The organism is Bradyrhizobium sp. 154 (genome assembly GCF_023073875.1).
Taxonomy (GTDB): domain Bacteria; phylum Pseudomonadota; class Alphaproteobacteria; order Rhizobiales; family Xanthobacteraceae; genus Bradyrhizobium.
Window position 1 is genome coordinate 1 of sequence record NZ_JADPKG010000044.1, and the last position, 57,671, is coordinate 57,671.

Below are 57,671 nucleotides of genomic sequence, written 5' to 3' on the forward strand. Positions count from 1 at the left end.
GATCTGCTGGCTCAGGCTCTCGTTGTGGCAAATCCTGGCCATCCTCTTCGCCCGACCCCAAATCAATCCAGCCTGAATTCAGGGTTCTTCACGGACGACCAACTAGGCCAGGCGCTTCACCTCTGAGCGCCGAAGCCCATTCGACGCTCGCCGCGGAAGGGCTTTGACAGGCAGATGGCAAGCGGTTGGGACCATGTCACACCGCGAGCATGCGACTTCCCTGGATGCTCATCAGGGTGAGATTGCCGGTCGCATAGGCGCCGGTATCGATGTTGGCACGGTTATTTCGCACGTCGGCGTTCCGCACGGGCGTGTGACCGTGCACGATATATTTGCCGAAATTCTTTTTGCTCTCCAGGAACTCCTCGCGAATCCACAAAAGATCGTTCTCCTGCTGTTCGGATAACGCCACGCCCGGTCGAACGCCCGCATGCACGAAGAAGAAATCCCCGCACGTAAAGCTCAGCCGCAAATTGTCCAGGAATTCCAGATGCTCAGTCGGCATTGCGCGAATCAAATCGCGCAAGATCGATGTCGGCTCGTCGCGCTTCAGATCCGGCGGGGCGAGCCCGTAAGACATCAATGTCTGGGTCCCCCCGACGGCAATCCAATCCTCGAACAGCGAAGGATCTTCGAACACGCTCACCAGAAATGCCTCGTGATTACCCTTGAGGAAGACCGCATTGCCCCGGCGACTACGCTCGACCAGGATGTCGAGGGTGGCGCGCGTATCCGGGCCGCGATCGATGTAATCGCCCATGAAAACCTCGATCGCGTAGCGCGGGCGACTGCGAGCCACGTCGGCGTCGATCACCCGCAACATCGGCTGGAGCAGATGCGCACAACCATGAATATCCGAGATCGCATAGATGCGAACTCCCTCCGGCAGGTGCGGCTTATGGATTGGCCGACGTGGTCGGGCGAAAGATATCATGGCGCACAATCGATCAGGTGGTCGAGAAACTTCCCCAAGTCGCCGGCACCTGAGAACTCCCCATCTGATGCGAACAACGTGCGGTGGATGGAGTAGCGGTCCTCGTTCTCCGGCTTGATCACGCCAAAAGAAGGGCGGAATTTCTTGCCTCCTCTGTTTGCGACGGGTTCCACCGGTCCGGGGAAATTGCAACGCTGAGCTGGATACCGTGGCAAAGATGCATGGCTCATTGCAAATTTCGTGATGCATCCACAGATAGAAATTCATCCATGTTCCCGCAACTGACTCCTCGCGCTCTCGCGACAGGATGGGCGCCTGAAAGATGAGCGAAGACGCGCTCGCGTGACCGTTAAAGCATCGCGGAAGATATGGAACTTGATCCAAAATACGGCAGCGCCGTCGCTGATATGTCAGCACTATGACGAGAGCGTCAGCGCTTGTCGATGCGCATTTCGACGCGACACATCATGCGTGCAAAAGTTTTGCATGCAGCGCCACAATGTCGCTGCGATCACTTAACACCCTCCGTTTGGGAAGCGGTAAATCTTCAGCATCATAATGACCGCCAGGCACTCTCCACACGTAGAGGATCGAATGGCTGTTGCCACTTATAGCTCTGATAGCACCTATGCGATGTCCTCCGCACGGGGCACGGCTCTTCAGAAGCCTTTTCAGCTTCTCGTGATCGCGGCCGACCTCTTGCTGATCTTGCTCTGCTACGCGATGGCGTCGGAACTTTATAGCGTCGCCACGCCGTCCTCTGGAGACGGAGCGCCCATCGGCGCCGGACTGATCGTCAGCGCAGTGTTCGTTGCAATCGCCTATTTTCAGGGTGTCTATGCAACGCACCGTTTGCTGAGTCTGGTCTGGCAATTGCGCAAAGCGATGATCATTTGGCTGGTGTCATTGACAATCCTTGCGGTCGCGGCGTTTCTATTGAAATCGTCGGACAATCTGTCCCGCGGCACGTTCCTGATCTTCACCGGAGTTGGCGGCGTTGGGTTGCTCAGCCTGCGCTTTGCGTGGCAGTGGGCGCTCGGCACGAGCTTTGCCAAGGGCCGATTGGTCGATCGCAAGGTTGCCCTGCTCAGCCTGAAGCCGCTTGATCTCACCTCGAGCCGTTTCAAGGACCTGCGCAAGAACGGATTCGACGTGGTTCGCCATTTCGTGCTTCCCGCTAACAACCATGGGACCGGCTGGGAGAGGCAAATCCGGGATGTTATTCGCCAATCCCGTGCAGCAGATGTCGAGGAGTACCTGTTGGCGGTTGATTGGAACGAGCTGCCGTTGTTGCAGCAACTCGAACTGCACTTGCGCGCTGTACCTCAGCCGATCCGTCTCTTGCCGGATAATTCGATCGCTGATCTGGTATCGCGCCCGTTTTTGCCGGTCAGCGGCACGGTGGCAATTGAGATTCAGCGACCACCGCTCAGCGTGTTTGAACGTCTCCAGAAGCGCTGCCTCGACGTCGGTCTGGCGTTGTTTTCGCTAGTGGCCCTAGCGCCAGTGCTGATCACCGTCTCCATTCTGATCAAGCTGGATTCGCCTGGGAGCGTGATCTTTCGACAGTCGCGCCGCGGCTTCAACGGCAAGCCGTTCGACATCTGGAAATTTCGCAGCATGTATGTGTGCGAGAATGGTCACTCGATTACTCAGGCAACCAAGAGGGACGCACGCGTCACGAGGATCGGGCGCTTCCTCCGCATGACCAGCATTGACGAGTTGCCCCAGCTCTGGAACGTGCTGCGCGGCGACATGTCGTTGGTCGGACCACGCCCACATGCGCTTGCCCATGACAACTATTATGACGAGATCATCAGCAACTACGTATACCGCCACCACATGAAGCCGGGCCTCACGGGCTGGGCTCAAGTTAACGGTTTCCGGGGCGAAACGCCGACCATCGACCTGATGGAAAAGCGGGTAGAATATGACGTTTGGTATGTAAGGAATTGGAGCATTTGGCTCGACCTGAAAATCATGGCGCGCACGGCGGCTACCGTCATTTCCCAGGAGGCGTACTAGGTCAGTGCAGGCTGCCTTGGCGGCGCGGCGCGGACTCATAGGCGCTGAGCTAGATGCGGATTGAAGCGAGAGCTCCCTTTGGAGCCTTTGAATCAGGCGTCGCGCCAATCACCAAGCTTCAGGTCTTATGCCTACGCGTCCTGTTCCACAGCCGCACAATGGCCTCACGTATTGCGACCAGCCGGGCCATCAAGACGAAAAAGACTCCCGTTGCGAGTGATCCGAGAGCGTGGCGAAGGGAGAATTGTTCGTTGTGATCGAGCCGGTCTTGATGCTTTTCGATCGGGACCGGCACAAGGATTGTTCCTGACCTGTTCAGCCGCGATCGCGACCCGCGGGAAGGAACCACGATGAGCACGAATAAAACGTTGAGCAACAGCCAGATGCTTAATATGGCAAGTACCGTCATCCAGTCCCACCGAAATGCAAGATCAAGTATCGGGTTAAATTAACCGTCGGAACCTCAGAAGGAAAGGGTGCACGACGCGGTTGAGGCGTCGGCTGACTCCTTCCAGCCGACGAGTTCCAGAGATACTCTATCTCGATCATCTCAGCCCGCCTTCATCAATCCGTCCAAATCGGCTACGACAATGATCGTCGTTTGTGGACTCCGTACGATTACGGTCGGCGCTGGAACCATGGATCGCGCGAGCGCTAAGCCGCAGGAAGCGCTTTGCGTAGGATCCTTCGGCGTTCGGGGCGCAGCGGATGAGCCGGAACGATGTTCGAGCTGCTCGGAGCCCCTACGCACCGCGCTCAGCTTGCGCACAGCCGCGAACCCGTCTGGATCAAATGTGACAAGAAGCCGTTTCGGGCTGCGGTGGCAATCGCCATGTCTAGCGCACGAGAATTGATTGTAAAGGAAAACGCGCAGTGGTGCGCCAAGCACGACGATTTGCCTGAACGATCGAAGACCCGAATCCCGTGACGAAGCGGTAAACTCCGGCATCACCACGTATCGATCTGGTCAGGTTGAGAAGGCCTGGCTCAACTAGGCCCGGGCGACGGCAGCGAAGCGCGCCCACTAAACGCCACGAGGTCAACCGCGCAGTGTCGCCAGAAAGGACGGGTCAATCGATTCAACTGCATCTTCCAGGAAGGCCTTGCCCAGTTTTGATGCCCTGCGATAAGCGGACACGAGTGCCGATCTCGACCCAGGTCGGCGTATCAGGATGAGCCGAACGTCATTGCGTACGAGGTCCTTGACATCGGGAAGGGCAAGCGCATCGAAGCGGGTCGCAATGTCGATCCGCGCCGGCATCAATCGCGCGTCGTTTGGTGCGACGAAATATGCCATCTTCAAGGCCTCGACCACGACCGGATCGTGCGGGTCGCGCTGGACCTGAAGCAGCGCCAGCGCCAGCCATAGTTCAGGATTGTAAGGAGAGGTCGAGAGCGTCCGCCTGAGGCGGCCGAGAGCGTCGGTATGCGCTATTGATCGCAGGATCGTGGGCCTTTGCTGGCCAGACTCAATTGTCTGCAGCGCGGCGACCGATCCATGATTACCTTCCAGCTCTGATCCAAACGGCGAGCGCGTTCCCAACAATGTGGGCGCGTCTTCAGTCCACCGCGCCCCAATCTCGGCCGCATCTGCGGAAAATGTTGTCCGGCTCAGCGCCGGCACCTCCGCTATGGCCGACACAATCGCATAGGATCCGACCGCCAAGGCCAACGCCACCAGAAGAACGCGAAATCTGCTCGATGAACTCATTGTCGATGCATTAGTTCAACATACGGCGCGCGGAAGCCGCCGAGTGGTTGGCGCCACTGGTCCGTCCCACTGATTGTGCAAGTCCAACTCCGACCATCACCGCCACGATTGCTTGAATCGCGGGGTTTGAGAGGCTTGAGTCAAGAAAGCTCTCGCAGAGTACAACGACAACGGCGGCGGCCGCGGCGGCCGCGAAAAAGGAATCACGTCCTCGCCGAACGGCGCCGCGAAAGCTAACGAGGAAAAACTGGACGGCGAAGGCTGCTAGGATGGCGCTCGCCAATCGTCCCGCCTCGACAGCCATCAAGACTGCGGTGGAGGGAGGGGCTGCCAGCGCAGCGCCGAACTCCTGATAGGCTCTCGAAATCAGCCTAAAGGTTCCGAGACCATGCCCCCACGTCGGTGCATCAGAGAGCAGGTGCTTTGCCGGCGCAACTGCTTCCGGGGGGAGGCTGACGAATCCAAGGAGGCCCAAGCCTCCGGACCGAGAGTGCGACGCAGCCATCGCGCTGGCGATCGCTGCAAGGACCAAGAACAATAGCGCCGAAGGCCAAGACCGAAATCCCAAGCGCCGGACAGCGGCAATGAACACGAGGACCATCAATCCGCAGCCAGTAACCGCCGCCAATGCGCGTTGTTCGAGGGCGGCAAGTGCGGCGAATGCAACGACAATTCCTAACAGACCGCAGGAAACGCCGACCCACAGTAGGGGCGAGGCCAGATTGTGGATGTTCTGCTGGTGCAGGTGGCGTTCGAGTGCCCGGGCGACGAGCGCGCCATTTGTCAATATCGCAAGAGCGGCTGCTGCCGGAAACAGATTCGTAGCTACGCCGGACTGGGGAATGATTCCGGCGAATAAATCGAGCCGGCCGAGTAGGAACTCGACTGACATGAGGGTCGTCACTGCGCTCAATACGAACAGGATCGTTTCGGCCATACGGCGATCCCTGGTGATGACGACGGTCGACACCAGGAGCGACACGTCGACCAGATAGAGGAACAGGCTGTGCAACGTTGCGCTCGTATCAACGCTGATGCGGGCCGGCAGCGATGGCTGATTCAATGCGATCGAAGTCGCCGACCAGATCGGGTTCGCAAGCGAAGACATCGGAAAGATTTGCAACGTCATCCAGACGACCGGAAGCAAGAATATGAGGAGAAATTGCTTCAGCAACTGCGCGGCAGACGCGATTTGCGCCTCCGGACCTCTTGTTGCCATTGCCATCATCAACGCAGTAGCAAGTGAAATCACATGCTGTGCGAAGGAGCCGCTTGTGAGCGCCAAGATCGGAGTCGCGGCGAGCAATGTGATTAAAAGCCAGGAAGCGATGAGCACTCGGAGAACCGTGAGACGTGGAAGCGGGAATGGAATGCAGCATTGCACAAGTGGGACATTGATACGCGTCGCATAGCCGAGCTTGGGACGCCACCGTCGTCTCGGTGATGGATGGCCGGATAGAAGCCACCATGACGCATCATCACAACGCGGCCTGCCAACTGGTCACATGCATTCGGTTTGCGGAATTCGCTCTGCATGACAGTTCCGTGACCGGCTAAATTATCGAGCATGGCAGTACTGCGACAAGTAACGGAGAGCCGTCGCCAGTCCAGCCATCGGCACCGAACCGCGGATCCCGGTCGGTGTGGTCCCAATTTCAACCTCAAGCTCGTTTGCGGTTTGCCAGTCGCTAGCAGCAAGCTTCGAGGCGTCGGCGGGTAGTAGGAGCGCGACGCCGCCCTGGATCACAGATGCCTGGAACTCTGCGCGCTTCTCTCCCGCTATGAGGGCTACGTTCGGTCGCGCCGAGCGGGACAGTGGCTCGAGTACAATGAGTACAATTTCGATGCCACCTTTCCCGCATTGCAGGCTCAGGCCAGCAAGGCGCGTATCCGACTTGGCACTATCGACGACATGCATCACTGAAATGGCATCGGCGCCGCCGTCTGGATTTTTGCTCTTCACCAGTCGCCATCCGCCCTCAAGCTGTGTCGATTGGCTGCCGGACTCGATCTGCTTGAACGCCTCTTCGTCACAACGTCGACGCTGCTCGGCGCTGGTCCCAGACCCGCAGTTCAGAATGCCCGGACGCACCGCCTCGGCTCGACCGGGAGCCGTCGTCATCAAGAGACCAGCACCGAGCAGGACTGAGCGCACCATCAGAAGCGCCGACCTAACATGCGCTAGCGCCAAATCATTCATGTTGTATCCAAGGGCCCTGTCAAAAATCGGGCAAGCGCTGCCCGCCGCTCCGGATCAAGCATCTGACGTCAATCGACGTAACCATACCTCTTGTAGTATCGATTGCGATAGTAGGCTGCGCCATACGTATCGTATCGGCTCATCACCGACACGTTCACCTTGTTAAGAACCGCACCGAGCATCCGCTCGCGCACAACCGGCGTTTCGCCTAGCACGCGCTCGACGATATCGATTTTCGATTTCGCCCATTCGATGACAAGGATATAGGAATCAGCCAACCCCCCGGTCGCCCGAACGTCGACGACCGGCGCCAGCGGGCTAAGATCGAGAACGATGCGATCAAAGTGCTGCCGTAGTTGCTGGAACAGGTCGTCCATCTGTTGCGAGGCCAGCAGGTCGCTCGAATTCGAGAAGCGCGATGTGATGGCACAAGGAAGAAAATGTAGATTCGTCTGCGGGTCTATCCAGACCACGTCCCTCCAGTCGGCTTGGCCGATGACGACATGGATCAAGCCGTCCTGCGCAGCCGGAGTAAGCCTTGCGGTGAGGCTTGGGTTGCGGATGTCGCCATCGATCAGCAGCGTACGGCAGCCGCTTTGCGCCAAGGTCTGCGCCAGCGCTTCGCTGATGGTTGACTTTCCCTCGTTCGGAAGAGCGGAGGTAATCCCCAGGACCTTGTTGGACCCTGCACCGAAATTTGCGAAATCGCTGGCGAGCTTGATCGACCGAAATCCCTCCGCGAAGCGTGAAAACGGGGCATTGATCACGTGCCGCCCGACGCTCTCCTCGGTTGAAAGCAGACGGTCGCGATGCGACTGTTGGTGGCTGAACGCGGGCGCGGGCCCGTGGAGTGGCAAGGTCGTGCCGGATCCCCCGTGATTCGGTGATGCCTGCTGCGGTTTGGGCTTGTCGCGTTTGCCGAATCGCCAGGCCGCTTTGCCCGATTGAGCGGAATTCGCCTTGATGGCACCCTGCTCTATGACCGGAATCGAAGCGAGACATCGGGTATCCACGAACTTCTCGACCTGCGAAACGGTACGGAAGACGCGATCCATCATATCAAGCAGGATTGCCACGAGAGCTGCGAGAATCGACCCACCCACGATCGCCGCAAGCAGGATGAGTGTCGTTCTTGGCGACGTCTTGTTGGGAAGAGTCGACGCGGCCTGGCTGATCACCCTCGCTTCGGTAATGGGAAACGACTGCTGCTGAACCGAGACCATGTACAGTTGCAGGAAGTTGTCAGACAATGCGCGAGCGCTCTGAGCGTTGCTTTCCAGATCTCTCAGGATGATCTGGGCCTGGCTGGTATTATTCGAGACCGCGATCGTATCGTTCAAGCTCTTCTGGCTGGACTCTTCGCGCGCCTTGGCAATTTCAAGGTCACTCTTGTAGACCTCGGCCGTGCGTCGCAGTTCGTCAATGATCGAGCGTCGGATTTCACGCATCTGATTGCGTAAATTGACAACCGCCAGATGTGTCGATCCATACCGGTTCGACCAATCGGCCTGCTTGGCCGCGTACTCGAGATAGGTCTGGCGCAATTTGGTGATGACCGGGTTGGCCATCGTCTCGCTCACAGTCGCCAAATCATTCAGAATGACCTTCGAATCGTCGCCGTCTGCATTCAATATCGCGGTGATGCGTTCGAGCTTAGCTTGTGCCTCCGCACGCTGGCTACGCGCAGTCGTCAGCGAAGTATTGATTTCAGCGAGTTGCTGCTCGGTGAGCAGTCGCCCGCCGGCGTCGACGATGTTGTTCTTGGCCTTGAAATCCGCAACGGTGCGTTCGGCGGAAGACGCCTGCGAGCGCAATTCCTTCAATCGGTCCTGCAGCCAGACCGCCGCCCGTCTCGATGCCTGATATTTCGATTCCAACGAATCCACGATATAGCCGTCGGCGACTGCGTTGGCGATCCGCGCTGCCAACTCCTGCGACAATGCCTGAAAGGAGATCTCGATAACATAGCTCACGCCGACGCGCTTGATGCTGAGGCCGCTCGCAAAGCGAGCGAGTGCTGCGCGCAGTATTTGCTCTTCCGTGGGCGGGGTCGACTCGGAGAATATTCCGGTAATCGCGCTACTGATGCTGCTGAGCAATCCGCCGCCGTCGCTCATGAAGTCTGCCGACTCCGCAAGTTTCAGATCCTTGATGACTTTGGAGGCGATCGCTTCGGACTTGAGAAGTTCGACCTGACTGTCGACCATCGCCGAGTCGATCGGGTTGTCTGCGCCGCTCGCGGGCGCTTGCGTCTGCAGGCCCTGCATCTTGCGGCTGTCGATCATCAGGATCGCCGTTCCGGTATATCGCTTCGGTGCCGTGAACACGTAGACGCCGGCAAGACAGATGCACAGGAGCAGCGTGAAAATCATCACTGGATACTGGCGGCTCATCAACGCAAGCGCAGAGGAGATGGTCTGCTCCAGCGATGGGGCCTCCCGCGCCGTGTTTTCGATCTCGCGAGATGTGATCTTTGTTTGAAGCATCCGGCCCGCCCTACTTAGATCTCTGTGAATGCGGCATCAGGCTGGCCTTGCCGCGCTGAATTCGTGCAAAAAGTGCCGCGTAGAAGATCCCTGTTGGTCGAATTCGACATGACGGATGCGGTGATCGACGCGCGGCGCTCGAGAATTGGCTAGTGCCACCGAGGCTCTCTTGTCAAAGCACCTAGTCGGTTCGTGCGACACGTTATTGGTCAGAGAAGTTTCGGCAACGCTGCAGGGCCACCGTAGGTACCGCTTGCCGCAAAATCGTCATAATGCCCATCTCCGTCAACTTTGCCAAAAAAAGCGACTTTCAAGATCGAGACAATTCACGCCGCCTGAGAAGATCATGGTTCGCCCACGAATTGGGCAGGATTCCACGAATGCTACGTGCCGACCCGGTGGACAGCGTCCGACCGGTCTCGAATTCTGCGATGCAATATCGACCTGAGTGTGACGGACAAGCATGAGATCTTGCAACTGCCACAGGCAAGGCGAATCGGGTCTCGCGGTTACGACCGAGCACGCGACGCCGGAATCCGAACGGGTCTGGTTTCGGATCCGCTATGGTGGCGAGAATCGGCCTTGAAGTTCCACCGGCGAATCTCCGATCTCCGGACACTTGAAGGATCCAGCCAACAAAACCTCAATCAAAATCCTTGATGGAGGATTCCCGATTCCAATCCACAAGCGAGCTTGCCAGATCGTACTCGAATTTGAACCCGCTTGCGATCAGATGCTTCGGCAGAATGTTCGTAGAAAACCACAACTTCTTGATCCGGTCACGATTGATGCCGGTCTTGATGCCGACAGCCTGCAGCACCTCGAATGGAAGCACGGCGAGATTCATTAGCCATACCGGAATCGTTATCGTCGGCTTGGGGTAAGCGGCAGTTCGAGAGAAGGCGGAGCAAATCTCGCTGATGGTATAACGGTCCTCATAGCAGAAATTGTAGATCGACAGACCGTCGTTGCGAGACGCCATGAAGAACATCGACGAGACCAGGTCCTTCACGTAGCCGCACGACTTGATGGTGTCGGTTCGGCCGGGATAGATGAAGGTCCGCCTTTCGAGAAGCCTCGACAATCGCGTGAAATTGCCTCGCTCGTAGCGCCCATAGATGACGGCGGGGCGCACGATGGTCAGCCGCCTGTCCGGGTCCTCCGATTGCCATAGACGATGGATCGCTTCGGCCGAGAGTTTGGAGCGTCCATAGGCACTGACTGGGACCGGCGTCGCATCTTCGGTAAGTGGGGTCTCGGTCGGACCGTAGACCGATATCGAGCTGGTAAAGATGACATTCCGGCTGCCAGTGTCTCTCGCAAATCGGCAGACGTGCACCGCACCCAGCACGTTTGTATAATAATAGTCGCCGTCCGGATGACCTGGGGTGACATGGACTGCAGCCAGGTTGAAGATGTCGGCAGGCAGTCCGCCTGCGAGCTTCGGGTCGATTGGCTCACGGACATCATGATGGACATACTCGACGCCTTCGACGTGCGCCCTAGGCTTCCCGATATCCACTGAGACGATTCGGTCGTAGCGGCCGGAAGCGAGCATCCGCGTCATCAGATGTGTACCGATGAAGCCTGCGCCTCCGAATACAATAGCCTGGGTGGGATTGGACATGTGCGCGATGGTCAACTTGAGTGAAGGTGCTGAGTCAACGGCGACAAATTTCGGTCAAGGCTCCCTGACAATCGAGCGCACGCATTGGAAAGCGGCACGCCCTGCCGTTGCAAGGGTTGTGCCCAGAAAGAACAAGATTGCTTGATGTGCAGTGCGCCCGCTCGCGACCGCGAGCGCTTATGCTGCTCGACATCAGTGAAGCGGGCAATTTGGGGCAGCAATTGGTCAGTCATGCGTTTCTCATGTAGCGATAACAAGATCGTTACCGACAGCGCGTGTGACATGCTCGGAATCATCGGTTCCATCTGGGCGATCCCCAATGCGGTGGCGCTGACTCAAGCGGCAACGCGAATAGATGGGAGGACGGACTGCTCGTCTGAACAACGACTCAATAGAGCTCGCGATACTCAAATTGGAAGTTCGTTGATCCCGCCGCGATCCCCAATAATCTTTGCAGCTTCTGGTAACCTGCGAGCGGAACGACGATGCAATCGGAACTTCCCGCGTAGCAAACCCGAACCCGGATCGATTGACCGCAGATGTTTTGAACCAGCACAATCTGCTCGATGATCTTGGGGTTGTTGGCTTGAGGGTGCGTCACCGGATTGACTGATATGCAAAGCTTTCCGTCCACTGTCGTGTGATTTGGAGCGAAGGTACCTTCCATCGGTCGAATCGAACTCGAAGGCCGAGTGGAAATGCCGGAGCCGCCATACATCGGAGGAGATGTGCGACCGAAGCCGGAAATTTGAGCAACGGCCGTCGTTGTGAGGAGCGATGAAGCGATAGCTACACATACCGCCACATAACCGTCTGAGCGCCTAGATCGGTTATCATGCATCTTCACTGCTCTGCACATCCATGATGGTTGGGGCCAGCTCTCGAAAGAAGCCGCGGTTGTCGGCGGCAGGATAGAGTTGCAGTTGCGGCAACAGAATGACAGGTAAAATAGTTCCCGGGATTGCAGGCGGGAATCTTGCCTCTTCCTTGCGCTTGAAAACACGTGCTAGAGGCTGCACCTTCCTGGGGTAAGTGTCTGACGCCCGTCGACTGTGATGTTCTGTCGGCCGTCATGCGACGTACTTGCAACGCGAGTATTCTAGGCGGCGAATGTTGAAGGAGATACCAGGACACGCTGTGTTGCCGGAAGTCGAACCGGCGACCCTGCCGCGCCTCTCGGTCGTCATTCCGAACCACAATTACGCAGCTTATGTGGGATCCGCGATCCGCAGCGCGCTGGACATACGATGGCCAAACGTCGAAGTGATCGTCGTCGATGACGGGTCGACGGACCATTCACTCGACGTCATCAACGAATTTGCAGACGAAGTCACAATCATCAGCCAGTTGAACGCCGGGCAGATGATGTCATGTGTGAACGGCTTTCGCAGGTCTTCCGGCGATATCATCATATTTCTCGACTCGGACGATGCCTTGCATCCTGATGTCATGACGGAGATCGTATCCGTCTGGTCCAAAGCCGCGAGCAAATATCAGTTTCAGATGCGCGTGATCGATGCCGAGGGGCAGCCGACCGGAAACGTCCTGCCGCAGTACTTCTCCTGTCCGTCCTCGGAGGACGTCCGCAAGTGGATGGCAACCACCGGCGCCTATCCGACGCCGCCCGGGTCGGGAAATGCCTACCCGAAATGGTTTGTCGAGCGTGTCTTCGGCTTTGAATCCGACTTCGTTGATCGGGCTCCGGACAGTTATCTTTTGGCGGCCGCTCCTGCATGTGGCGAGATCGTAACGATCACCAAGCCGTTGGCAGACTACCGCGTGCACGGCCTCAATCACGGGGCTTTCCTTCAACTCGACGATACCCGCTTTGCGAGAGAAATCGACCTCACGCGGAGGCGATACAAATTCTTTTCCGAGATCGCGCGCGCGGAGAAGCTGCCGGTTGCGCCCGATGCGCTCAAGAGCAATTTGATATTTCTTTGTTTGCGGATAGCGTCGTTCAAGCTGCGGCCGGACCTTCATCCAATCGCGGCGGATAGTTCATTGAGCATCGCTGTCGATGCGCTTGGAGCGGCTGCGTCGCCGCAAGGTTTCTCAAGATCGCAGCGCATATCGCTGCTGGCTTGGATCTTCTGCACCCTGATCAGTCCGCAATACTTCCGTCGTGCCCTGGTGAGTTTGCGCTACGTGCCCGCCCAGCGGCCGAAATGGTTGCGCGCTTTGCTCGGTCGATTCCGCATCATTCGATGATCGGGCGCAGGGCTGGGACACTTCGGTCAGACGGCAGCTTTGGGACGGATCGACCTCAGGCCGGCGCCTGGCGGCTGCGACCATACGCACAGCATTGCCATCATGATCAGAAATGGAGCCATGGCGAGGTTGCCGCCGCCGAGCTGATAGCAGGCCAGCATTGTCAATGCGAGCATCGAGTTGTCTTTCCTGAATATCGAGAGGATGAGATAGAACAGGAAAATCAGTAGCCCGATAATTCCGTAATCCGCGACGAGCTTGAGAACGGGATTTCCGCTGCCGCCAAAGTAGGCAGGCGACCGTTCCAATCCGCCAGGCCCCGAGCCGATGAGCACTCTATCGGTCCGAAAGAGATAGTCCCAAGTCTGTAGTTGTGCGACGTAGCGAGCATAGCCGCTCGACTTGGTTGAACTGAATTCATCAAGTCTACTAACGATGGGATCAAAAGGTTCCGGTGCAACGAGGTACGTTGTGCCAATCGTCAAGGCAACGGCCGCCCCGATGGCGATTACCCGCAGTGATTTGAGCGGAGCAATCAGGGGATAGGCACCAAGGGACACGACGAGCACCAGGAGGCCCGATCCGGACCGAGTGAGCACGTACGAGATCGCGTACAACGGAAGATAGGCAAGTCGCCGCAAAATGAACACATCGACGACCACACCTATAGCGAGCAATTGGGACAGCGCTCCCGGCTCCATCGGGAAAAAACCGTTCGCGCGCCGATTCAACGACCCATAAAATTCCACCGCATTTTGATTGTAGGCGGACTCGACGAGGACCGGATCGAGCGCCGGGATTGCATCCTTGAACGAGAAGATGCGTATTCCGCCGAATTGAAGAACGATCTGGACGATTGCCAGAACGGCGCACAGCCGAACATAGAACAGGAAGACGGGAAGGACCGCCTCGTTCGAGAATTTCGTCGAGGGTCCGAACAGGAAGATCGAATTCGTGACAAGAACCATCGCAAGTGATGCCGGGCTGGTCTCGACACCGCGATCGGGAGATTCGGCTGCGGCGACCGCGCTGAAGAGAAACCAGACGACGACGAGTCCGAATGCGAGAGTCTGCGGCCCGCGAATGCTCACCAGACCAACCCACCATCCCCACGCCACGAGCGCGAAGAATCCGAACAGCGAAAAGAAGATCTGTCCGGTCCCGATGAGGAGCCCGAAGCGCTGCATGCAAATGCACAGAATGAAGGCGATATGCGCGAAAATGACGCTGTTGGTCTCGTCGCTTGACGCTGCTGCAGCGCGCTTGTTAGACGAGGTTCTGGCTGGGAATGTGTCGAGGCTCACCATGTTGGGACTCGTCGATTACTGTCTCTTGGCGCCTTGGTTGCGTCTGGGCACAGGGTAACGATCGCGATCGACCTTGGTCTCTCTCGTGAGGCTGTTCACCCTCTATACTCGAGCCTGTAGCGACTTCCCACATGGAACACAACGCGAGCGCAAGATTTAACCCTTACGTTCATGGTGCCAGAGGTTTGTTTTGCCTCATGGTATTCGTCTATCACGTCGTTCATTCCGGACTGCCCACGTTCGATCTGTTTGCCAGGGGGCCGTTGGGAGAAGCGCTGCAGACCGGGAAATTCGGTGTCGAGTTCTTCTTCGGCATCAGTGGAATCGTGATTCTGCCAAGCCTGTATCGGGCATCCTCGGTCGTGACCTTTATTCTTGATCGCTATGCGAGGATTCTTCCTGTGCTCTGGGCGACCGTGATCGCGATCGCGAGTTTTGGCTGGCTTTCAGGAAGGGGTCCAAGTCTGCTGCTGGTTGGTGCAAATCTGTTGGCGCCGCCTCCATTCATTGACATCATCCAGATCAATCCCGCCGCGTGGTCGCTCGGATACGAATTCCTGTTCTATGGAGTATGTGCCGCCGTCTTCCTGATCAGCGGCGTCAGTCGGCCGCTGGCCCTGGCATTAGCCGTCAGTTCGCTGATCTTGCTCGTGTACTATCCCCGCGCGCTCCTGATGATTGGTGGCGTGCTCATTGCGGAGAAGTACCTATCGTCGACCTTGTTGCAATCCTTGGCGAAGTACCCGGCGATCTTCTTTGTGCTATTCCTGGCTGTCTGGAGAGGCCTCGAGCTTGCCAGCGCAACAGACTACGTTGGCTTTGTGACGCCGGCACATTTGTCATTCCATGACTGGATCTCTGCTTTTCCATTTCTTGTTCTTGGTGGCGTCTTCGGGACTATTTTCCTGCTTGGCGTGTCCGGAGGAAACGGTCTGTTCGGAAGAATGCTGCGTTGGCAGGTGATGCAATGGCTGGGAACGATCAGCTTCAGTTTTTATCTCTGGCCGCCGATCGTCATGGCTGGGGTCAAGCTGATCATGTATCGAACGGGCATGGTCGATGCATTGGGGAGCGGATCGCAACTTTTTTTCCTCCTGGTCTCGCTTCCGCCGTCGCTTATCGTTGCGACGGTCAGCCATCGCTTCCTTGAAGTGATGGTGACGGGACAGATTCGAAAACGGCTCGATAGGGGCTCGGAAGAGAAACCGGCAGTCCGGCCGATCAATCAAGCACTCGACGGCACTCAAGGAGGGAACCTGATCGGGGAACAGTCAAATGTTCTTGATTGTTCGACAAGTCACCGCCCCAAAACGATCGCAAGTTAACTGTCTATTTGGGAAAAAGCCGCAGAGCCGTGCGCTCGATTGTGCCGGTTTGCGACGTGGCAGCGTTACCGCTGCCATCGTCTTTGCGCATTGGGCCGGCACAGCGTTTCCCAGCCGGACTAAGAGCCGAACCGAAAGGATCTCGTTGATGATCGCAGCCGTGCGCACGCAAGTCCTTTGTGTCGCCTCGATAGTCGTTGCACTCGGATCCGCGACGCCGGCCTGGTGCGCTGGCTGGGAGCTAGTTTTTTCGGATGAGTTCAACGGCGACAAGCTTGATCGGACCAAATGGGCCACCCGATACATCTACAACAACGAAACGATGGATCGTTTCAACGATGAAAAGCAGCGTTACCGCGACAACCACGTGATGTCCGAGGGTGCGCTGAATCTGATTGCAAACAAGAATGAAGGGGCGGACACGTTCGATTCCGCGATGATCCGGAGCCATCAGACATTCTACTACGGCTACTATGAAGCGCGGGTCTTTCTTCCGAATGCGCGGGGATCGTGGCCGGCATTCTGGCTCGAAGCCGACTACGACATCGATGGAAAGTTCTGGCATCCGCCGGAGATCGACATTTTCGAGTACGTCATCAATGGCGTGGAAGACAAGCCGAACATGCTGCACTCGAATGCCATGAGTAAAGATAAGTGGACGCCGCAGTCCTATACGTATGTGGACAGCTCGTTCGTGCTCAGGTTTCAGGACATGGTCAGCAAGGAGGATCTGAACAAGGACTGGCATATTGCCGGCTTCGTTTGGGCTCCTGACCGCATTTCGTTCTTCTGGGACGGTCGTCTCGTCTACACGCGCATGTACCAGTGGCTCAGGAAGGACGGCCAACTGGGGCCGCCGGCGCACATCGATCTCAATTTCGCTGTCGGCGGAGCAGCGTGGGCCGGTCGGCACGGGATCGATGATGCGGCTTTCCCGCAAACGTTCAAGATCGACTACGTTCGCGTCTGCCAGTTCACGTCCTCTGAGCGGGGAAGCCGAAAATGCGGTCCGAGCGACGTGACACCGGATCCGAATGATTTTGGATATAAGGCAGCGCTCAACGACATGCCCAAGCCGACATTTCTCAACGTTACGAATGTGGTGGCGGATAAGAAGCCGAATGCGGGGGTGTTGTCACTGAGCACAACCGACCCGCTCAAGATCGAAATTCCGGTCAAGATTCCGGACGACTATCCGACAAATCGAACGATTCATGCGTACGTCTTCGATGCAACAACCGGCGCGATGGTCGCATCGGCAAAGAAGCCGCTACAACAGGTCTCTCGCAAGGACGCGGAAGATGGCGTCAGTGTGATCGAATTTGCGCTGCCGGCCGTACCGCGTGAAGGGAACTATCTGCTGGGCAGCAAACTGACGGCTGAAGTCGCGGGCGAGGTCGGCCCCAAAGAAGTCCCAGTTGCTTGCGACACCACGGTGATCCAACCAAAAAAGGCCAGATCTTGCCGTCTATTGTCGCTGCATGTGCGCCGCTGATCGGAGGGGTGCATCCAGCGTGAGCACAACTCCGTGGATCTGGATCAAGCCGAGCACCACTGATTGCGATCGGCACGCTGTCCGAAGATCGGTCTGAATTTTGCTTTGGCTGTGGCAGGTGAGGCCTCATGCGGGCTTGCCTGTCACGATCAGTGTCTCTTGCATGGGTAGTCGTCCATGAACTCAAAGGTTCGCGCCGTCAGGCAAATCCTCCGTGGTGCATTGCGCGGCAGCCCGAGCCGGCTTTGTGATCATCGCACGTGGCGAAGTGAACATCCGCATACCTGGCTGACTGCCGTCGAGGAAGAGGTACTGGCGCGGAAGGCGCCGGTTCGATTCGGCAGCCGCGACGCAGGTTTCGGTGAAAGCGTTGACAACAGAATGCCCGAGCTGGGCATTCTCCGCCTGGACAAGGCCCGAATCCTCGGTCCCGACGGCTGGCTCGTGACGGAGGATGGATCGCTGCTCTACGAGAGCACCTGGTACGGATCGTCGTTCTCGCGCCATCCGCGATCAGTTGCCTACGGGACGCCGCTGCCGCTAAGTGGCACCTGTCTCTCGCTGGCGAGTGATTTCGCCGGAGGAAACTATGGGCACTTCCTGCTCGATTGCCTGGGACGCTTGGCGCTGTTTCAGAAAAGTGGCCTGTCGCTCGATGATGTCGATTATGTCTATTTGCCCAAGCCTGCGTCCGAAACGGCAGCCAAACTCGTTCGCCAGCTTGGAATTCCAATGCGCAAGTGCGTGTGGGCAGGCCAGGAGGATATCCAGGCCGATCTCGTGATTGGCACTTCGTTTCCAGGCTTGCGACGGAATTATGCGCCTTGGCTTACGGAGTTCTTCCGCTTGCAGCTAGCCAAGTCGCCGCTTCGTCACGACAGGCGCGTATACGTTCCGCGCAAAGGACAGAGGAAGGTTGCTAACGAAGAAGAGCTGATGCCTGCACTGAAAAAGTTCGGCTTCCAGATCTACGAATTTGACCACGTCGAGGATGAAGCGGCGTTTTTCGCGGAATGCTCGATTGTCGTTGGCCCACATGGTGCAGGGCTGACCAATCTCGTATTCTGCTCGCCTGGAACGCAAGTCCTGGAGCTGATTCCCTCAGACCACGTGCATCCCTACTACTACACGATCGCAACGTCCGCCGGCGCGGACTATTCCTACATCGTGGGAGACAGCAAGGGGACGCGCCCGCAGGGCGCGTTTGGGCCCAGTCCATTCGATTTCGAGGTTGCGCCTGACATCTTCGAGCGCGCACTGGAAACCATATGCCAATGAACGAGCATTGAAAATGGTCGCTCTTGGTGCGCGTACGCCGCTCCCTTTGTCGAAAAATTCAATCGCCATCGGAGCTGCCTGGATCGGCGTGAGCCGGCTGGTGGTTGCCAGTCTCGGCTTCCTGAACACGCTCGTATTGGCTAGAATGCTCACGCCGGAAGATTTCGGCCTGGTTGCTGTCGCGACGGCCATCATTGCTGTTCTGACATCTATGACTGAACTGTCCCTGGCATCGGCCCTCATTCACCACAAGGATCCAAGTGAAGATCAATTCCACGCCGCGTGGACGTTGGGCCTGGCTCGTGCCTGCTTGCTCGCACTCCTGCTGTCGTTGCTTGCTTATCCGGTGGCATTGTCCTACGGCGATGGCCGCTTGATTCCAATCCTGTTGGTCCTGAGCTGTTCGATTGTAATATCCGGCCTTCGAAACCCGATGCTAGCGATGATGCAGCGTCAACTCGTCTTCTGGCAGGAATTTGTGACGAGCAGTAGCCGGGCGCTCGCAACCATCCTCGTCTCCTCCGGGATCGCCATTTGCTTCAGTAGCTACTGGGCGCTGATCGCCGGGGCCGTCGTCGCCAACTTCATCGATGTGGTTGCCTCTTATTTGATCCAGCCGTTTCGGCCGAAATTCCGGATAAAGGGTAGCCGCTCCCTATTCTCGTTCTCTGTGTGGCTATCGCTCGGACAGGCCGTCAGCACGCTGAACTGGCGTTTCGACCAGATCATCATCGGATATTTTCTTGGGAAATCCACCCTGGGTGGATATGTGCTGGGCAGCGACCTGGCCGCCACGCCGACAAGAGAAGCAACAAATCCGCTCGCCGGGACGCTGTTTCCCGCGTTCGTGAGGCTGAGGGACGACAAAGCCGCCCTTCAACGAGCTTATCTGTCGGCGCAATCAATGCTGTGTGTGATCGCCTTTCCGGCCGGGTTCGGCTTCGCGTTGATCGCCGATCAATTCGTTCCGCTCGCGCTGGGTGAGGCCTGGGCAGGCGCGACAATCGTGATCCAGCTCCTCGGTGGTGCAATTGCGTTGCATACGCTCAGCGCGACCGTCCAACCCCTTGGTCTCGCGCTTGGGCAGACGCGCAGGTTATTTCATCGCGACGTTGCGATCCTAATCGTGAGGCTGCCTGTCATTGTTGCCGGCTTGTGGGTAGGGGGGTTACTTGGCCTGCTGGTCGCTCGCGTGGCGGTTACGCTCGGCGGTGTCGTCTACAACATGGTCCTGGTCCGGGAACTGATTGACGCTTCTGTCTCCCGGCAATTTCTCGTGAATCTGAGGACCGCTTTGTCCACCTGCACGATGATCATTGTCGGTCTTCTGACCAATTGGGCTTTCATTACATTTCTTGGCCATGAGTCTCACGTCTATGCTCGGTTGATTGCCGTTGTTCTCGTGAGCGCTCTTGCCTATGTCGGGTCACTTTTTGGAGTCTGGCGAGCGACAGGCTCGCCGGCCGGGCCCGAGCGTGAGATCCTGCGAATCCTGGGCGCAATCGCCGACAGGTTTGGAAAAACTGGGAAAGTCATCGATGAGAATCGAGTGGTCGGGTGAGCAATATGAATGAAAGATCGAAGCGCTGCGTCGCGCTGATTACGGGCGTCACGGGTCAGGACGGTGCCTATCTCGCCGAGTACCTGGTCGGCCTGGGCTACGCCGTTCACGGCATCAAGCGGCGATCGTCCTCATTCAACACCGCCCGTGTCGATCATCTTTATCAGGATCCGCATGCCGGCAATGTGCCGTTCCTGATGCATTACGGCGATATGACGGATTCGACAAACCTGATCCGTCTAATGCAGCAGATCCGGCCAACAGAGATCTATAATCTGGCTGCACAGAGCCATGTGGCGGTCAGTTTCGAGAGCCCGGAATATACCGCGAACGCGGATGCGATTGGAACGCTGCGGCTATTGGAAGCGATCCGCATTCTCGGCATGGAGAGGGAGACGCGGTTCTATCAGGCGTCCACCTCCGAGCTCTACGGCCTCGTGCAGGAAGTGCCGCAGAAGGAAACGACCCCCTTTTACCCGCGCTCCCCTTACGCGGTGGCGAAGCTCTATGCCTATTGGATCACGGTGAACTACCGCGAGGCCTACGGCATGTTTGCCTCGAACGGCATTCTCTTCAACCACGAGAGCCCGATCCGCGGCGAAACCTTCGTCACCCGCAAGATCACGCGTGCCGTTGCCCGCATCGAGACGGGTCTCGAAGAGACGCTGTATCTCGGAAATCTCGAGGCCAAGCGCGACTGGGGCCACGCCAGGGATTATGTCGAAGGCATGCACATGATCCTGCAGGCCGAGCGGCCTGACGATTTCGTGCTGGCAACCGGGGAGACACGCTCGGTGCGCGAATTCGTGGAACTCGCCTTTGCCGAAGTCGGCCGCAAAATCGAATGGCGGGGCAAGGGCGTCGAGGAATCCGGTATTGACATGAAGTCAGGCAGGATCGTCGTGCGGGTCGACCCGACCTATTTCCGTCCCACCGAGGTCGATCTCCTGATTGGCGATCCCAGCAAAGTGCGCGAGAAGCTCGGCTGGAAATCCAGGACCCCTTTCGCGCAACTGGTCAAGGAAATGGTGGCGTCCGATTTGCTCGAGGCCAAGCGAGAGGTTGCCAATGGCAAGCGCTCTATTTGAGCTGGCAGGCAAGACCGTCTTCGTCGCCGGCCATCGCGGCATGGTTGGCTCCGCGTTGGTGCGACGGCTCGCGGAGGAAAATGTCGAGTTGCTGACGGTGTCGCGGAGCGAGGTAGACCTGCGTGACCAGGCCGCCGTCGATAGATGGTTCGCTGCAAGGCGTCCGCAAGCAGTGTTCCTTGCTGCCGCCAAGGTCGGTGGCATCGTCGCCAACAATACGTTACGCGCCGAGTTCCTCTACGACAATCTCGCGATCGCGACCAACGTCATGCACGCCGCTCATGTTAATCGATGCGAGAAGCTGATGTTCTTTGGCTCCTCATGCATCTACCCCAAACTCGCAGTCCAGCCGCTGCGCGAAGAGTCGATGCTGACTGGTCCGCTGGAGCCGACCAACGAACCCTACGCGATCGCCAAGATCGCCGGCATCAAGATGGTCGAGGCCTATCGTAGCCAGTACGGTTCAAATTTCATCAGTGTGATGCCGACCAACCTCTATGGGCGCGGCGACAATTATCATCCAGAATACAGCCACGTCGTCGCGGCGTTGATCCGCCGCTTCCATGAGGCCAAGACGTCGGGAGCGAAGAACGTCGTGGTGTGGGGCACCGGCACGCCGCGGCGCGAATTCCTCTTTGTCGACGATCTGGCAGACGCCTGCATCCACCTGATGAAGACCTATTCGAGCGGCGAGCTCGTCAACATCGGCACCGGCGTGGACATTGAGATCGCCGAATTCGCCCGCCTGGTCGCGGAGACCGTCGGCTATTCCGGCGAGGTCAGCTTTGACACCTCGCGCCCCGACGGCACCCCGCGCAAATTGCTCGACGTCAACCGGTTGGCGAAACTGGGTTGGCGAGCCAAGACCCCGCTCGAGGATGGGCTCAAGCTGGCCTATCAGGCATATCTCGGCGAGAACCGGCAGGCGGGAGAGTAGGCAGCGCACTTCTGCCATTGCGAGCTAACGGTCGCGCATCCGCGCGCCCGTTGTCCGCAGCTGGCGCGATGCATCGGCGCGGCCACGGAGGCGATCACTCCGGAGCGAACCAGCATTTCGGCAGCACGACATCATCCCTGTTGGCGACGTTTCTCCTGTCGAGGTCGTGAGGAAATCTTCTCGCAGGCGTTCGGCGAGAGACGTGATCCTTGCGCAAGAACGAGAATTCCATGATCGGCGGGACCTTGAACTCCCTGTATTCGATGGGTTTGAAGTAATTATTCGGGTGAATGTGTACGACGTCGAAGTGCTTGGTGATCTTCTTGAAGACAGCGCCGATCAGCTTGAGACCGATGGGATTGAGAATTCTATTCATGGAATGGAATTCGATGATCATGATCCTGAAGCGCTTCAGGTCGTCGCAGCTCGTTTCGATGAGAACCTCGTATTCGCCGCCTTCAATATCCATCTGGAGGATGAGATCGCCGGTCCGAGGGCCCTTTCTCGACATCCAGTTCTCTAAAGTCATGAACTTGGCGTTGTTTTCGTTTCCGAGGAATTTCTTTTCGAAATCGAGTAGGTCATTGCGGATCGCGGGTGCATCCACCGAGAAGTCAGCGAGGAAACATGGGATGCCGCGTTCGGCAAGGCCGAGCTCGAAGTCAGAGACGTTGTAGACGCCCGGCGAAAAGCAACCGACGCAGCCATCGAGGTCGTCCGGAACCAAATAGCCGCCATCAGCCGATCCGCCCAGTCGAATCAATTTCTTGTCCGTCACGACAGGGAAAAGGTCCCGGAAGAATTCCCTGAGATCCTCCTCCTTTGAGGTGCCGGATATCATAAAGTCGTTATCAAGCAGGCGGGCCTTTACGTAGTCTTTCCACAAACCGATCATGCGGTTGACTCCGAGCTCGCTAGCGCATCTGGGTGCAGGCTTGCTGCAACAAGCGGCATTCCCGCAGGCTCGCTGCCTATGTTCGTTGCGATCAACACATTTGCCTGCCTTAAGACTTCAATAGATTCGATTCTTGTCATGAATATGTGCGGTGTTGTCGCTAATCGGCAGCGGTGCCGAGACTTGCCTTTTGGCTGCTAAGCCGATCTATTCCGTGCTCTGGAACCCGGTCAGCTTCCGCATCGGCGAGGGGACACCGAGAGAGGCACGAGAGCGTGAGCGCGAAAGATCGAATGACTGACCGGGGAAGCTCGCAGCGCAGCCGTCCGGCGTTCTCGCTGGCGGCACGCAGATGCGTCGTTCGCACAACCATAGCGGGTACCTGGCGCAATGGCAGAAGTGGATTAGTCGAATGGGAAGTTTTGCCGATGCATCTAAAGCCGTTCGATGCTGTGATGCGACCGACGGGACCGAACTCAGGACGATGGCCGAAATTCCCATGAAGGACTCCCGTACACTGATTGCAGAAATGCAGGATGAGATCGAAAAGGTCATCGGGCCTCATCTGGAGGGTGTCGAGGATTTTGCGCTGGTGGATTTCCCCAACCACTCGAATGTGGGCGACAGCGCCATATGGTTGGGTGAAGAGACCTATCTGCAGAGGAAGCTAGGCCGAGCCCCGTCCTACGTCTGCACCTATGACACCTGGTCAAAGGAAGAGTTTGAAAGAGCCGTTCCTGTCGGACCGATCCTTATCCATGGTGGAGGCAATTTCGGCGACCTGTGGCCCAGCCATCAGGAGTTTCGGCTCAGGCTTCTGTCGGAGTTTCCGGATCGCCAGATCATTCAGTTGCCGCAAACCATACACTTCTCCTCGAAGGCAAGTCTCAACCGCGCCGCGGAGATCATCAACTCGCATAAAAAATTCCGGATTCTGGTCCGCGACGTGCAAAGTTTGAATATCGCGACAACGGAATTTACTGCGCCCGCCGATCTCTGTCCGGACATGGCGTTCTGCCTGGGGGCGCAGAGTTCGCCAGCGGCAGTAACCAGGAAATTGTTGCTGCTGCTCCGAACAGATCACGAGAAGGTGGAGCAAAAGCGTTTTCCGCCGCTCCCGAATTTTGCGGTTGTCGAGGACTGGCTCATCGAACAACGAGGCTTGGGAAAGTGGTTGTTTGTCAAGGCGCTGCTCGAGACGGCGCTCCTCTTGCTCAAGGGCAGGACGCCGTCGGAGCTCGACGTGCGCATTCGGTGGTTTCACCTGCTCGCGTCGAACCGTGTAGCCCGTGGAATGAGGCAGGTTGGATCGTCGGCCTACGTGATCACGGACCGGCTTCACACGCACATCTTTTGCGTGTTGCTGAATGTGCCGCACTCGCTCCTTGACAACAATTATGGGAAAATCAGCACGTTCGTCGATGCGTGGAGCAAGCCCTTCGAAAAGTTGAGCCGGCCGCTGAGCACGAGTGTGGACGACGCCCTCGCAAACTTTCTGAATATCGGCCAGGGCAGTTCGGCCCCCACGGATCAAGGTTGACGGTCGAGCATCATCCTCCGTACGGGCGGTTCGCCGGATCGTGCGCGTGGACGGTGAAAGTTGTCGTTCTCTTTGTTGTCTGGCCCGCATTGTTTGCGCAGGAGATTGTCAGGTTGCTGACCCCCGTCGCCGTTGGAGCGCCATTGATCAGTCCGGTGGAACGGTCAAAGGCGAGCCCTTGCGGCAGTCCTTTGACGGACAAGGTCTTGGGCATCATGGCTCCGACATCGCACTCCGCATAGATATCGTGGCGGTAGCTGTCGCCTGCGGCGGCTGAAAGGGGGCGCGTCGTCACACGCGGGCCGCGATTGATCGAGAATCGCAGGGGCTCCATCGTTGAACCGTCAGGTTTGTAGCCATAAACGACGACATGAGACCGCCCGGCATTGCCTTCGGCCGTGAAGTCCGCCTTGATCGTGCGCGACGCCGGATCGTAGGAAATTCCTTCTGGGAATTGCGTAAACGTCGTCTGCTCCGTCATACCCGGTTCGGAGCTGTCATAGGGTACGACCTGGACGAATTCGGTAACGCTCGCATCGCCCCAAAGGGCCTTGGCGCTCGGCAGCACAATCTTGCCGTTGCCGTCGTAATCGACATTGAGATCTGCGACCGAAACCAGCGGCTTCCAATGCTTGACGCCTGTCGTCCGCCAGCCGCGGATCCAGTCGACATCGAGATAGGCGCCGGTCGCCGAGCTGGCCCACGCTGCGGCGTCATACGCCTCGCCCGCGAACGTGTTGTTGAATACGTGTGACGTCAACAGCACAAATGAGGGCATATTCTTGGTATTGGAATCCACGGCAAACTGGGATCGAAGGGCGCCATCGACGTAGAGTTGGGTGTTTGCGCCGTTTCGAAAGACAAAGCTGAAGACGTGGAACGCGCCGTCCATATAGTCGAAGGGTCCGGCGCTGTTGTCGGTCGAGATCGCCCCCGAGGTATGGACGATATTACTGAAGTGCATCCCTTGGGAGTTGCACTCCAGATCCCACTCGTTGCCGGTTGGATTGAGCACGGGTGCGACCGAATAGGTCCAGAACGCGGGGTGAAAGCCGGCCGGATTTGTAAGCCTGGGGCTGAACCGGCCACGTATCTCGACGATGACGGCGTTGGCGGTCGGGTAGTATGCAAACGCCCCGGCGGTATGGATCATCGCAGAGAGGTGCGGCCGCACGCCTCCATTGATGGACCGGTCGGTCGGCGTAAGGAATTCCTCCTCGCGCGCTGTTGCCTTGCGCGCTCCGAGGCGCAGCACCGAGCCGGAGATCAACATGTTGTCGAAGCCAACCGCGACGCCGCGGTTGCGGTCCTTGTAGCCTGTGGTCAGCGGGTCGGCATCAAAAGCTGTCCCGAGCGACGTGGTATTGCCGCGGATGCCTGGATGATAGGCGCCAGTCGGAAAGAACTTGCCGCGAGGGTTTGCCGGACCCACGATATCGAGAGTGTTGAATTCATCACCCCACGACAGGGTATAACCCGCATACAACCCACTGCCATTCTGGCCGACGACGGCGCCGCCGACGACCTGGCTGCGTTCCTTAAACAGCGGGATGAACTGCAGGCGCTGTCGCAAACCATCATTGATAGCGGCAAGATAAAGGACTGAGGCACTGACAACCAATGATGCGACGAACAATGCTGCAATGGTGCTGGTGAATCGATGCTTTGATGGCATTCGCGCCTCTTTGCCTGAGACCGTCGCGACTTTCGCGAGGTACATAGTCACACGTTTGTGAGGAGCCGTTGGTTCGATCCAAGGCCTCCGAATGCGGACCGCTTTAGGTATAGCCGCTCAACGTATAGCCGCGGATTTCGCCGTGCTTTTACGAAACAAAAATATGAAATGGCCACCAGCATGGCAGCGGCCGGGCAGGTGCCGCTCCTTGTCAGCACAGACAGGTTCGCGGTAATCGTTTGGAGATCACGTGCAAAACGGTTCCCAATCAAGATGTCGGACTGATCGATCAATGGGCAGCAATCTCAGAATTGTGGCGATTAGTTTGGCCGGTTCCGTGCGCCGCGAGCGCGCGCGTGCAAATCTGGAGTCGCTTGAGATTCCATGGACCTTCTTTGATGCACTGCGTGTGCCCGCCAAGGGGCTCCCGCAATATGATGAGGCGCTGGCCATCCGCTTTTGGGGCAGGGGCCTTTCACGTGCCGAGATCGGCTGCGCGGCGAGTCATATGAGCATCATGGCGCAACTCGCAGCGTCAGACACCGACAATTCATGGACACTTGTGATCGAAGACGACGTCATCCTCGATGCCGGCTTCAGCTTTCGATCGCTTCCTGACATCTGCAAGGCTGCCGAGATCGGCTATCTCCGGCTGTATGGGCGACACATGGCGCCGTGCAAGCACGTGGCCTGGCTGGATCAGCGGGAATTGGTGCGGTTTGAGCGTGCACCAATGGGAACGCAGGCTTATCTGATTTCCGGCCGTGCCGCGCGTCGATTTATCGACAGTGTGACAACGATCCATCGGCCAATCGACTGGGAGATGGACCGCTTCTGGGCAAATGGCCTCCACAATTATGCCTTGTTTCCTTTTCCGTGTCTTGAGCTGACGCTGACATCTTCGATCGTAAAGGCGGCGGAGTCGGTTCACGGGCCTACTGCGCTCGATAGAGCGGCTCGGTTTGCGTGGAAATCAAAGGAATATGTTCTGCGCCTGACGGAAAATCTCCGTCTTCGCCAGTCCGACAGGCGGATTCGCGCCCGCCTCGCTGGCGCATCCAGTCTTTCCGGACCAATGCCGGAGACAATTCGTACGATTGAAAGCGTGTGATCGACGAGGCGTGGGACGAGATCTGACGAGGCGGGTTGCCTTTGCGCCGTTGCCCACTCAGGCGGGCTTGCGCCGGATGACACTTCCGAACCTGACGAGCGGCCGCAGGAGTTCTGCCCTGTTGAAGCGGAGCATGATCAGCCGGTACGCAAGCCAGGAAGGGCTCAAGAACAGCCCTGTGAACCAGACGATATGAGAGGCGGCTGCGCGCCAATCTGTTGTCGTGGTCAGCGCAAGCCATATCCCACGGCGCAGAAGTGAACTCGACGTGTCCGCGTCCTGCCCAACATAGCGCAGTCCCAATTTACGCGACGCGAGGCGATAGTTGACAAAGACGATCTCGTTATCGATCGGCCTTGCCGCTTGCACGTGCATGGACTTCTTGTCGCAATGTGCTTTCAGGATATCGAACTCTGCGACGCGGAATCCGATCTGTCTAGGAAAATCCGGAAAGCGCTGCGCCCGCCCCTTCGCGTCATTTCGGCTGATATTTCTGCCATGGAGCCGATATTGCCCCAGGATTTCCTGCACCGTGACCACGTCTCCGTAAAGAGGCGCTATCGTATTGAGGGCGCCGTCATATCCCACGGGCGGATTGAGCGGGACGACCTGTCGAAGAAACGCTCGGGAGTACGCATTTCCTGACATGACTGGCCAGATGTACGTTCCCGATCGTGTAAATTCTGCGTGCACATCGTCTGGCGCGTAGGATTTAGGAAACGCACAAAACGAGCGCCCAAGTCGCCTGCCGGCCCCGTCGATGATGTCCAGATTGAACTGAACTTTCGAAACACCTTCACGCCAGTGAGCAGCGACGTTTTCGACCGCCGTCGGCATCAGGATGTCATCCGCATCAAGGAACAGCAATACATCGCCTGTCGCTGCGCGATACCCAACTTCGAATGCTGCGATGTTGCCCTGATTTGCCTGAAATATGGCTCGAATCCTGTCACCATAGCCGGCGATGATCTGGCGGGAACCGTCGATCGATCCGTCGTCGACGACGACGATCTCGTCCGCCGGACGGGTCTGATTCAACGCGCTGTCGATTGCCAATCCGACATACCGTTCGTAATTGTAGACTGTTATGACGATGCTGATCTTCAACGCGTGTCGCTCACAATTTTGCAAGTGGCAGAAGAAGCTATCAATCCATGCCTTGATGAGCCAGAAGTAATTTCACGGTCCGCAAATCATCGTTGGTGAGGCAATCGCATGAAAATCGCTCTGATCGATCCGTCACTGTTTACTTGGCCATATGATCTTAAATTAGCCAAAGGATTGACCGATATTGGGCATGCGGCCAGCATTGTCGGGCGCCAGATTGGGCAGAAGCCTTCCGTTGATGAGGACCTCTTTCTTGACCGGCATTTTTATCCGGGATTGCAGTCGCGCTTTTTCAAGAAACTTCCACGCAATGTGCAGCTGGGGCTGAAGGGCCTCAGTCACGCTGAATCAATGACACGGCTGATCAGGCGCTTCAGGAGGATGCCGCCTGATGTGATCCATTTCCAATGGGCACCGCTGGCGATCGTCGACAGCCAGTTCATTCCCATGTTCAGAAGGGTCGCGCCAACGGTTCTGACGGTTCATGATTCGAATCCGTTCAATAACAATCCGAGCTCGCGGATCCAGCGGATTGGCGCGTTCAGCATTCTGCACTGCTTCGACCATCTTATCGTTCATACGACCGTTGCACGCGATCGCCTGCTGCGCGTTGGTATCCCGGACGAGAAGATATCCGTTATCGCGCACGGATTGCTGACGGATCATATCACCCGACCGGCCGACGAGCCCTCGGCCGGAGATGGGCGCGTTCAAATACTCCTGTTCGGCAAGATAAAGCCCTACAAGGGAGTCGACGTCATGCTTCGCGCGCTTGCGCTGCTTCCCCGAGAGGTCAGGGCGAATTGCGTGGTGAAGGTCGTGGGCTGGCCGGAAATGGCGATGGAGCCGCTGTTTGCGATGGTGAAGGATTTGCAGCTCGAAGATAATGTCGAATTCGACCTGCGTTTCGTTCCGGAAGATGAAGTGACCTCTCTGGTCGCGCGCGCCGACATCCTGGCTTTTCCGTATCGGGATATCGACGCATCCGGCGTGCTGATGCTGGCGATCGCGGGGGGACGTCCGATTGTCGCGTCGAACCTTGGAACGTTTTCAGAATGGCTGAGCGATCGGGCAGAGGGGACGCTCGTTCCTCCAGGTGATCCCGCCGCATTGTCCCGGACGCTCGAGCGCTTGATCAGCGACCCTGATTATCGAAACCGCAAGAGTCAAGGAATGTTGGAGCTGCGAGACTCCGTGCCGACGTGGACCTCGATTGCACGCCTGACCGAGGCCGCCTACGCGAAGGCGGGCCGGCGTGTGGGCACGCCGGCCAGTGCCCAGGTTCTGCAGCGTTCAGGAAACTGAAGGGGTCATCTGCCAGGTGGTCTGGCGGATCCACAGGATACCCCAGAAAAAGCCAAGTGCCCACGCGAAGTGCATCACGACGGCGGCCGGCAGTGCAAGCAGCCCGCAAATTGAGCGATGTTTTACTGCAATCATCATTGCGGTCAGCGCCAGTATCGCCAGATAGACCGCCGGAAATGTCAACAGCAGCGGTGCAGCCGGCGCCAGCACGATGGCGCCCAGCATCAATGCAACATGAGTGGGCACCAGGAATTGACGCAGTCGCAACGATCCTGGATGCCGTCTCACCGTTCTCGATCGACCACGACCGTAGTTGAAGTACTGCTTCGCCAGGCTCAGAAAACTCGATCGCGGTCGATATGAAAGGCGGATGTCCGAATCCAGAAATATCCGGCCGCCGAGTGCACGCAGCCTGCAGTCAAACTCTGCGTCTTCATTATGAGCGAAGGTCTCGTCGTAACCACCAGCCCTGCGGAACGCGTCGATGGTCATCGCCGCATGATGCCCGTGATCGACAAAGCCGCTTTGCTTTCCGCCGCGATGTGCCGATCCGCCCGAACCGACCTTGGTGTCCGAGACCCATGCGACGGCCTTTTGCAGGCAGCCGTCACCACGCGAGTCCATGGGGACCACGACCGAGTCGGCTTGGCGCTCGTCCAAGGTCTTGAGGAGGCGCGAAACATAGTCGGCCGGATATTCGCAATGGGCGTCACACCGCACCAGGACCTGCGCCGCAGCACCATAGACCTGTACGGCTAAATTGACCCCGGCACTCTGCAGCCGCTGGGGATTGCGCAACAGATGGAGGCCGCCAATCTCGTTGGCGAGCTGGCGGACAATGTCAGGCGTCCCATCGGTGCTGCCGCCATCTGCAACCACTATTGTGCGATCTTCGTGGAGATTGTCCTGGGCCAGGTTACGGACAACGGTCTCGATATGGGAAGCCTCGTTCAAAACAGGTATGACGATCAGGACGTTTCTGGACACGGTTTAGCTGCCACTTGCCATTGTTTGCTTAATCCATTGGCAGGCGCGAGAATGTTCCTTGATGCACGCCAAAGGAGGCGTGGACGGTCCGCTAAAAGAATGGCCAACTCGTGACTGCTTCTTTGATGCATCGTCAGAAAGTGGGCTTACCGATGGTGCCTTAAAATGGGCGATCTATTCTGCGTGAATCGTGAATAGTGCGTGCCCGATCGCTCGAAGATCGGAAGCGAACCTGACCGGAGTGATATGTGAGAGTTGTTGTTGCTGCCCTCGCTTTGTTGCTGGCGTTGTGTCATCCTGCATCGGCCGATCCGATGACGTTGGATTTTTCATGGCGCGGGGCGCGCGGCTGTATCACGCTGTTCCCAAATCCGGAGATGCGTCTGCGTAACATTCCCGCTGGTGCCACTTCGATGACGCTCACACTTGCGCAAGGTACTCGCGAAATGGGAGGCCAGGACGTTCCGGTTCCCGGAAATGGCCTTGTGCCGTCGGGGACGATACGGACATTTGGTCCTTGCAAGCCGGGTCTGTATGAATGGACCGCCCTCGTGAAGTCATCGACGGGACAGGTTCTATCGGAAGCGCATCAGGCGCGATTCTATCCCGCGGACGAGACCGCAGCGAAGCAATAATTTCGCAACGTCAATCCTCGTGTTGCACCGTTTCGGGTCTTTGCAACTGCGCGTGGCAGCTCCACGCGTCTGCGCGCAGCCGATTGATCGTACGAATGAAGCCACAATCCATCTAGATAAGAATTGACTGGAATTTGGAATATTGGAGATCAAGAACGAGATCGTGCTTCGGGACAAGGAGTTGAGTGTTGTTGGCGCGAAGGTTGATGAAGACGCGTAACGATGTCGCCGGTCCGACAAATCTCGGTAGTCCCCCACCTCCGATCGATGTGGGGCGCGCGGACGCGGCGAGATGAAAAAGACCGTTCTGGTCACCGGCGGTGCGGGCTACGTCGGCTCGCATTGCTGCAAGGCGTTTGCGATGGCGGGCTGGAACGTCGTGACGCTCGACAATCTTTCCCGGGGCTGGCGCGATGCGGTGCGCTGGGGACCCTTGGTCGAGTGCGATATTCGCAATTCAGCCGGCGTGCGCGCAGTGCTGGAAACCTACAAGCCGGACCTCGTCGCGCACTTTGCGGCGCTGGCTTATGTCGGCGAATCCGTGGCCGATCCCGCCATCTATTACGACAATAACACGAGAGGAACGCTTGCCCTCCTGGAGGCAATGCGAGCGGCCGGCTGTTTGCGCGTGCTCTTTTCCAGCACGTGTGCCAGTTACGGAGTACCCAAGCACACCCCCATAGACGAAACACATCCGCAGGCGCCGATTAATCCCTATGGTTGGTCCAAGATGATCATCGAGCGTATGCTGGAGGACTTTGGTCGTGCGTACGAGATGTCGTCGGTTTCGCTGCGCTATTTCAACGCGGCGGGCTGTGATCCTGACGGCGAGATCGGTGAGCGCCACGAACCGGAGACGCATGCCATTCCGCTGGCGATCGAAGCGGTGCGCCGACCCGATCGGCCTTTCACCATTCTGGGAACGGACTTTCCGACGCCGGATGGAAGTGCGATCAGGGACTATATCCACGTCAATGACCTAGCGCAGGCGCACCTTCTCGCAGGTGACATGCTGGTGGCTCGAGGCGGTACTCATGTCTTCAATCTCGGTACGGGGGTCGGCACGAGTGTGCTCGAACTAGTAGAGGCCGTGAAGCGTGTCTCCGGAAAAGACCCGGTCGTCAGTCGCGGCCCACGCCGCGCGGGGGACCCGCCCATGCTCGTTGCCTCCTTTGCCAAAGCCAAGCGGGAGCTCGGTTGGAGCCCGCGGCAATCCGAGATCGATTTCATTATCGAGACTGCACTGAGGTGGAGCGATAGCAATCCGTCGGCATATTTCGCACGAAGATGATCGATACCCCATTCGCAGGAATTGGATTGGGAAGGGGCGTGACGCATCTCTCCGTGACGTCGGCGTCCGATGTTGCGGAAACGACGTTGAGCGATGGCATGACGGTGTTCTGGCGCGCCAACCAGCCGATCGGCCATGTGCTGATGCATGAAGGCCAAATTGCGGACGCCAGGATCGATCACATCGACGACGGCTTTCTGTCAGCCGTCGACTCCAAGGTGCGAACTCCGACAGAAATGAGACTCTCGGCGAGCGTGGTGATCTGCACGCGCGACCGTCCGGACGAGCTGAGCAAATGCTTGTCGTCGCTGCCGAGGCAGACCCATCCTCCAAGAGAAATCATTGTGGTGGACAATGCATCGCGGGATCGGCGGACGCGGGATGTCGCGTTGGCCGCGGCAGCAACTTATATTCGCGAGGATCGACCCGGTCTGGATATTGCTCGCAATACCGGCGCGCTCCAGGCGACCGGAGATATTGTCGCCTATACGGACGACGATGTGCTGCTTCACCCGGGTTGGCTGGAGCAACTGACATGTGCGTTTGACTCTCCCCAGATCGGTGCGGTGACGGGACTGGTGCTTCCGGCCGAGCTCGCGACCGAGGCGCAACGGCACTTCGAGACGTATTGGGGATTTAACAAAGGCTATCGCGAACAGGATTACGACAGCGCGGCCTTCCGATCGCATCGCGGTCGGGTCCTTCCCGCGTGGGACATCGGCGCCGGAGCAAGCATGGCATTCCGGCGCGAGGTGTTTCAGGCCGTCGGATTTTTCGATGAGCGACTGGACGTCGGTCAGGCCGGCTGCTCGGGGGACTCGGAATACTGGTATCGATTGCTCGCGGGCGGCTACACCTGTCGTTATACTCCGGCGTCGGTCGCATTCCATTTTCACCGCAGGACGATGGACGGCCTGGCCAGCCAGATCTATCACTACATGCGTGGTCATGCGGCAGCGCTTCTGGTGCAGTATGAGCGAACGGGTATCTCGGCGAACCGGCGTCTGGCCTACTATTACAAGCCGCGTTGGTACCTCTCTCGGCTGCTCCGGAAAGTAATGGAAGGAGACAGCATTCGCGACCGCTTCCTGAAGGAGGAGGTGACCGGATATCTCGCCGGATTGCTGTTCTATCATCGCCGAAGGCTTCGCAGATGACGGCCCATCCGCGTACGTCTGTCGTGATCGCCGCACGTGATGCTGCAGAGACCATTGCTGAAACGCTTGACAGCCTGCTCGCGCAGAGCGCCCCTGACTGGGAGGCGCTTGTCGTGGATGACGGTTCGATCGATGCCACGGCCGCGATCGTTGCTGAATATGCGGCGCGGGATTCCCGCTTTCGTGTTCTGCAGTCTGGCGGAGGAGGCGCTTCAGGTGCCCGCAACAAGGGAATTGCAAGCGCGCGCGGCGAACGAATACTGTTCCTTGACAGTGACGATTGGATTGATCGGTCCTTCCTTGCCCGGATGAATGCTGCGCTGGATCTGGATCCTTCGGCGGTGGCCGCCTATTGCAACTGTTGCCGGGTTATGCCTGACGGCAGTGAAACTCCCGTGCGCTGCGATCCGGCTATCCATGACAACGCGTTCGAGCGTTTCGCTCGGACGTGTGCCACGTTCATCCATGGCGTGCTTGTCCTAAAGAGCGCTGTTGCAAAGGTCGGTGGCTTTGAGACCAGCCTCCGCACGTGCGAAGATTGGGACCTGTGGCAACGGATCGCACGCTGCGGCGGCAGGTGGATCCATGTCGACGAGAAATTGAGCTATTACCGGACAAGCGACCGTTCACTGACGCAAGATGTGAAACGGATGCTGGCCGACGCGCGGGTGGTCATTGCCCGCGGATTTTCGAGTGATGACCGCGTCAGCGGGCCGGCACCCGAACATAGGGCGGGAGCGTCAACTGCATATGGCAGCGCCGAGGCAGCGTATGCGTATTTCATGCTCTGGTGTGCCGGATTTGATTGCGGCCGCAGGAATGCCAGCGATCCAACGCTGGAAACGCTGAGCGACATTCCAAAGACCGAGACAACGGCGGACTTCATTGCCGCTGTTCTGCTCGATGCCGTGATGGTCGGGGCAAGAACGGTACCCGCCAAGCTGGCGGAACGGTGGCCGCAATACGGGGAGGGCGTAACCAACCTCATTTCAGCGATCGGTCGCGCATGGAACGATCCGGCGGCAGGGCGAAAGTGCCAATACCGTTTTGAGCGCAAAGTGCTCGACTATGACGATCTTTCGGCGCCCAGGGTCCTCACGTTGACGTTCGGCACGCGCGTTGACCTTCGCCGTATCGGCACCATCAAGCCGATCGGGACTATTGATCGATTGTACGTCTATCTCTGTGACGGGCCTCGCATCCTGACGCTGCTCGATATTGGTGCCCTCGGCACTGTCGACAGCCGCTTCTGGATCGCGCTGGCCGCCGATGGCCTCGTTCACTTGCAGGTCAAAGACCAGATCGGAAGGCTGGTTCGGGCAAAAATCGCACTTCACAAGCGGACCGCACGACTTCAAACTTTCATGCGAGACGGCCGAGATACTCACCGGGGGCGGCTACGCGAGTTGGCCTCGCGGGCTTCATGTGAGGCGCGGTCGCGAGCCATCTCAGGCATCTCCGCTTCCAGCAGTCCTATGCGATGTGCCAGGCGATCTCGAGACACCGCACGCAAGCAATTTTGGGAGGAGTTCTTCGAGCAAGAGGATCCCTGGAACTACGGTTCGTCGTATGAACAGGAAAAGTACACTCGGCAGCTCGAGCTTCTGCCAGACCAGCCAATAGATCGCGCGCTCGAGCTCGCGTGCGCGGAAGGACACTTCACGCGCCAATTGGCCCGCAGGGTCAGACGCCTGTGTGCCGCCGATATTTCAACCAAGGCGCTCGGTCGCGCTCGTGTCCGATGCAATGGGCGTCAGAACATCGAATTCTCTCAATTGGATTTATCCGCCGATCCGCTCCCACAGGACGTCGATCTGATCGTCTGCTCCGAGGTCCTTTACTACCTTAATGACGAGGCCGAACTAGAATCGGTCGCGAGGCGACTGGTGCAGGCGCTGCGTCCTGGCGGTTACCTTGTGGCGGCCCATACCTTTGTCCTGAAGGACAACATGTCGCGAACGGGGCTCGACTGGGAGAGCCCGTATGGGGCGGAGACCATCACGCGGATTATCCAGGGCGTACCCGGACTCGCCCTGGAGACATCGATCGAGACGGAACTGTACCGTATCGATCGGTTCAGGCGGTTACTCCCGGGCGAAGCCGCCGCTGACATACAGGTGAAATACGCGGCTATCGAGGCGCCGATTGAGGTCGAGGTTGCGCGGTCCATCGTGTGGGGTGGGGCTGTGGCGCGCAGGTTTGACGTCACCCAATCCGAAAGACGCACGCACGCCCCGGTCCTGATGTACCACCGAGTTGCGGTTGAAGGACCAGGTGAACTGGCCCGCTACCGCCTGTCTCCCGATGCGTTCCGGCAACAGATGCTGTGGCTTCGCCGCAATGGCTATCACACGATCAATTCGGATCAGCTCGCCTGGTTCGTGGCAAGCAATCATCCGTTCGTCGGCAGGCCGGTGCTGATCACCTTCGACGATGGGTACGACGATTTTGCCGAGCATGCATGGCCGATCTTGCAAGCAAACGACTTCTCGGCAGAAGTCTTCGTTGCGACCGATTTCGTGGGAAAGCGGGCGGAGTGGGATGCTCCGTTTGGAGAGTCCGCTTCGCTGCTTGGGCCGACGAGGATCGCTGCGCTTGCCGCCAAGGGCATATCCTTTGGCAGCCATTTGGCGAGTCACCCGCGCAGCGAGCAACTTGCGACCCGGACTCTCGCCGAGGAATTGACGCGATCTCGCGCCCAGTTGGAACAGTGGCTTGGGCGATCGATAACGTCGCTTGCCGCGCCTTTTGGCTCTACCGATCAGCGGCTTGAAATTCTCGCCGCCGAATGTGGTTACAAAACTCTGTTCAACACGGTCGGACGGGCCGTAACACTGAAGGACAATCTGTTGGATCTGCCGCGAATTGAGGTCAGAGGCGATTTTACGCTGGACACATTCGCTCGTTGCCTGGAGCAGTACCAATGAATACGGGGGCGCTCCTGGTCAGCGTGGTTATTCCCGCCTTCAACGCCAGTGCAACGATCGACGAGACGCTTCGCAGCGTCAGATCCCAGTCGCACCGGGAGCTGGAAATCATTGTCGTGGACGACGGCTCCACAGACAACACGGTCGCAGTTGTCCAGCTGCATACGGCTCAGGATTCGCGAATAACAATCATAGAACAGCGTAATGCGGGGGTCGCTGCCGCCCGGAATGCGGGCTGGCAGGCGGCGGGCGCGGACTTCGTCGCGTTCATTGATGCCGATGATCTCTGGACGCCCCGCAAGATTGAGCAACAGCTTCAAGCCTTGCTTGATGCAGGAGAGCGGACCGGTCTTGTCTACAGCTGGTATGACTGGATCGATGCCGATAGTCGCGTAAGTGCCAGGTCCGATCCCGTCTTTCATGCGGGCGAGGTGCTGGACTATCTCTGTCAGGGAAATTTCATCGGCAACGGCAGCTCGGCGCTGGTCCGCCGGGAAGCCCTCATAGCTGCGAAAGGTTTCGAGAGCGGACTCAGGGCATCGGGGGCGGAAGGCTGCGAAGATCTGCTGTTCTATTGCCGTGTCGCGGAGGCGTACCACTTCGCGGTCGTGCCCAAGTATCAGATTGGCTATCGGTACCTCCCGAACAACATGTCAAGCAACAAGACCCGAATGTTCCGGTCGTGGATGCTGGTCGCGGATGAGATCATGACGCGACACCCTGAGCGCACGGCGCTCCTAGACCTGGGCCTCAGAAACTATGCGCGTTGGCTGCTTCGGAGAGCTCTGACGGGCGGTCAGTTGTGGTACTTCGCTTCAATCTTTGGACTCCTTTTCAAACGGAATCCCTTGCTCGCGCTCAGGGTCGCCGCGCACGATGTGCCGCGTGATACCGTCTCGGAAATCCGGTGGAAATGGCGCCATGAGCGTCGCAGGGCGGTTCGACCTTCGGCGTCGTTGTTTGCCATCGGCGATCCAACTCAATCGCTATGACAGAGCACGCGAACAACATACGAAGACCGAGAGCTGCTCGCCACGCTGCATTGGTCGAATTGTTCAAGCTGCTCAAGCTTGCTCCACTGCCCGGTTGGGTGACGCCCGCGCTGATTGTGCTTGGCCTCGCGACATCGTTGGCGGAGACGGTCGGGATTACTCTCGTGCTCCTGTTCTTCTATTTCGCCATGGGTCAGGTGGAACTTGCAACGTCGACCAGTGGCCTCCTAGGCGAAGCGCTCCGATATGCGGCGAACTGGTTTCACAGCTCGACCGAAACTGCTGTCGTGCTGCTCCTTCTCATCATTGCTCGCGGTGCTCTTTCCTTTATCAACACACTAATCAGTGCGCGTGTTGGAGAGAAGATCAATGAAGTCGCGCGCAACCGTGTCCATCTGCAATATCTGTCAACTTCGTATTCGTTCTTCCAACGCCATGACGAAGCATATCTCATGGAGGTGTTGGGAACCGAGACTTGGGTGATCTCCGGAGCATACGCCAGTCTTACCCGCATTATCGTGAGTTCGTGTTCGGTTTTTCTCTTCGCGTCCTTTCTGTTGGCGCTCTCGATCAAAGTCACGGTCCTCGCCCTCGTCGCCTTGATGATTGTATCGGCCGGATTGCGCCATCTTTCGTTGCCCATGCAGCAGTTGGGTGCCGGCGTAAAGCTGGTTCATCAAAAGCTGGGTGAGCATATGCTGATGACACTCCAGGGTATGCGCACGATCCGCGCGTATGGCCAGGAGGAGATTCACCAGAAACGCTTCGAGCAGGCTTCGACGCAGGCCCGACAAGTCGCGCTGCGCCTTGCGCGCCTATCCGCCCTGGTCTCGCCTCTGACGGAGGTGGGGTATCTTGTCGTGCTGTTTCTCGTCGTCGCGTTCGCTGATTTATTGGGAATCGGCTTCGCGACGAGCCTGACCGCGGTCGCGTTGCTCTATCGATTGCAGCCGCATATGCGAGATCTGGAAGGGAACTTGCTGTATATGGCGCAGCTCGAGCCGCAGCTTCGGTCCATCAGACATATGCTCTCGATAGATGACAAGGAGTACCCGAACGCCGGGCACGTTGCCGTGGCTAAACTGGAGAACGGCATCTCATTTCGCAACGTGACATTCCGCTATGATGCCGGTACGGAGCCCGCTCTTTTGGATGCTTCGTTTGACATTCCTGCGGGGAAGACCACTGCGCTCATTGGAGCCAGTGGGGCGGGCAAGACCACGATCGTAAATTTGTTGTTGCGACTCTATTCGGCCAACAAGGGTGTCATACGGGTTGATGGGCGATCCATCGAAGACGTTCGTCGAACCGATTGGCTCGGCATGCTCGCGATTGCGGGCCAGGATGTCGACCTGGTCGAAGGCACGGTGATCGAGAACGTTCGGATGGCCAAGAATGACGCCTCCGAGGAAGAGGTTCGGCAGGCGCTGCGGGTCGCGGGCATTTCAGAGGTCGTCGAGGCCTTACCGGACAAATACGACACCTGGATAGGACAGCATGGCCTGCGCTTCTCGGGCGGTCAGCGGCAGCGTCTTGGTCTTGCACGAGCGATTGTGCGCAATCCGAAGTTCCTCATCCTCGACGAAGCGATGAGCGCGCTCGATCTGACACTCGAGGACAGCATTCGACGCGCGATCCAGCTACAATTCAAGAACCGAACCTTGTTGCTGATAACACATCGCCTGGATTCAGTGCGTGATGCGGACCACGTGGTGTGCATTGAAAACGGCCGCGTTCGCGCTGAGGGCCCTCCCGCGAAGGTCCTGGCGAGTCGAGGAGCGTGCGTAACAGGAACTTCGCAAGATGATGTGCTCACTTACCGGATGCGGAATACGGTTCCCTAATCGGAACCCAGCGTGTTCGGCGCTCGCCCGATGAATGACGGCCCCTGCACTGAGCCTGCTTGATGCAGGCAGCGCGGACTTCACATGAGCCCGTAGCATTACGGTGTCTCCGCAGAAATCTCCAGCCGTCAGCTGATTCTCTCGGCATGCGTCAAATTGCGTCGAATCCATAAGGCTCTTTTGAACGCGTGCATAGTTGTGTGCCACCTAAAAGGAGCACGCAATCCATCATGACCATTATCACTGGAAGCGCCGGTGCTGACGTTCTGTTTGGCGGTACCGGAAATGATGTTCTGACCGGAGGAGCAGGCAGCGATACTTTCATCGTCTCGAAGGGCTATGGCTCCGATACCGTCACTGATTTTCAGGCGGGCTTCGGCGGCGATGTGTTGCGATTGCAGAACTACGGCTTTGCGACGTTCGCCAGTTTCCTGGCAGCGGCCACCCAAGTGGGCTCCGATACGGTTGTAACGCTGTCGTCGACCGAAACTCTGACGCTGCAGAATGTCGCGCTTTCGACCTTGGTTGCAAGCAATGTCGCGCTGGACAATCCGCTGCCAGCGAGCGGAACGGCATGGAATTGGGCGGGTACCGTCCCTGCGGGCGGCACGCTGGCGACCGGAGCGACAAATGATGGCATGGAGGCCGGCGGCACGGGCGTCACGCTGATCGGCGGAGCAGGGGACGACACCTACTATGTCTATGACCACAACACTAAGGTCGTCGAGCAGGCCGGAGAGGGCATCGATACGATCCGCGTCTGGAACATCAACGGATACAGCCTTGTCAATGCGCCGAACGTCGAAAACCTTGTCCTGACAGATAGCGTTCCGTCTCCCGCCACCGGCAATGATCTCAACAACATCATTGTCGGCAATGCCGGCGACAACATGATCGACGGCGGACGGGGGAACGATGTGCTGACCGGTGGGGCCGGTCGCGACACCTTTGTCGTGAGAGCGGGCAACGGCAACGACATCGTCACCGACTTTCAGGCGGGTGCGGGCGGGGACATCCTGCAGCTCAACAACACCGGATTCAAGACGTTCGCCGATGTCACGGCGGCCATGAAGCAGGTGGGCACAGACCTTGTCCTGACAATCGCTGGCGGCGAAACGATAACGCTTGAAAACACCAGTCTCCAGAATCTCACGGCCGGCAATATAAACATCGTCAGTCCCCTGACCGGATTGGTCCAGACCTTCAACAACGACTTCAACACGCTGTCCGCGGGGCAGGATCCCAGCCTGACCTGGCGCACGAGTTATGCCTGGAGCGGAGCGGCAGGCTACGGGCTGGCCGGCGAACAGGAAGTGTATGTCGATCCCAGCTTTTCCGGGCTGCCGGCAACTCAGGCGTCAACGTCGCTTGGGCTTAATCCGTTCTCGATTCAGGACGGCCACCTTGTCATCACGGCACAGCCCTTGCCTGCGAGCGCCACGCCTTATACAGGCAGCGCCATTTTCTCGTCGGGCATGATCTCGACCCAGAACAGCTTTACCCAGACCTACGGCTATTTCGAGATGACGGCCACGCTGCCCAGCACAAGTGGCGCGTGGCCGGCGTTCTGGATGCTGCCCAGCACTGCCAATAACCTCAACACGGAAATCGATGTGCTCGAAGCATTTGGTCAAGATCCTGACCAGGCGCATTGGGCCATTCACTCACCCTACGCGCCCGCGACGAATGGGGGTTGGGCCAATACGGCCAACCTGACGACCGGAGAACACACGTTTGCGCTCAAATGGACGCCTTACGACCTGACGTTTTTCGTGGACGGGAAGGAGGTCGCGCAGCAGGCCACGCCCGCCGACATGAATACGGCGATGTACATGATCGCCAACCTAGCGATGGGCGGGAGCTGGCCGGGCAACGCCGCTCCAGGATCGACGCCGACGATGACCATCGATTCAATCAAAGCCTATCAATTGCCGGAGTACACGCTTGCGAACTACACCCTGCTCACGAGTGGCGGGTCGACCAACACGATCGTGGGAAGCGCAGCTGTAGACACGCTGACCGGCACGTCCGGCAATGACCTGATCGGTGGTGCAGGAGGCGCGGATGTCATGACTGGCGGCGCCGGCGATGACACTTATGTCGTGACCGATGCCGGTGCGAAGATTGTCGAGGCCTATGGCGGAGGCATCGACACGGTCAACTCCTCGGTGACGTATACGCTTTCGAGCTACGTCGAGAATCTGACGCTCACCGGTTCGGCGGCCATCAGCGCCATCGGAAATATTCAATCCAACATCATCATCGGAAATTCCGCGTCTAACGTGATCACCGGCGGGCTCGGCAATGATATCCTGACCGGCGGCGGCGGTATGGATACTTTCGTATTCAACTCCGGCGATGGTTCGGACATCATCACCGACTTTTCTCCGGGATCGGGCGCCGCTCACGACGTCGTCCAGCTCAACGGCTTTGCCTTCACCTCATTCGCCGACGTGCAGGCGGCGATGACCCAGGTCGGAAGCGACGTCTATCTGAAGTTGACCAGCCAGGACACCTTGGTGTTCCGCAACACGACGGTCTCGGCATTCACCAGCGACGATTTCCAATTGCCAGCAACGCTCCCGGTCGGCGGGACGATCACGTCCTGGATTAGCGGGAAGGCGAGCAGCCGCATGGTGTACGGCACCGCGGCGAACGACAAGCTCTCGGCGGTCAATAGCGATGACACGCTCGTCGGGGGGAACGGCGACGATACCTACGTCATCGGAAGCGCGAACCAGAAAATCATCGAGAATCCCGGCGGCGGCATTGACAGCGTGGAGGCGTGGACGTCGTACACACTGACGGCGAACGTCGAAAACTTGACGTTGATGATGGGCGGGCTCGCGGGCGTCGGTAACCAATTGGCAAACCGTATGGTCGGCTCGAGCGGTGACGACGTCCTGGATGGCGCCGGCGGGAATGACTGGCTCTCTGGAGGATCCGGGAACGATACGTTCATTCACTCTGCAGGCAGCGGCAACGATACGATCGCGGATTTCCACGTCTTCACGAGCGCGACCGCTGAACACGACAAGCTGATTCTGAAAGGTTACGACAGCGGCGCCTATTTGACCCATGTGAACGACGTGTGGACCGTTCGCTACGCGGGTGGAGCAGATACGCTGCGCATTGCGGGCGTCACCAGCTTGACGTCGGCCGACTATTCATTCGTTTCCGCGACGAATTCGCCGATGGCGATGACATTTATCGCCGTGCCGACGATCTCGGCGGTCAACGACAGCGGCTCGATCGTATCGGGCCTGATCAATACAAATCATCTGGTCCTCACGGGTCGCGCGCAGGCAGGTGTAACCGTCAAGGTTTTCGACGGGACAACTCAGATCGGCACGGCGACAGCCGATGGCAATGGTAGCTGGAGCATGGCGACCGCATTGCTGGCCGAAGGCGGCCACACCTTTGCCGCCGCAGCGATGGACGGCGTCGGCAATCTCACCGCGCTCTCAGCCGGGGTGAATGTCACCATCGATACGGTCGCCCCGAACGTGCCCAAGCTCGCGTCGTTCTCGCCAGACAGCAACGTTGCCGGCGATGGCGTCACCAATGTCAACCACGTGAATTTGACTGGAACCGCGGACGCCGGGAGCACGGTGCAGGTCTTCGACGGCGCGACGATGATCGGAACGGCGATCGCCGATACCAGCGGAGCATGGTCCATTGCCACCGCAACGTTGGCGGACGGTAATCACACGTTTACCGGCAAGACTGCCGACGCCGCCGGCAACGTCAGCGCTTCCTCCGGTGCGTTGAACGTCACGGTCGACACGCGTGCCCCGGTTGCACCTATCCTGACCTCGGGCGCACCTGGAGCTTCTAGCGCAATAATCGTGTCCGGCACGGCAGAAGCCGGAAGCACTGTCCGGCTGTACGAGGGCGCGACCTTGCTCGGCACGGGCGTCGCGGCGACGAGTGGGGCCTGGAGCGTCACCACCGGATCGCTCACGGCAGGGCAACACAGCTTCACCGCCACCGCCACCGACATCGCCGGAAATTTGAGCCAGGTTTCGAATGCTTTCAGCTCCGCCGTCGGTACGGTGATCGAAGCGGCCGGAACGACATCGCTTATCAAGTCGGGAAGTAACTTCTACCTTTCGACGGCCAGCTCATCGGTGATCTTGAAGAATGGCGGAACGGCGGTTGTCGCGGGGCAGCTGGGCTCGTGGGTGCCAGTAGCTGCGGAAGCGTCGTCGAACGGCTATCTCGTCGCGTGGAAGATCCCCTCGACCGGTCAGTTCGCGGTCTGGAGCACCGACAGCAACGGCAATTTCGTATCCAACTATCTGAACAAGGTGTCCGGCACCGACCCGGCTCTTGAGTCGAGCGAGACCCTCTTTCACCAGGATCTCAACGGTGATGGCCTGATTGGTCTTCCACCAACGCCCCAGAAGGTTTCAGGCACGACAATCGAGGCGTCCGGCTCAACCAGCCTGGTTCTGGTCGGCTCGAATTACTTGCTCGACGCGATGACCAGCGGCGTGGGGCCGACCTTGAGGTACGGTGGCGTAGCGGTTGTGTCGGGACAGTTCGGCGCTTGGACGCCGGTGGGCGTGGAGCAAACAACCAGCGGCTATGATGTGGCCTGGAAGATTCCGGCCACCGGCGAACTTTGTGTGTGGACCACGGACAGCAATGGCAACTATGTATCGAACCTCCTGAACAAGGTGTCCCCGACCGACCCTGCTCTTAAAGCGGTCGAGACGACTTTTTATCAGGATCTCAATGGCGATGGTGTAATCAATACGTCATCGACCATCCTCAAGATCTCCGGAAATGTCGTATTGAATCTGGGCAATATGTCACAGGCCGCGACGGTCGACCCCGGCGCCACGCTCGAATTGTCCGGCGCCGCTTCGGGGTCGATCACCTTCAAGACGTCGACCGGCAATCTGGTGTTGGACCACGCGTCGCAATTTACGGGAACGCTCATCGGTCTGACGGGTGACGGCACCGCGTTCAATTCCAACCATATCGATCTGAAGGACATCGCGTACGGAGCGGGGACGTCGGCGTCCTTTTCCGGCAACACAGCCGGCGGTACGTTGACCGTGGTCGATGCCCAGAATCACACGGCAAATATTTCGCTTGTTGGTGACTACACCAGATCGACCTTCAACCTCTCGAGCGACGGAATGGGCGGCACGCTGGTGATCGATCCTCCGAAAACCAGCGTTGATTTGTCGGCGGTTGCCTCGTTACAGCCTCCTGCGACCGCACCGGCCGTCGGCCTCGCGGGCCTGGAAGATGGCGGGTTCGTGTTCGAGCAGTCCGCTACCTCCAATGCATATGACTTGATCAACGAGGCGTCTCGCGAATCTGCCAAGGCAGTGCTCCTCGCGGCGATCACTTCCCCAGATGTTGACACAGGCCTTCATCAGGTCGACGCCGTTCACGCGGTCGCCCCGGTCGATATTCATCTGGCGGAATTGCATGGCTTCATCGTTCGCTGAAGGTCTTTGCCTTTCGAAAGACGTTGCGCAATACGCGTTTTGCAAGTGCCCGTTTCTGCGCGAAGAAGGACATGGCGAGGAGATATGATGCATAGGCAAGCGCCAGCAGCGTAACCAGCCCAGCGAATGAGTTTCCATCCAGCAATGAGATGATCGAAATCCTTGTGACGGTCGCCGCAACGGCACAACCGATCCAATGCGGGACAGTCGTCTTGATCAGGTTCCTTGTCGTCACAGGGCCATGACGACCGATCGATATCGCATAAAGCGGCAGCACGACGGTGCAGTTCACCAGCGTATACGCTGCGGCGATTCCAAGCGCGCCCCAGGGAAGACCGGCGAGGAATGAGGTCACGTTGATCAGGGCGGTCCAAACGCCGAGCCTGAAGTACTCCTGGCCACGGCCTTCACTGAGGAACAGCCAAGCTGCCGTCGCGGTCGCGACCTGGATCAAGCCCGCAACGCCAAGCCAGGAAAAAATCGGGGCTGCACCCACCCAATGCTCGCCGAGGAGAACTCTGAAGAGCGGCTCCGAGAGCAGGATGGCGAAGACGATGCCCGGCTGACATATGAGCATAACCATGGACAGGGCATCGTTGTAGGTGCTCAGATATCTCTCCTTATCGAAACGAAGTCGCGAAAGCAGCGGGACAATCACCTGGCCGATGGGGTTATGTAATTGGACGATCGGCAGCAGCAACAGCTTATAGGCCCGATCGTACATTCCGAGTTCGTCGCCGCCTCGAAATTTGCCGATGAGAATGTTGTCCGCATTTCTCGAGAGATAGTTGACCAGATTGAACCCTGACACGTGCAGGCCAAATCGCGCCATGTGTCGCGTCTCGCTGTCCAGATGGGGATATCCAGGGCGATAGCCAGAATAGGCCCAGATCCCGACTGTCGAAATGAGCGTGAGAACGAGCGTGGACAGATAAAGTGCCCAATAGTCTCTCAAGATGATTACGGCGACGATCCCCGCGACAACGGAAGCGGTTGTCGCGGCGACATCCAGGATTGCCAGAGCCTTGAACCGGGACTCTCTGGCAAGTAGCGCCGCCGGAACGGTCGCAAGGCCGGCAATGAAGCTTAGGCCGGCAATTGCGATCATGAGCTGTTGAAGCCTCGTATCGTCGTAAAACAGCGCAACCGGATGCGCGCTCAACGCCAGAACGAGAGCAGATGCCGCGGAAGCGAGCACCGACAACCAGAACAGCGCATCGATCTGACCCTTGGCGATCTCCGTGCGTTGAATGATGGCCTGTCCAACGCCGACGTCCTTGAGGAGTCCGAGGAACGTTGCAGCGGTCGCAGACATGGCCAGCACGCCGAAGTCGGACGGGGCAAGATTTCGCGTCGAGAATATCGTCAAGACAAAACCGGCCGAGAGTTTCCAGGCCTGGGATCCGCCCGTTATGAGGATGTTGGTTACGGCCCGTGACTTGCTGTCTTTGTCCAACGAGCTCACCCTGCGATCTCAAACAGTCTTGCGCGGTCTTGCGCCTGCCAGCAAGTGCCTCGGGAAATCCAGTGCGCTGAACGATGGCGGTTCCGATCGTCTCCGGCTTTTAGCTTGGCCCTGACATGAACGGAAGACGTGATCGGGCGATGTGGGATCAGCGGAGCTGGGTCGAAACTGTTTTCAAACGATGGTCTGACCGTCACCAATGTCGACGTGGACACTTGTGGTCACATCAATGCCCGCAGTTTGTCATATTCAATTCGCAGTGTTGAGGTTCCCGCGGGATGATTTCGTTGGCACTCGCACCGGGAGAAGGACGAGCTGCGCTTGCGATGCTTGCAGATGGCTAGTGATTCTATAATGTTCGGTTGGGCGAAGCTCCGGAGGTCCCAGACGGGATGGCGTTGTATACCGTTGCATCACAGCAAGGAGCGCGGTCTAGCGTCTCGTCGCTCGCGGGACCTCTCTTCCTTCTTGCAGTAGCCGTCATTCTTTCTGCGATTTCGCGGCGGGCCGTCACGCACCTGGCGCGCTGGTCTGACATTTACGCTTTGGTGCTGGTTTGCTTGGCATTTGCCGGCGCGCTCGCCTTCAGCTCCATTCGCTATCGTGATTTCTCGCCGCCATTGCGTATCACCGCCCTCGCGATCGGAATGACGATTTTCGTGCAGTTGCTGTTCGATTCATTGGGGCCTTTCGCAGGGCCCCCCAACATCCTGTTCGGTTCGAGCGACAAAATTCTGTTCTTCCGCTACGGTGCAGTGCTTGCGGTTGTGGCAGGAATAGCCGCGATCTGGCGTCCTTCATTTCTGGTGCCGCTGTTCTATTTTTACCATGCATGGCGCGAAATGGTGAGCGTCGTGTCCGGCATCTTCGTGACCGAGACCGATTATCTCGGGATGCTCGACGTCGGTAACTTCGCCGTCCTTGGCGTGCTCGGCACGATCGTCCTCACCAGCGCCTGGGTGATGGATCGCGTGCCGTGGCTGCGAACTCTGTTCGCTTCTGCAGATAACGTGAAGCAGCTTCGCGATCGCGCCTATGGCTTGATTTGGGCGTGCGCCGTCGGGGCGCATCTCGGCAGCTATTTCTGGTCGGGAATCGCAAAGCTGCAGGCTGGTGGCGAGAAGCCATGGACCTGGCTGCTCGCAAATCCCACGCAAACCTCAATCCTGATGGGTCTCGAACGCGGCGACGCCCCGCTCGGCCTATGGCCGGGCGCGTTGCAGACTATCTGGGACGCGATCGTGAGCAACCAGCTGATCTTCAACGTCTTCGTGCTGGGTGCCCAGCTCCTGTCGCCCTTGGCTGCGATCTCGACGCGCGCGCTGTCGTTTTTCTGCCTGCTGTTCGACATCTTCCACATCGGCGTGTACTTCACACTGGGGGCTCTGTTCTTCTTCTGGATTGCGCTCAACCTGTTCATCGTAGCCGCGGCACGCACGCTGCCGCGCGATGGGTTCACCCCGGCGATGAAGGTTGTGATGGTCGTGACCGTCATTTGTGGCCGGTTCTTCTTCTACACCAATTACCTTGGATGGCTGGACGGGCCGAAGCTGGCAAGCCCGCGGCTTTTCGTCGAGACCCGCGATGGTCGCCAGGTTCTCGCGCCTTCCACGTATTTCGGCATCTACTCGTACATGATCGGGACCGGAACCATGTACATCCCTGAGAATCATTTCCGGGCTCGCGTTGGCGGCAACAACCACGATCTTGCGACTTGGCACGACGCGACCACCTGCGGCCCGGAGATCCTTCCGCGTCAGGACACAGGCGTAGCCATGGAGGCCGTGGAAAAAATGGTCCGCGAGACGGATCGCTTTTTCCGTGTCTATCCCTGGGTGAAGGATAACAACAGTTTTTATGCCTATCCGCACCACATGCTGTCCAATCCATGGCTGTACGGCGAATTCAACAAGCTGACCATGGACGATATTGTCGCCTATCACTATGTGGTGGACTCAGTATGCCTCGGCCTGGCGGAGGGCAAGCTTGTGCGCGACGTTCGGAAGCGAACGGACTATCGAATTGACCCATAGTGATGACGATATCTGGGTGGTCTATGACGGCGAATGCCCGTTATGCAGCCGCTATGTTCTGCTGTACCAGTTGCGGGAGCGTGGGCAGCGCATTCACCTGATCGACGCGCGTTCGGAGCATCCAATCGTGCGCGATATCCGCGCGCGCAACCTCGATCTCAATGAAGGCATGGTGGTTCGCTGGCGTGGGCGGCACTACTATGGGGCCGCTGCAATGCATCTGCTGGCAACGCTTGCCGGGGAGGCGACCGTCTTCAATCGCCTCAATCGGCTCGTGTTCTCCCGGCCCCGCCTCGCAAGGGCAATTTATCCAGTGCTGGTGCGCGGAAGGAAGCTTCTCCTTCGGCTTCTCGGCCGCAAGCGGATCGATGAAATCAATGCTCCAGAACAGCAGATATCGGTCGGTCCTTCCGACGAACACATCAAGCACAACGACGGGGTCCGGTAACGATTGGAGGAAGGCTCCAGCGCGCCTCCTGTGCAGAAAGCGGTGTCAGGGTTGTCGCGTCGCGGCCTGGTAGGCCGGGGAGAGACGCATCAGACCGCAACGGACAAGATCGTCTGATGATTGGTAGATCAGGCTATTGGGATAGATGAGCTCGAATGACGGATTCTGATCGAGCCGCTCCGCGTAGCGTTGATACTCGACCGAGCCGAGATAGTAGTTCCCCTCACGGACCGCGATTGCGACCTTATCGGTGAAGTCGTGAAGAAATTTGAAATGGAGCAGGGCGCCTGTGACGTCGCTTGCCTTGCCTGGTGGGGCCATCAGGTGACCGGCGGCGATATAGCGACGGCCGGGCGACCATCGGGCGAGCGGCACTTTAGTGAGCAGCGGTGGCTGCCAGCGCGTTATGTTAACTGCAGGCAGCAGCCGCGCCAGCCCGTATGGCTCAAGCAACTGTACAAGTGCGTCGTAAAGAGCGATCTTTGGCGGCATCGGTTCGTCATAAAACAGCCTCGCTCGCGCACCACCCACCAGGTAGTTGGTCGGAAAGCCGCGCCGACGGCGCTTCACATAGGTGTCGGAATCGAAGTAGGGGGAGAAAGCGATGAGGCTCTCGCCGGCATGGTAGCGCTCCGGACCGCCGAGCCAGCGTGGATACATATCGACCATTTCCGCGGTCATGCAATCAGCGCCGGTGCTCTCCAGATAACGGCACAACCATCGAAGATCAAAACGTTCGCAGCCGGGGTAGACGAAGAGTTCGTCTGCGTCGAGCGTCAGCGCCCACCGTCCTGGCGCGAATTGGTCGAGCACGGCGCTGGTCCAACGCGCACCACCACTTGATTCTGCAAAAGGCTCCCGAATCTCGAACACGTGAACATCCGGCTGATCGAGCAGGAATGCTCGCGTGCCGTCGTCCGAACGGTCATCGATCGCGAGGAAACGTCCGACTCCGAGCCGGCGATGATGGCGCAGGAAATCGGGTAATCGCAGCATCTCGTTGCGGAGCTTGCCGACAGCTACGATCTCATCGACGCCGAAGTCGAGGGGCCGGGTATCAATCCGGTGAATGACCGGATCGGGGCGCTGCTTGGTCCGTGATCGCGTTGGCGTCAAAAGTGCGACAGCCGCTTGACCCGTTACGATCGACTCTTGTAACGCGTTCTGCGCGCCATTGCCGCCCGCCGCTGCTCTCGCCGGCAATTCCATTTTAGATTTTCCAGCCAACCGATCACATCTGCATTATCTACGATAAAGACGGCGAATATAGGTGCTATGGACGGTCACGTTGTCTCAGCGGGTTGATCTAGCCTCATAAGTGCGTGGCGAGCTACAAATAGGCGCTTCTTCTTTGCAAGAGGAATATCGGCCGGCGGCGTCGCGTCGGTTCCAAATTGATTGCATTGCCCTTCATTCCCAAACGTCTTGAGCATACTTGATGTGTCGCTCCAGCTTGTCGCGCGTCGTGTCGTGCAAAGGCATTTTGCCCGGTCGGCTTTGTGCAACACAGCTATTCCGCGGAAGTTTCAAGGAGCCGAAATCAAAGTCAAAGAAGAAGCCTCCGCCACGCGTATTCAATTTGGTGCAGGAGATCTTTCGAGCCATTGAGCAGATTAGAGCTGTGGCCAACGGTTTCTGCGGAGCAGAACGCGTGCACGGGATCAATGCCGCGTAAATGAAGCGCTCACAAGCACACCGGCGGGAATGCGGCCCCGCGGGATGAACTGCATGGCAATTAAGCAGGTGCGGAGCTTCTACAGAAGGATGTAACAATGTACGACCATGCGACAACATTCTCGCTGGCCGCTCATGATAGGGGGCTGACTAGACTGCGATTTGCGATTCAGGCATCTGCGGTGATGCCTCCGACTGCACCTGGTCGAGCACCGAGAGGTTCGCGATGAGCAGATAGATCAGCAGGCTCGCGCAATAGACGACTTGCAAAATTACCGCGCTGGCGACGAAGGCTATCGCGCCCGTGGCGAAACCCTGCTCAAGGCCCAAATACCACGCTGCAACCAGGATCAGCATCGTTGCGGGAATAAGAGCGTATGCGCGAAGAAAACGCCCCAGAAGAACACCCGCCACGGCGCTTGCGATCATCAGCACGACCAAAATCTGCCCTCCTGCTCTTGCACCAGAGATGTTCCGGACGCATGACGGGCCGTATTGTAGCCACAGAGGCGCTAAAAACATACCACTTTTGTACGGCCATCGCCAGTCTTTGGTGCGGCTGCCGCTGCGCTGCGGGCGGGCGGCTCTGTTCTGGAACGTGCTCGGTCGTCGGCGCGATCCCCTGGATTCCGGAGTTCTCCTGCTGACAACTTGGTGCTTTCGGTTCCAGGGGTTTACTTTCCCCCGGTGTGCTCGACCTCCGCAACTGGCGGACTCGCAAATGCGGCAAGAGGCTTGTGAGCAAGGCGCCCCGGAGGAGACCGGTCCTAGCCCCCCTGCTTTTTACGCAGCAGGAGCCCGACTAGTTCTTCGAGGCTCTGCTCAATGTCCACGGACTGCAAAGATCCGGTATCGGGCTCAGAGGAATGCGGCTCGATCAGACGCAAGCTTGCGCCGGCAGGCGCGGATTTCGCTGGCTTCGGCTCCCGAATGGATACGGGTTTAAGCGACTGAGGCATGTCATAGTTCGTCTGCTCAGTCATTGTGGGTTGAGGTGTGGCGTATCGCGTCCTGGTGCTTTCATCCGAAGATGGTCGCCTGGTTCTGAGCTCGGGCGAAACGTAGGGCTGCAAGTTCAGGTACTCGGCGTGCCGCTTACGAGAGATCAGCTCACGCGTGCCGTAGCCGGCCGCGAAGCCAATCGCGAGCAGAACAAATATGATGAGGAGCCCAACCATCAAACTATACGCGCCCACTCATAATTCTGCCTCAGAGTTAACCTGCTACCGTCCATATCCCGTAGTTGATAGATGCCGTAATTGACGATTTGAAGGCACGTCGTTCGGCGTGTCCGGGTGAGGCTGCGCTCGCCTGAGGATCGCTTCCAACGAGTGGTGAGGTGTTCGCGATACGAGATATTCGCTGTGATCCGCCGAGGCGCCAAGTTGCTGGTTAACGCGCCCCCAGTTTGGCATCGCACGCGTCGAGAGTGATGCGACAGCCATCGATTGACAGGTCGCTCAACGTAGCGAGCATCGCAACAGGCAACCAGAATACCGAGATCGCCATCTTGTCGTTACAATCCCCAGGTTCCACCATCATAGCCGGTAGTCGCGCGCAGAAGATCGGGGCGGTCAACGGTTTTCGCGGACTCGCCATCCTGATGGTGATCCTCTTTCACTTGCTTGTTCCGTTTACATCCAGCGCGCCGGCGTTTCCCGGCGAACTTGATCCGAATGGTCTCCTGGCCATTGTCGCAAAGCACGGCTTCTTGGGCGTAAATATTTTTTTTGTGCTCTCCGGATTCGTTCTGTACCTGCCCTATCGCACCAAGAAGCGGGCCATCGATCGGCTTGCCGACTTCCCGCATTTCTATTGGCATCGCGCAGCCCGATTGCTTCCACTTTACTATACGGTTGTCCTCGTGACGGTTGCACTCCATGCCAAGTCACCCGCTGGGTCGCACGCGTGGTATCTGGAGCTCGGCGGACTGCTATCTACGCTCTTCATTTTTGTGCCGCACGGGTTTATGCCCCCCTCCAATCCCGTATTGTGGTCCGTAGGCGTTGAAATCTGGTTCAGCCTTTTATTTCCGCTGCTGATTCTTCTGATCGCGCGCTTCGGCCTTCGAAGGCTGTTGCTGTTGAGCGTCGTCATCTGCTCAGCTTTTGTGATGGCTGGGCATCTTATCGCGGTGGATCGGATTGGGATGTTTCGCCCGTTTGTGGGCGGAATATTTGGGTCGTGTTACCAGTTCATTTTCGGAATGCTGGTTTGCGATCTCTACGTCAAGTCCAGGGACAGCGTTTCACTTAGGAGATTTCAGTCGCGGGGGCTGCTGCCCGGACTGCTGCTGATGATCGCCGCCATATATCTCAAGGATAACGGCCCCTGGGCTGTGAGCATTCTCTACGCCACGATCTTTTGCGCCGGGTTTGCCATGGTGCTGCTGGCGGTGTTGTGCGGGGCATGGTCCGCAAATCGCTTGTTCGAGGCATGGCCCATTCAAATCGTCGGATGCATGTGCTACAGCATCTATGCGTGGCATTCGATCATCATGGTTGAAATGATCCCGCCCGATACGTCTCCGTTCCAAGACACGCTTCGACTTTCATTTCCGTATCTTGCAATAACGATCCTGCTAAGTGCCCTGAGCTATCGCTATATCGAATTCGGGCATCAGGGGGACTGGAGGTCGTTGTTCCTGTTGCGCAACTCCAATTCCGACGAGCTCACCGGCGCTGGGGTATCCCGTCGTGCTGAGTCTAAACCGGTCGCATCGTCCTAAGAGGACTCCCTGCTGGGACATCTGGGACTGCGGGTCAAAGGTGTGTTCGGTGCTCGAGTTCGCGGCTGCGCCTCAGTCCTGTGGCAAAGTCGAGGGCGTTGCGGACCTCGGCGGCTTACTTTTGTATCCCGCCTAGCGCGACGGCTCTGAAGGTCCGACGGCGTGACAACCCAGGCGCTGATCATGCGATTTGCTGCGCGTCGCCGCGCTGTCGAGCGATGGTCCACAGAACGAACCAAAATTTTCTTTTACATTTCAACGCTCTGCGCAAGCAAGCGCCATCGATGACCGTCACACCTCTGCCGGCGCCGCCTTGCTGCATATGAGATCGCGGTGTAGATGTCGCACATGAGCGATGATGCCCACACCGTTCGGAGCGGCCGGCTCAGCGCGACCGTCAAGGCGCATGGCGCCGAACTGTGCTCGCTCAAGGACGGCGGCGGCATCGAATTCGTCTGGCAAGCGGGGCCAGAATGGCCGCGCCATGCGCCGCTGTTGTTTCCGATCGTCGGGCGCCTCGCCAACGACGAATTGCGGCACCGGGGCAAGACCTATCGGATGACCCAGCACGGCTTTGCACGCGACAGCCGTTTCGCGTGGACAGAACGCGGCGAGGGCCGCTGCACGCTGGTGCTCGAAGACAGCGAGGCGACGCGCGCGCTCTATCCGTTCGCATTCCGGCTCACCGCTGCCTATGCGATCGACGATTCCGGCCTTGATCTGACGTTCACGATCGCCAATACCGGCAAGGAGACATTGCCGGCTTCGCTCGGTGGCCATCCCGCCTTCAACTGGCCGCTCCAAGCCGGACGAGCGAAGGAGAGCTACGCGCTGACCTTTGCAAACGCGGAATCGGCTCCCGTCCGCCGTCTCGACGGCGGCTTGCTGCGCGCGGCAACGGAGCCGAGCCCGGTCAAGAATAGAGCGCTGCGCCTGTCCGAAGCCCTGTTCGTGGATGACGCCATCATCTTCGACCGCATCGAGAGCAATTCGGTCCGCTATGGCGCCGGGCAGGGCGCAGCAACCGGGCCCTGCCTGAAAATGTCCTGGCGCGGCTTTCGCGAACTCGGCGTCTGGTCGAAACCGTCGGGCGCGCCGTTCCTCTGCATCGAGCCCTGGCGCGGCCATGCCAGCCCCACCGGCTTCGACGGCGAGTTCACCGAAAAGCCCGGCCTGATGCATATCGCGCCGGGTGCGCAAGAGTGCTTGTCGTTTCGGATCGAAGCCGGATCGTCCTGAGACCGCGCTCAGAGCTCGATCCGCGTGAGGTCCTCGCCGAGCACGACAGGACCTGAGTAGTCCTGCCGGACATCGTTGAGCAGCGCGCTCAGCATGGCATCGTCAGTGCGCGGCCGGTGATGGGTCAGCGCGAGCTTCTTGACGCCGGCCTTGGCTGCGACTTTTCCGACCGTATCGCCGCAGGCGATCGTGAATTTCGCAAGCCGGCGCAGGTGCTCGTTGCTGATCTCCGGCGTTGCGAGGAAGCAGCACTGAACGAGCAGGTCGGCTCCCTCCGCCAATCGCTCGAGGCCGGGGCAGGGGACGGTGTCGCCGGAAATCGCAATGACCTTGCCTTCCGCCTCGAAGCGGTAGCCGACGCACATCCAGCGTTGGAGGAAGCCAGGCGGCATGTCGAGACCGTCGCCATGCGAGACGAGTTCGGCGCTGATCTTCCAGCGGCCGGTGTCGAGAACCGGACCCGGCACGATGTCCGTTGCGACCACCGGTTTCCAGCCGCCGAAGGTCGGCTCGCCCCGATCCCGCCAGATGATGTCCTTGTCGTAGACCTGCGTGATCAGCGTGTTGACCAGTCGTTCGGTATCCGGCGGGCCATAGATGCGCAGCTCGTCCTTGCGTCCATGCATCCACGAATTCAGCATCACGTCGTAGAGATCGCCGATGTGGTCGAAATGGTGATGGGTGAGGAAGACCGTGTTGATGGCGCCGAGCGGCACGCCAGCCTTGCTGAGCTGCACCATAACGCCGCGGCCGGCGTCGATCAGGATGTTTTGGTCGCCGAGCCTGATCAGCGTGGTCGTCGCCATCCGGCGCGGATCGGGGCGTGGGCCGCCGGTGCCGAGCAGTATGACCTCCATGGCGCTCCTCCAGATACAGCCTCTTGCGACGCACACTAGATGCGAAACTCGCGGCGGGGCAAGCTGCGAGGTGATTAGGTTGGCTGGCCTTCCGTCACCGAGATGCGCAGATGGCGTCGTTCTATGGGCCGGTTTCACCAGAACGACACCCGAATGTGAGGCGCAGCCGGCGGAAGGAACGCCCCCTCCTTCGCGCGTGTTGTGCCCTTGGCGGGGTGCCGGTCGGTGCTATTGTATCCCGCGATCGCTTGCGACAGGACGAGGTATTTCAGTGGCTAATGTTGATCCCGCGGCGGGCAAGCAGGCCTCGCCGGACGCGCTCACCAATATTCCGCGGCTGGTGACCGCCTATTTCGCCGGCAAGCCCGACGCGGCCGACCCCGCGCAACGGGTCGCGTTCGGCACCTCGGGTCATCGCGGCACATCGTTCAAGAACACCTTCAACGAGGGCCACATCGTCGCGACCACGCAGGCGATTTGTGATTACCGCCGAGAAAAGGGGCTGACGGGCCCGCTCTTCATCGGCATCGATACCCATGCGCTGGCAGAGCCCGCGCTCACGAGCGCCGTCGAGGTGTTCGCGGCCAACGATGTCGATGTCATGATCGACAAGGACGGCGGCTACACGCCGACGCCGGTGATCTCGCACGCGATCCTGACCTACAACATGGGGCGTACGAGCGGCCTCGCCGATGGCGTCGTGATCACGCCCTCGCACAATCCCCCGGAAGACGGCGGCTACAAATACAACCCGCCGCATGGCGGCCCCGCCGACGCCGACGTCACCGGCGTGGTCGAGAAGCGCGCCAATGCTTATCTCGCCGATGCCCTCAGGAGCGTGAAGCGCGTCGACTACGCCAAGGCGCGCAAGTCTTCGAAAGTCCACGCCTACGATTTCATCACACCTTATGTTGCCGATCTCGGCAATGTCGTCGATCTCGACGTGGTCAAGTCCGCCGGCGTCACGATCGGCATCGATCCGCTCGGCGGTGCCGCCGTGCATTACTGGCATCCGATCATCGATCGCTACGGCCTCAAGGCCACCGTCGTGAACGAGGCGATCGATCCGACCTTCCGCTTCATGACGGTGGACTGGGACGGCAAGATTCGTATGGACTGCTCCTCGCCTTATGCGATGGCGAGCCTGATCGGGATGCGCGACCGCTTCGACGTCGCCTTTGCCAACGACACCGACGCGGATCGCCACGGCATCGTGACGCGGACCGGCGGCCTGATGAATCCGAACCATTATCTTGCGACCGCGATCTCCTATCTGTTCGCGCACCGTCCGGACTGGGGCAAGGATGCCGCGATCGGCAAGACCGTGGTGTCGAGCTCGATTATCGATCGCGTTGCGAAAAAGCTCGGCCGCAAGCTGATCGAGACGCCGGTCGGCTTCAAATGGTTCGTCGACGGCCTCCTCACCGGCGGCTTCGGCTTCGGCGGCGAGGAGAGCGCGGGGGCCTCGTTCCTGCGCCGGGACGGCACGGTCTGGACCACCGACAAGGACGGCGTCATTCTCGGTCTGCTTGCTGCCGAGATCATGGCCCGGACCGGCCGTGACCCCAGCCAGCTCTTTGGCGACCTCACCGCCGAGTTCGGCGTGCCCCATTACGCGCGTACCGACGTCGCGGCCACCGGGCCGCAGAAGACCATCCTGAAATCGGTCACGCCCGAGCAACTTGGCCTGAAAGATCTCGCCGGCGACCCCGTCCGGGCCACCCTGAGCAAGGCGCCCGGCAACGGCCAGCCGTTCGGTGGCATCAAGGTCGAGACCGATTTCGGCTGGTTCGCAGCAAGGCCCTCGGGGACGGAGGACGTCTACAAGATCTACGCCGAGAGCTTCCGCAGCACCGCGCACCTGACGCGGATTCAGGAGGAGGCTAGGGCCGGCCTGGCGAGGGTGTTCGAGACGTAAGGCATCTTGTGGCGGCGGACGCTCTCTTACCCTCCCCTGGAGGGGGAGGGTCGATCGCGCGTAGCGCGAGCGGGGTGGGGTGATCTTTCCTCTTGGGTAGTGCCCGTGTGGAGAGATCATCCCACCCCGCTCCGCATTCCGCTTCGCTCCATGCGAAGCGACCCTCCCCTCCAAGGGGAGGGTAAGAGGG

Annotated in this window: 39 protein-coding genes; 23 read left to right on the plus strand and 16 right to left on the minus strand. The window is 58.6% G+C overall.

Features of this window, described 5'->3' with window-relative positions:
• Positions 1-196: 196 nt before the first annotated feature.
• The gene (locus IVA92_RS09945; protein WP_247279672.1) at positions 197-934 is read right to left on the minus strand and encodes a metallophosphoesterase family protein; all 738 of its coding nucleotides are present in this window, start codon (positions 932-934) and stop codon (positions 197-199) included.
• A 594-nt stretch (positions 935-1,528) separates the two neighbouring features.
• Here IVA92_RS09945 and IVA92_RS09950 point away from each other — a divergent pair.
• Complete coding sequence (locus tag IVA92_RS09950; protein WP_247279492.1) at positions 1,529-2,959, plus strand: undecaprenyl-phosphate glucose phosphotransferase; 1,431 nt, start codon at positions 1,529-1,531, stop codon at positions 2,957-2,959.
• A gap of 721 nt (positions 2,960-3,680) precedes the next feature.
• Positions 3,681-3,887 (plus strand): hypothetical protein, encoded by a 207-nt coding sequence (locus IVA92_RS09955; RefSeq protein ID WP_247279493.1) that lies wholly within the window; start codon positions 3,681-3,683, stop codon positions 3,885-3,887.
• A 111-nt stretch (positions 3,888-3,998) separates the two neighbouring features.
• On the opposite strand, the gene IVA92_RS09960 is transcribed toward IVA92_RS09955, so the two are convergent.
• From IVA92_RS09960 to IVA92_RS09985, 6 genes are all read right to left on the minus strand, one after another.
• Complete coding sequence (locus tag IVA92_RS09960) at positions 3,999-4,625, minus strand: hypothetical protein (protein WP_247279494.1); 627 nt, start codon at positions 4,623-4,625, stop codon at positions 3,999-4,001.
• 55 nt (positions 4,626-4,680) lie between these two features.
• Complete coding sequence (locus IVA92_RS09965) at positions 4,681-6,006, minus strand: hypothetical protein (protein WP_247459405.1); 1,326 nt, start codon at positions 6,004-6,006, stop codon at positions 4,681-4,683.
• Between the two features lie 222 nt (positions 6,007-6,228).
• Complete coding sequence (locus tag IVA92_RS09970) at positions 6,229-6,870, minus strand: hypothetical protein (protein WP_247279496.1); 642 nt, start codon at positions 6,868-6,870, stop codon at positions 6,229-6,231.
• A gap of 68 nt (positions 6,871-6,938) precedes the next feature.
• Positions 6,939-9,356 carry a polysaccharide biosynthesis tyrosine autokinase gene (locus tag IVA92_RS09975; RefSeq protein ID WP_247279497.1) on the minus strand — a complete coding sequence of 806 codons (2,418 nt, stop codon included), beginning with the start codon at positions 9,354-9,356 and terminating at the stop codon, positions 6,939-6,941.
• A 643-nt stretch (positions 9,357-9,999) separates the two neighbouring features.
• Entirely contained in the window at positions 10,000-10,983 is a 984-nt protein-coding gene (locus IVA92_RS09980) for an NAD(P)-dependent oxidoreductase (RefSeq protein ID WP_247279498.1), read from the minus strand.
• Between the two features lie 388 nt (positions 10,984-11,371).
• A complete protein-coding gene (locus IVA92_RS09985) occupies positions 11,372-11,650 on the minus strand; it encodes a hypothetical protein (protein WP_247279499.1) in 279 nt (92 codons plus the stop codon).
• A 473-nt stretch (positions 11,651-12,123) separates the two neighbouring features.
• On the opposite strand from IVA92_RS09985, the gene IVA92_RS09990 reads away from it, so the two are divergent.
• Positions 12,124-13,194, plus strand: coding sequence for a glycosyltransferase family 2 protein (locus IVA92_RS09990; RefSeq protein WP_247279500.1), 1,071 nt, complete (start codon positions 12,124-12,126; stop codon positions 13,192-13,194).
• A gap of 26 nt (positions 13,195-13,220) precedes the next feature.
• Here the strand turns inward: IVA92_RS09990 and IVA92_RS09995 are convergent, their stop codons facing one another.
• Entirely contained in the window at positions 13,221-14,501 is a 1,281-nt protein-coding gene (locus IVA92_RS09995; protein WP_247279501.1) for a hypothetical protein, read from the minus strand.
• Between the two features lie 131 nt (positions 14,502-14,632).
• Between IVA92_RS09995 and IVA92_RS10000 the strand changes: the two genes are divergently transcribed.
• From IVA92_RS10000 to IVA92_RS10025, 6 genes are all read left to right on the plus strand, one after another.
• Entirely contained in the window at positions 14,633-15,826 is a 1,194-nt protein-coding gene (locus IVA92_RS10000) for an acyltransferase (protein WP_247279502.1), read from the plus strand.
• Entirely contained in the window at positions 15,777-17,321 is a 1,545-nt protein-coding gene (locus IVA92_RS10005; RefSeq protein ID WP_247279503.1) for a glycoside hydrolase family 16 protein, read from the plus strand. The genes IVA92_RS10000 and IVA92_RS10005 overlap by 50 nt, the downstream gene beginning before the upstream one ends.
• Before the next feature lie 177 nt (positions 17,322-17,498).
• Positions 17,499-18,599, plus strand: a complete 1,101-nt coding sequence (locus tag IVA92_RS10010; protein ID WP_247279504.1) for a glycosyltransferase family 61 protein — start codon at positions 17,499-17,501, stop codon at positions 18,597-18,599.
• Between the two features lie 13 nt (positions 18,600-18,612).
• Positions 18,613-20,160: a lipopolysaccharide biosynthesis protein gene (locus IVA92_RS10015; protein ID WP_247279505.1), complete on the plus strand. Its 1,548-nt coding sequence runs from the start codon at positions 18,613-18,615 to the stop codon at positions 20,158-20,160.
• A gap of 5 nt (positions 20,161-20,165) precedes the next feature.
• The gene (gene gmd, locus IVA92_RS10020) at positions 20,166-21,248 is read left to right on the plus strand and encodes a GDP-mannose 4,6-dehydratase (RefSeq protein ID WP_247279506.1); all 1,083 of its coding nucleotides are present in this window, start codon (positions 20,166-20,168) and stop codon (positions 21,246-21,248) included.
• Positions 21,229-22,185 carry a GDP-L-fucose synthase gene (locus IVA92_RS10025; RefSeq protein WP_275974791.1) on the plus strand — a complete coding sequence of 319 codons (957 nt, stop codon included), beginning with the start codon at positions 21,229-21,231 and terminating at the stop codon, positions 22,183-22,185. The genes gmd and IVA92_RS10025 overlap by 20 nt, the downstream gene beginning before the upstream one ends.
• A 94-nt stretch (positions 22,186-22,279) precedes the next feature.
• Here the strand turns inward: IVA92_RS10025 and IVA92_RS10030 are convergent, their stop codons facing one another.
• Positions 22,280-23,080: an FkbM family methyltransferase gene (locus IVA92_RS10030; protein WP_247279507.1), complete on the minus strand. Its 801-nt coding sequence runs from the start codon at positions 23,078-23,080 to the stop codon at positions 22,280-22,282.
• A gap of 412 nt (positions 23,081-23,492) precedes the next feature.
• Here IVA92_RS10030 and IVA92_RS10035 point away from each other — a divergent pair, with 412 nt between their 5' ends.
• Complete coding sequence (locus IVA92_RS10035; RefSeq protein ID WP_247279508.1) at positions 23,493-24,620, plus strand: polysaccharide pyruvyl transferase family protein; 1,128 nt, start codon at positions 23,493-23,495, stop codon at positions 24,618-24,620.
• A 10-nt stretch (positions 24,621-24,630) separates the two neighbouring features.
• Here IVA92_RS10035 and IVA92_RS10040 read toward each other — a convergent pair whose 3' ends face one another.
• On the minus strand, positions 24,631-26,295 hold the full coding sequence (locus IVA92_RS10040) for a putative Ig domain-containing protein (protein ID WP_247279509.1): 1,665 nt from the start codon (positions 26,293-26,295) through the stop codon (positions 24,631-24,633).
• Between the two features lie 292 nt (positions 26,296-26,587).
• Between IVA92_RS10040 and IVA92_RS10045 the strand changes: the two genes are divergently transcribed.
• On the plus strand, positions 26,588-27,406 hold the full coding sequence (locus IVA92_RS10045; protein WP_247279510.1) for a glycosyltransferase family 25 protein: 819 nt from the start codon (positions 26,588-26,590) through the stop codon (positions 27,404-27,406).
• 57 nt (positions 27,407-27,463) lie between these two features.
• On the opposite strand, the gene IVA92_RS10050 is transcribed toward IVA92_RS10045, so the two are convergent.
• Complete coding sequence (locus IVA92_RS10050; protein ID WP_247279511.1) at positions 27,464-28,513, minus strand: glycosyltransferase; 1,050 nt, start codon at positions 28,511-28,513, stop codon at positions 27,464-27,466.
• Positions 28,514-28,621: 108 nt separating this feature from the next.
• Here IVA92_RS10050 and IVA92_RS10055 point away from each other — a divergent pair, with 108 nt between their 5' ends.
• A complete protein-coding gene (locus IVA92_RS10055) occupies positions 28,622-29,818 on the plus strand; it encodes a glycosyltransferase (protein ID WP_247279512.1) in 1,197 nt (398 codons plus the stop codon).
• On the opposite strand, the gene IVA92_RS10060 is transcribed toward IVA92_RS10055, so the two are convergent.
• A complete protein-coding gene (locus tag IVA92_RS10060; RefSeq protein ID WP_247279513.1) occupies positions 29,807-30,805 on the minus strand; it encodes a glycosyltransferase family 2 protein in 999 nt (332 codons plus the stop codon). The two genes, IVA92_RS10055 and IVA92_RS10060, sit on opposite strands and share 12 nt — an antisense overlap.
• Before the next feature lie 927 nt (positions 30,806-31,732).
• Between IVA92_RS10060 and galE the strand changes: the two genes are divergently transcribed.
• The 6 genes from galE to IVA92_RS10090 all read left to right on the plus strand — a co-directional run bounded on the left by galE (position 31,733) and on the right by IVA92_RS10090 (position 45,119).
• Entirely contained in the window at positions 31,733-32,731 is a 999-nt protein-coding gene (gene galE / locus IVA92_RS10065) for a UDP-glucose 4-epimerase GalE (RefSeq protein ID WP_247279514.1), read from the plus strand.
• A gap of 38 nt (positions 32,732-32,769) precedes the next feature.
• On the plus strand, positions 32,770-33,888 hold the full coding sequence (locus IVA92_RS10070) for a glycosyltransferase (protein ID WP_247279515.1): 1,119 nt from the start codon (positions 32,770-32,772) through the stop codon (positions 33,886-33,888).
• The gene (locus tag IVA92_RS10075) at positions 33,885-36,815 is read left to right on the plus strand and encodes a trifunctional glycosyltransferase/class I SAM-dependent methyltransferase/polysaccharide deacetylase (RefSeq protein WP_247279516.1); all 2,931 of its coding nucleotides are present in this window, start codon (positions 33,885-33,887) and stop codon (positions 36,813-36,815) included. Before IVA92_RS10070 ends, IVA92_RS10075 begins: the two co-directional genes overlap by 4 nt.
• On the plus strand, positions 36,812-37,807 hold the full coding sequence (locus IVA92_RS10080) for a glycosyltransferase family 2 protein (protein ID WP_247279517.1): 996 nt from the start codon (positions 36,812-36,814) through the stop codon (positions 37,805-37,807). The genes IVA92_RS10075 and IVA92_RS10080 overlap by 4 nt, the downstream gene beginning before the upstream one ends.
• A gap of 59 nt (positions 37,808-37,866) precedes the next feature.
• Positions 37,867-39,651, plus strand: a complete 1,785-nt coding sequence (locus IVA92_RS10085) for an ABC transporter ATP-binding protein (protein WP_247279518.1) — start codon at positions 37,867-37,869, stop codon at positions 39,649-39,651.
• 230 nt (positions 39,652-39,881) lie between these two features.
• Positions 39,882-45,119 carry an Ig-like domain-containing protein gene (locus IVA92_RS10090; RefSeq protein ID WP_247279519.1) on the plus strand — a complete coding sequence of 1,746 codons (5,238 nt, stop codon included), beginning with the start codon at positions 39,882-39,884 and terminating at the stop codon, positions 45,117-45,119.
• Here IVA92_RS10090 and IVA92_RS10095 read toward each other — a convergent pair.
• The gene (locus IVA92_RS10095) at positions 45,106-46,575 is read right to left on the minus strand and encodes a lipopolysaccharide biosynthesis protein (protein ID WP_247279520.1); all 1,470 of its coding nucleotides are present in this window, start codon (positions 46,573-46,575) and stop codon (positions 45,106-45,108) included. The genes IVA92_RS10090 and IVA92_RS10095 overlap by 14 nt on opposite strands.
• Positions 46,576-46,976: 401 nt before the next feature.
• Here IVA92_RS10095 and IVA92_RS10100 point away from each other — a divergent pair, with 401 nt between their 5' ends.
• Both IVA92_RS10100 and IVA92_RS10105 read left to right on the plus strand, forming a co-directional pair.
• Positions 46,977-48,617, plus strand: a complete 1,641-nt coding sequence (locus IVA92_RS10100; RefSeq protein WP_247279521.1) for a hypothetical protein — start codon at positions 46,977-46,979, stop codon at positions 48,615-48,617.
• On the plus strand, positions 48,607-49,065 hold the full coding sequence (locus tag IVA92_RS10105) for a DCC1-like thiol-disulfide oxidoreductase family protein (protein ID WP_247279522.1): 459 nt from the start codon (positions 48,607-48,609) through the stop codon (positions 49,063-49,065). The genes IVA92_RS10100 and IVA92_RS10105 overlap by 11 nt, the downstream gene beginning before the upstream one ends.
• Positions 49,066-49,110: 45 nt before the next feature.
• Here IVA92_RS10105 and IVA92_RS10110 read toward each other — a convergent pair whose 3' ends face one another.
• Complete coding sequence (locus IVA92_RS10110; RefSeq protein WP_247279523.1) at positions 49,111-50,274, minus strand: glycosyltransferase family 2 protein; 1,164 nt, start codon at positions 50,272-50,274, stop codon at positions 49,111-49,113.
• Between the two features lie 615 nt (positions 50,275-50,889).
• Positions 50,890-51,180, minus strand: coding sequence for a hypothetical protein (locus tag IVA92_RS10115; RefSeq protein ID WP_130211929.1), 291 nt, complete (start codon positions 51,178-51,180; stop codon positions 50,890-50,892).
• Between the two features lie 991 nt (positions 51,181-52,171).
• On the opposite strand from IVA92_RS10115, the gene IVA92_RS10120 reads away from it, so the two are divergent.
• Together IVA92_RS10120 and IVA92_RS10125 are read left to right on the plus strand one after the other, a co-directional pair.
• Positions 52,172-53,467, plus strand: coding sequence for an acyltransferase (locus IVA92_RS10120; RefSeq protein ID WP_247279524.1), 1,296 nt, complete (start codon positions 52,172-52,174; stop codon positions 53,465-53,467).
• A gap of 348 nt (positions 53,468-53,815) precedes the next feature.
• Entirely contained in the window at positions 53,816-54,706 is an 891-nt protein-coding gene (locus tag IVA92_RS10125) for an aldose 1-epimerase family protein (RefSeq protein WP_247279525.1), read from the plus strand.
• Between the two features lie 8 nt (positions 54,707-54,714).
• On the opposite strand, the gene IVA92_RS10130 is transcribed toward IVA92_RS10125, so the two are convergent.
• Positions 54,715-55,563, minus strand: a complete 849-nt coding sequence (locus IVA92_RS10130) for an MBL fold metallo-hydrolase (protein WP_247279526.1) — start codon at positions 55,561-55,563, stop codon at positions 54,715-54,717.
• A gap of 271 nt (positions 55,564-55,834) precedes the next feature.
• On the opposite strand from IVA92_RS10130, the gene pgm reads away from it, so the two are divergent.
• The gene (pgm, locus tag IVA92_RS10135; RefSeq protein ID WP_247279527.1) at positions 55,835-57,481 is read left to right on the plus strand and encodes a phosphoglucomutase (alpha-D-glucose-1,6-bisphosphate-dependent); all 1,647 of its coding nucleotides are present in this window, start codon (positions 55,835-55,837) and stop codon (positions 57,479-57,481) included.
• The last annotated feature ends 190 nt before the right edge of the window (positions 57,482-57,671 follow it).

Bases quoted from the DNA above. Each gene is read 5' to 3' on its own strand.
- IVA92_RS09945 (WP_247279672.1), bottom strand. From the start codon at position 934: ATGATATCTTTCGCCCGACCACGTCGGCCAATCCATAAGCCGCACCTG.
- IVA92_RS09950 (WP_247279492.1), top strand. From the start codon at position 1,529: ATGGCTGTTGCCACTTATAGCTCTGATAGCACCTATGCGATGTCCTCC.
- IVA92_RS09955 (WP_247279493.1), top strand. From the start codon at position 3,681: ATGTTCGAGCTGCTCGGAGCCCCTACGCACCGCGCTCAGCTTGCGCAC.
- IVA92_RS09970 (WP_247279496.1), bottom strand. From the start codon at position 6,870: ATGAATGATTTGGCGCTAGCGCATGTTAGGTCGGCGCTTCTGATGGTG.
- IVA92_RS09975 (WP_247279497.1), bottom strand. From the start codon at position 9,356: ATGCTTCAAACAAAGATCACATCTCGCGAGATCGAAAACACGGCGCGG.
- IVA92_RS09980 (WP_247279498.1), bottom strand. From the start codon at position 10,983: ATGTCCAATCCCACCCAGGCTATTGTATTCGGAGGCGCAGGCTTCATC.
- IVA92_RS09985 (WP_247279499.1), bottom strand. From the start codon at position 11,650: ATGGAAGGTACCTTCGCTCCAAATCACACGACAGTGGACGGAAAGCTT.
- IVA92_RS09995 (WP_247279501.1), bottom strand. From the start codon at position 14,501: ATGGTGAGCCTCGACACATTCCCAGCCAGAACCTCGTCTAACAAGCGC.
- IVA92_RS10000 (WP_247279502.1), top strand. From the start codon at position 14,633: ATGGAACACAACGCGAGCGCAAGATTTAACCCTTACGTTCATGGTGCC.
- IVA92_RS10005 (WP_247279503.1), top strand. From the start codon at position 15,777: ATGTTCTTGATTGTTCGACAAGTCACCGCCCCAAAACGATCGCAAGTT.
- IVA92_RS10010 (WP_247279504.1), top strand. From the start codon at position 17,499: ATGAACTCAAAGGTTCGCGCCGTCAGGCAAATCCTCCGTGGTGCATTG.
- IVA92_RS10015 (WP_247279505.1), top strand. From the start codon at position 18,613: ATGGTCGCTCTTGGTGCGCGTACGCCGCTCCCTTTGTCGAAAAATTCA.
- gmd (WP_247279506.1), top strand. From the start codon at position 20,166: ATGAATGAAAGATCGAAGCGCTGCGTCGCGCTGATTACGGGCGTCACG.
- IVA92_RS10025 (WP_275974791.1), top strand. From the start codon at position 21,229: ATGGCAAGCGCTCTATTTGAGCTGGCAGGCAAGACCGTCTTCGTCGCC.
- IVA92_RS10030 (WP_247279507.1), bottom strand. From the start codon at position 23,080: ATGATCGGTTTGTGGAAAGACTACGTAAAGGCCCGCCTGCTTGATAAC.
- IVA92_RS10035 (WP_247279508.1), top strand. From the start codon at position 23,493: ATGGGAAGTTTTGCCGATGCATCTAAAGCCGTTCGATGCTGTGATGCG.
- IVA92_RS10040 (WP_247279509.1), bottom strand. From the start codon at position 26,295: ATGCCATCAAAGCATCGATTCACCAGCACCATTGCAGCATTGTTCGTC.
- IVA92_RS10045 (WP_247279510.1), top strand. From the start codon at position 26,588: ATGGGCAGCAATCTCAGAATTGTGGCGATTAGTTTGGCCGGTTCCGTG.
- IVA92_RS10055 (WP_247279512.1), top strand. From the start codon at position 28,622: ATGAAAATCGCTCTGATCGATCCGTCACTGTTTACTTGGCCATATGAT.
- galE (WP_247279514.1), top strand. From the start codon at position 31,733: ATGAAAAAGACCGTTCTGGTCACCGGCGGTGCGGGCTACGTCGGCTCG.
- IVA92_RS10075 (WP_247279516.1), top strand. From the start codon at position 33,885: ATGACGGCCCATCCGCGTACGTCTGTCGTGATCGCCGCACGTGATGCT.
- IVA92_RS10080 (WP_247279517.1), top strand. From the start codon at position 36,812: ATGAATACGGGGGCGCTCCTGGTCAGCGTGGTTATTCCCGCCTTCAAC.
- IVA92_RS10090 (WP_247279519.1), top strand. From the start codon at position 39,882: ATGACCATTATCACTGGAAGCGCCGGTGCTGACGTTCTGTTTGGCGGT.
- IVA92_RS10100 (WP_247279521.1), top strand. From the start codon at position 46,977: ATGGCGTTGTATACCGTTGCATCACAGCAAGGAGCGCGGTCTAGCGTC.
- IVA92_RS10110 (WP_247279523.1), bottom strand. From the start codon at position 50,274: ATGGAATTGCCGGCGAGAGCAGCGGCGGGCGGCAATGGCGCGCAGAAC.
- IVA92_RS10120 (WP_247279524.1), top strand. From the start codon at position 52,172: ATGCGACAGCCATCGATTGACAGGTCGCTCAACGTAGCGAGCATCGCA.
- IVA92_RS10125 (WP_247279525.1), top strand. From the start codon at position 53,816: ATGAGCGATGATGCCCACACCGTTCGGAGCGGCCGGCTCAGCGCGACC.
- IVA92_RS10130 (WP_247279526.1), bottom strand. From the start codon at position 55,563: ATGGAGGTCATACTGCTCGGCACCGGCGGCCCACGCCCCGATCCGCGC.